This window comes from Kitasatospora sp. NPDC094015 (assembly GCF_040304075.1).
GTDB lineage: Bacteria > Actinomycetota > Actinomycetes > Streptomycetales > Streptomycetaceae > Kitasatospora.
Genome location: NZ_JBEOUL010000029.1, coordinates 1 through 56,940, shown reverse-complemented (window position 1 = coordinate 56,940; position 56,940 = coordinate 1). Strand labels below are relative to the sequence as shown.

The window sequence follows — 56,940 nt, the reverse complement described above, 5'->3', positions numbered from 1 at the left end:
CGCCGAAGGCATGACGGGGGAGCGCTACCAGGAGCTGATCGACGATCTCCTGCTGATCGTCTCGGAGCTGGTCGGCAACGCGGTCACCCACGCCGCCGCGCTCTCCCCGCAGGTCACCACCGAGCTGCGGATCGACGAGGCCCGGGTGCGGATCGCGGTCGAGGACGGCCATCCCTACCGGCCGAAGGCGCAGCAGAGCGATCTCGGCCGGCTCGGCGGCCGCGGCCTGCTGCTGGTGAAGAGCGTCACCCTGCAGGCCGGCGGGGTGTGCGACGTGGAGCGGACCGCCGAGGGCGGCAAGGTGATCTGGGCGGCCCTGCCGCTGCCCGCCCCCGGTGGTCCGGGGGAGCGCCCCGGGTCGCGGGGCGCGGACGCGGCCGCGCCCCCGCTGGTCCTCGACCTGATCGAGCCGGACGGCGGTGGCTGGCCGGCCTGAGCCGGCGAGAGCCGGCGAGCTCGAAGCCGTCCCCGCAGCCGGTGCGCCCGGGCCCGCGGTGCGGGCCCGGGCCGGGGCGGCCGGCTACCAGTCGCGGCCGGCGATCTCCTGGATCCCGGGCAGGGCGGCCTCGAACACGGTCTGGAACCAGACCGAGAACGGCCGCTCGGCCTGCAGGTCCTTCAGCTCCTGGGCGGTGACGAAGCGGGTCGAGTCGACCTCGTCCGGGTCCGGCGCCAGGTCGGCGGTGACCAGCCCGACGAACAGGTGGTTCCACTCCCGCTCGATCAGGCCGGAGGCCTCGTCGGGGAGGTCGTAACGGACCGTGCCCGCCTCGCAGAGCAGCGCGGGGGCCGCGCCGAGCTCCTCCGCGGTCCGCCGGGCGGCGGCCACGAACGGCGGCTCGCCGGGGTACGGGTGACCGCAGCAGGTGTTCGACCAGACCCCGGGGGAGTGGTACTTGCCGAGCGCCCGGCGCTGCAGCAGCAGCCGGCCCTGCTGGTCGAAGAGAAAGACGGAGAAGGCCCGGTGCAGCCGGCCCGGCTGCTGGTGCGCCCAGAGCTTCTCGGCGGTGCCGATGGTGACGCCTTCGTCGTCCACGAGTTCCAGCAGGATCTCCGCCGCGGGGTCGGCGGCCGGGCCCGGGGCGGTGAGCCCCGTCGAGAGGTCCGGCCGGCTGGTCGATGAGCTCGTGGGCATGAGGCCCCTTTCACACGGGGACCGGCGCCGCCACCCGGGCGTGCGGGCCCGGGTCCGTCCACCCGGTCCGGTGGTCGGCTGCGCCGCGCCGGTGCCCCGGGAACGCCGGGGTGCACCAGGTGGCGTCGGGGCCCCAGTCTGCCGTATGGCTCAGTGCCCGTGCTGGTCCGACGCACATGTGGACCCTTACCGGGCCGTACCGATATGGATGAATGGTGAAACTGTTCGAGTACTGGTCGAATGTGTCGACCATTCGTTCACCCGTTGGCAAACCAGGTCGATTCGCGGGGGCGGAAACTGCGCCGTAACGGCACCGCCGGGCGCTTGTGGTGGGGTCACCGGTCCGGAATGATGATCACTCCCGGCGGACGCCCGCGTTCCGCTTGCCGGCGGGTCGACCACCACCGACCGCCGTCCGGACCGGCGTCCCGGCCGCGTTCGGGCTGGTCCCCGTGGTCGCCTACCATCACTACGACACGGTGCACCGCCTTCCGGGCGGCACCGGGGCATCGTCCGGGGGCTTCCGGGGCCGGTGCGGGGTGCCGGCGGTCAGGGGGGCCGGGTCGGCCGCCCCGCGGCACGGGCGGCACCCGCAGCGCCCCGCAGCACACGACGACACAGGGAGACACCGCATGATCGGCCTCGTCCTGGCAGCCGGCGCGGGCCGCCGGCTCCGCCCGTACACCGACACCCTGCCCAAGGCGCTGGTGCCGGTCGACGGCGAGCGGACCGTGCTGGACCTCACGCTCGGCAACTTCGCCGAGGTCGGGCTGCGCGAGGCCGCGATCGTGGTCGGCTACCGCAAGGAGGCGGTGTACGACCGCAAGGACGCCCTGGAGCAGAAGTACGGCGTCAAGCTCACCCTGGTCGAGAACGACAAGGCCGAGGAGTGGAACAACGCCTACTCGCTCTGGTGCGCCCGCGACCTCTTCGCCGAGGGCCTGCTGCTGGCCAACGGCGACACCGTGCACCCCGCGTCGGTACAGCGCACCATGCTCGACGGCAACGACCGCCGGATCAAGGAGGGCACGGCGCCGGGCATCCTGCTCGCCCTGGACACCGTGAAGAAGCTCGCCGACGAGGAGATGAAGGTCGTCGTCGACCCGGCCGCGGGCATGCGCCGGATCACCAAGCTGATGGACCCGGCCGAGGCCACCGGCGAGTACATCGGCGTCACCGTGATCAACCCGTCCGCCGCGGCGGACCTGGCGAGCGCCCTGCAGGCCACCTTCGAGCGCGACCCGCAGCTGTACTACGAGGACGGCTACCAGGAGATGGTCGACCGCGGCCTGCGGATCGACGTCCAGCCGATCGGCGAGGTCTCCTGGGTCGAGGTCGACAACCACGAGGACCTCTCCAAGGCGCGGGAGATCGCGTGCCGGTACTGACCCGCCTGGTCCCGTCGCCGGTCTTCGTCGAGATCCGCCCGGCGGCCCTGGACGCGCTCGGCGGGATCCTCGCCGACCAGCGGCTGTCCGCCTCCGGCCGGATAGCGGTGGCGATCAGCAACGGCTCCGGCGCGGTGCTCCGGGAGCGGCTCGAACCGCTGCTGCCCGGCGCGGACTGGTTCCACGTGCCGGACGGCACCCTGGACAGCGCGGTGCGGCTGGCGGACGAGATGCGGGCCGGGCACTACGACGCCGTCGTCGGCCTCGGCGGCGGCAAGATCATCGACGTGGCCAAGTACGCCGCCGCGCGGGTCGGCCTGCCGCTGGTCGCGGTGGCCACCAACCTCGCGCACGACGGCATCTGCTCGCCGGTCTCCACCCTCGACAACGACGCCGGCCGCGGCTCCTACGGGGTGCCCGGCCCGATCGGCATCGTGGTCGACCTGGACGTGATCCAGCAGGCCCCGGCCCGCTTCGTGGCGGCCGGGATCGGCGACGTCATCTCCAACATCTCCGCCTGCGCGGACTGGGAGCTGTCCCACGCCGTCACCGGCGAACCGCTGGACGGGCTGGCGGTCGCGATGGCCCGCGCGGCCGGCGAGAACCTGCTCCGCCACCCGGGCGCCCTCAAGGACCAGGACCTCCTGACGGCGCTCGCCGAAGCCCTGGTACTGTCCGGCATCGCGATGAACATCGCTGGCAGCACCAGGCCGTCCTCGGGTGCCTGCCACGAGATCTCGCACGCCCTGGACGTGCTGTATCCCAAGCGGTCCGCCCAGCACGGCGAGCAGGTGGGCCTCGGTGCGGCCTTCGCCTGCCACCTGCGGGGCGAGCGCGAGCTGACCGGCCTGGTCGTGGACCGCCTGCGGAGCCACGGACTGCCGGTGACCGCGGACGAGATCGGCTTCTCCGGAGCTGAGTTCACCGAGGCGGTGCACTACGCTCCGAACACCCGTCCGGGCCGCTTCACCATCCTCGAGCACCTCGACCTCTCCCCATCAGACATCAGGGACGCGTACGCCGACTATGTCCAAGCCGTCAACAGCTGACCGCACCGCCGACACCTCCGGCGAGCGCCCCGCGGTCGACCTCACGGTCCGCCCCTCGATCGAGGAGCTGCGCGCCGTCATCCACCCCGAGGGCATGCTCCAGCGCCGCAGCGCGGAGCACTGGGCGGGCCGCCTCTACATGCGGAAGATCTCGCTGCGGATCACCCGGGTGCTCTCCACCATGACGGTGATCACGCCCAACGGGCTGACCTACCTGATGATGCTCACCGGCATCCTGGCCGGCGCCGCGCTGCTGGTGCCCGGCCTCGCCGGCGCGGTCCTCGGCGCCCTGCTCATCCAGGTCTACCTGCTGCTCGACTGCGTCGACGGCGAGGTGGCCCGCTGGCGCCGGCAGACCTCGCTGACCGGCGTCTACCTGGACCGGGTCGGCCACTACATGTCCGAGGCCGCGCTGCTCACCGGCCTCGGCCTGCGCGCCGCCGACCTCTTCCACCAGGAGGGCGCGGCCGCCAGCTGGGAGTGGGCCTTCCTGGGCACCCTCGCCGCCCTCGGCGCGATCCTGATCAAGTCGGAGACCGACCTGGTCGACGTGGCCCGGGCCCGCAGCGGGCTGACCGCGGTCGAGGACAGCGCCGCGGTGCCGCGCTCCACCACGGTGGCCAAGGCCCGCCGGGCCGCCTCGCTGCTGAAGTTCCACCGCCTGGTCGGCGCGGTCGAGGCCTCGCTGTTCATCCTGGCGGCCGGGATCGCGGACGCCGTGCACAGCGACCTGTTCTTCACCCGGCTCGCGGTCGTGGTACTGGCCGCCATCGCCATGCTGCAGACCGTCCTGCACCTGCTCAGCATCGTCCTGTCCAGCAGGCTGCGATGAGTGCCGAGGACTTCCGCCTCGGCGCGGTGATCATCACCATGGGCAACCGGCCGGCCGAGCTGACCGCGCTGATCGACTCGGTCCGGGCCCAGCAGGGCGCGCCGGTCGAGCTGGCGGTGGTCGGCAACGGCGCCCCGCTGCCGCCGCTGCCCGAGGGCGTGCGCAGCGTCGAGCTGCCCGAGAACCTGGGCATCCCCGGCGGCCGCAACGTCGGCATCGAACTGTTCGGCCGGGACGGCAAGGACGTCGACGCCGTGCTGTTCCTGGACGACGACGGCTCGCTGCCCAACGAGGACTCGGCCCACCTGCTGCGCGAGGCGTTCGCCGCCGACCCGCGCCTGGGCATCGTCTCGTTCCGGATCGCCGACCCGGACACCGGCGTCACCCAGCGCCGGCACGTCCCCCGGCTGCGCGCCAGCGACCCGCTGCACTCCTCCCCGGTGACCACCTTCCTGGGCGGTGCCAGCGCGGTGCGCAGCGAGGTGTTCAGCTCGGCCGGCCAGCTGCCCGCGGAGTTCTTCTACGCGCACGAGGAGACCGACCTGGCCTGGCGCGCGCTGGACGCCGGCTGGTCGATCGACTACCGCGCCGACGTGGTGCTGCACCACCCGACCACCTCGCCCGGCCGGCACGCCACCTACCTGCACAACGTGGCCCGCAACCGGGTCTGGCTGGCCCGGCGGAACCTTCCGGCCCTGCTGGTGCCTCTCTACCTGGGAACCTGGTTCCTGCTCACGCTGGCCCGCCGTCCGTCCGGTGACGCGATCAAGGCCTGGGTGGGCGGGTTCCGGGCCGGATGGCGCGAACCCTGCGGCCCGCGCCGTCCGATGCGATGGCGTACTGTATGGCGACTGACCAGGTTGGGCAGACCGCCAATCATCTGATCGCAGTGGGCGGCAGCCCCTCTGCCGTCCGGCTTGTCCCCCCGTGATCCCCCCGGATCCGGCCCCGGCCCACCTCTCAGCCAACCCAGGCGTGGGCCGGACCATCGATCCCGCTAAAGGACGAATGTGTCGACAGTGAGTGATTCCGTCAGCCTCTCAGCCCCGAGGGGGGCGGACGCGGGCCTGACCCCCAAGCAGCTGGCGGACAAGTACGGCTTGACGGTCAGCGGTCGCCGCCCCGGCCTCTTCGCCTACTCCAGGCAGCTGTGGAACCGGCGCCACTTCATCATGGCCTTCGCCACGGCCCGGCTGGTCGCGCAGTACACGACCGCCAAGCTGGGGCAGGTCTGGCAGGTGGCCACGCCCCTGCTGAACTGCCTGGTGTTCTACATCGTCTTCGGCGTCATCCTCGAGAACCGGGGCATCCCGCACTACATCGCCTGGCTCTGCATCGGCGTGTTCGTGTTCCAGTTCACCCAGAGCGCCGTGCAGGCGGGCACCCGGGCGATCTCGGACAACCTCGGGCTGATCCGCGCGCTGCACTTCCCCCGGGCCTCGATGCCGATCGCCTTCACCGTGATCCAGCTCCAGCAGCTGCTGATCTCGATGGTGGTCCTGGTCGGCATCGTGCTGGCCAGCGGCATCCCGCCGACCGGCACCTGGCTGCTGGTGATCCCGGCGCTGATCCTGCAGAGCCTGTTCAACACCGGCCTGGCGCTGATGATGGCCCGGATCGGCGCCAAGACCAGCGACATCTCGCAGCTGATCCCGTTCGTGATGCGCGCCTGGCTGTACATGTCCGGCGTGATGTACAGCATCCAGGACCGGATCAACAACTGGCCGCACTACATCCAGGTGATCATGACGGTCAACCCGGCCTCGGTCTACATGGACCTCGTCCGGTTCGCCATGGTCCCGGAGATCTACGCCAAGTCGACCCCGAACCACCAGAACCTGCCGCACCACCAGTGGGAGCTGGGCATCGCCTGGGCCGTGGTGGCCTTCGTCGTGGGCTACGTCTTCTTCTGGAAGGCCGAGGAGGAGTACGGCCGTGGCTGACACCGCAATCACCAAGAGCCTGGAGAAGAGCGCCGTGCGCGACGCCCAGAACGACGGCGCCCGGGTCCCGACCGTGGTCGTCGACGACGTGCACATCGTCTACCGGGTGCACGGCGCCGGCGCCGGCAAGGGCAGTGCCACCTCGGCGCTGAGCCGGATCATCAGCAAGAAGCGCTCGCCCTCGATCCGCGAGGTGCACGCGGTGCGCGGGATCAGCTTCACCGCGTACAAGGGCGAGGCGGTCGGCCTGATCGGCTCGAACGGCTCCGGCAAGTCGACCATGCTGGCGGCCATCGCCGGCCTGCTGCCGACCGAGCGCGGCGGCATCTACACCAACGGCCAGCCCTCGCTGCTGGGCGTCAACGCCGCCCTGATGAACGACCTCACCGGCGAGCGCAACGTGGTGCTGGGCTGCCTGGCGATGGGCATGACCAAGGAGGAGGTGCGCAGCCGGTACCAGGACATCGTCGACTTCTCGGGGATCAACGAGAAGGGCGACTTCATCTCGCTGCCGATGCGCACGTACTCCTCCGGCATGGGCGCCCGGCTGCGGTTCTCCATCGCCGCGGCCAAGACCCATGACGTGCTGCTGATCGACGAGGCGCTGGCCACCGGCGACCAGGCCTTCCAGCAGCGCAGCAAGGAGCGGATCAACGAGCTGCGCAAGGCGGCCGGTACGGTCTTCCTGGTCAGCCACGACAACAACTCGATCCGCGAGGTCTGCGAGCGGACCATCTGGATCGAGCACGGCGAGCTGGTCATGGACGGTCTCACCGAGGACGTGGTCTCCGCCTACGAGCGGGGCGAGCGTCCCTGACCGTCCGCAGGTGACGCGGCGGGGGCCGGTACCGGGAGCAAGCCCGGCACCGGCCCCTCCGTCGTGTACGGGCGGTCTTCCCCGCGGGGTCGGGGGCTGCGAGGCTGGGGCCGAACCGGGGACCTCCCCCGACTCGGCCCCGTGAGGCGTGTCCGAGGCGGGCCGAAGGGGCCCGCCGGTGTAGAACGGGGGAGTGACGGCAGTGGCGGCTTCAGCTAAATCAGATAACCCGACTGATGGCGGGGCGGAGGACGGCACCCTCGGCAAGGCCGACCTGGAGAACTTCCCGGTCGCCCCGGGCTTCCTCCCGGCCGCCTGGCGCACCGACCTGATGGCGGTCTACGGCTTCGCCCGGCTGGTCGACGACGCCGGCGACGGCGACCTCGCCGATCCGGCCGCGGCGGCCCGCCTGCTGGGCGTGGAGAGCGCTCCCTCGGACCCGGGCTTCCGGCCGGCCCTGCTGGACGGCCTGGAGCGCGACCTCGACCGGGTCTTCGAGAGTGCCCTGCGCCCGGCCGGCGCCGACCGCCCGCACCACCCCCTGCTGCGCGCCCTGGTGCCGGTGGTCGACCGGCACGGGCTGACCCCCGAGCCGTTCCGCCGGCTGATCGAGGCCAACCGGGTCGACCAGGAGACCACCCGCTACCCGACCTACCGGGCCCTGCTCGACTACTGCACGCTCTCCGCCGACCCGGTCGGCCGCCTGGTGCTGGCCATCGCCGGCCGCTCCACCCCCGACCGGATCACCCGTTCGGACCAGATCTGCACCGCGCTCCAGATCATCGAGCACCTGCAGGACGTGGCGGAGGACCTCGGCCGCGGCCGGATCTACCTTCCGGCCGAGGACCTGGCGCGGTTCGAGGTCACCGAGGCCGACCTCGCGGCCCCCAGCGCCGGGCCCCGGGTCCGCGAGCTGATCGCCTTCGAGGCGGCCCGGGCACGGACCCTGCTCGACCACGGCGCGCCGCTGGTGGGTACGGTTCGAGGAAGGCTCCGACTGTTGCTGGCGGGATTCACCGCCGGCGGGTACGCGGCCCTGGCGGCCATCGAGTCCGCCGGGTACGACGTACTGGCCCATCAGGCCAAGCCGGACAAGCGCCGCCTCGCAGTGAAGGCGGCGGCACTCTTCGCGAAGGGAAGGTGAGTGCCCGAGTGGGGGCATCACCACTGGCGTCGGCGCCGGTCATGGCCGCATACCGGTACTGCGAGGCGGTCACCGCCCTGCAGGCCCGCAACTTCAGCTACGGCATCCGGCTGCTGCCCGAGTCCAAGCGGCTCGCCATGTCGGCGCTCTACGCGCTGGCCCGCCGGGTCGACGACATCGGGGACGGCGAGCTGCCGCCCGAGCGCAAGACCGAGCAGCTCCGGCAGACCCGGGACCTGCTGGACCAGATCCGGGCCGGGGCGGTCTCCGAGGAGGACACCGACCCGATCAAGGTCGCCCTGGCGGACGCCGCCCGGCGCTTCCCGATCCCGCTCGGCGGTTTCGACGAGCTGATCGACGGCGTCGAGATGGACCTCAAGGGCGTCGAGTACCAGACCTTCGAGGACCTCAAGGTCTACTGCCGCTGCGTGGCCGGCTCGATCGGCCGGCTCTCGCTCGGCGTCTACGGCTGCGAGGACCCGGAGCTCGGCGAGCGGTACGCCGACACGCTGGGCCTGGCCCTGCAGCTCACCAACATCCTGCGCGACCTGCGCGAGGACGCCGCCAACGGCCGCACCTACCTGCCCACCGAGGACCTGGTCCGGTTCGGCTGCGGGGACGGCTTCGACAGCGCCCGGATGCCCGCCGGGGCCGACTTCACCGGCCTGGTGGCGTTCGAGGCCGACCGTGCCCAGCGGGCGTTCGAGGAGGGCCTGCGGCTGCTGCCGATGCTCGACCGCCGCAGCCGTGCCTGCACCGCCGCGATGGCCGGGATCTACCACCGGCTGCTCGCCCGGATCGCCGCCGAACCGGAGTCGGTGCTGCGCGGCCGGGTCTCGCTCCCCGGCTGGCAGAAGGCATACGTGGCACTGTCCGGGCTCGCCGGAGGGCGTTCTTGATTCTCTCGCCAGGTATGTCACGCTGTGTCAGCTGGGAATCACGCGTGTCTCGGAGAGCGTTGTCCACCGCCGGGCGACGGAAGGACCACTACCACGGGGGGAGAGGCTGATGTCGGCACGAGTAGCTGCTCGGCGGCCCTCCGCCGTCGTGGTCGGCGGCGGCCTGGCCGGGATCACCGCGGCGCTGCGGCTGGCCGAGGCCGGCCGGCAGGTCACGCTGCTGGAGACCCGGCCCCGGCTCGGCGGCCTCGCCTTCTCCTTCCGCCGCGGCGAGCTGACCGTCGACAACGGCCAGCACGTCTTCCTGCGCTGCTGCACCGCCTACCGCGGCCTGATCGACCGGCTGGGCGCGGGCCGTCTGGTGGATCTCCAGCCCCGGCTGGACATCCCGGTGCTCGGCCTCGGCGCGGACGGCACCCGCACCCTCGGCCGGCTGCGGCGAGCCGGCCTGCCCGTCCCGCTGCACCTGGCCGGCAGCCTCGCCCGCTACCCGCACCTCGGCCCGGTGGACCGCGCCCGGGTGGTGCGGGCCGCGCTCGCCCTGAAGGCGCTCGACCTCGCCGACCCGGCGCTGGACCGGATCTCCTTCGGCGACTGGCTGCGCCGCCAGGGCCAGACCCCGGCCACCCTGGCCGCCCTGTGGGACCTGGTCGGCGTGGCCACCCTGAACGCCACCGCCGACCGGACCTCGCTGGCGCTGGCCGCGATGGTGTTCAAGACCGGGCTGCTCTCCGACCCGGGCGCCTCCGACATCGGGATGGCGAGCGTCCCGCTCGGCGCGATCCACCACGACGCCGCGCTCGCCGAGCTCGAGCGCGCCGGCGTGCGGGTGCTGCTGCGCTCGCGCGCGGTCGAGCTCAAGCCCGCCGAGCAGCACGCCGTACGCCTGGAGAGCGGCGAGCTGCTCACGGCCGACACCGTGGTGCTGGCCGGCGCCCAGGACGCGGCCGCCGCGCTGCTGCCGCCGGGCGCGATCGAGGGGCAGCACCGGCTGACCGAGCTCGGCACGGCGCCGATCCTCAACGTGCACGCGATCTACGACCGCGAGCTGCTGCGCAAGCCGTTCTTCGCGGCGCTCGGCTCCCCGGTGCAGTGGGTCTTCGACCGGACGGCCCACTCCGGCCTCGCCGTCCCCGGCGCCCAGTACCTGGCGCTCTCCCAGTCGGCCGTGCAGGACGAGATCGACCTGCCGGTCGCCGAGCTGCGCGAGCGCTACCTGCCCGAGCTGGAGCGGCTGCTGCCGGCCGCGCGCGGTGCCGAGGTGCTGGACTTCTTCGTCACCCGCGAGCGCACCGCCACCTTCGACCCGGCCCCCGGCACCGCGGCACTGCGGCCCGCGGCCCGGACGGCCCTGGCCGGCGTGCTGCTGGCCGGCTCGTGGACGGCCACCGGCTGGCCCGCCACGATGGAGAGCGCGGTCCGCAGCGGCCACGCGGCGGCCGACGCCGCCCTGGCCGACGGCCCCGGCACCGGTCACCGGCCGGTCGACCGCGGCGACGGGCGGTGGCCCCGATGACGGCCCGCCCCACCACCACCACCGACATCGCAGCAGACCGGCCGTCCGAGGCGGCCGGGTTCACGACCCAGGAAGAGAGAACGCACGTGGAGGCACGCACCGGCTCGATCGCCCGGCCCGCTGGGTCCGGACCGGTCCGGGACACCCCGTCGGTCGCCGAGCTGCTCGCCCGCGGCCGGAGCCTGTGCACGCCGCCGATGCGCGCCGCCGTCGCCCGTTTGGCCGCACCGATGGACACCGTCGCCGCGTACCACTTCGGCTGGATCGACCGGGACGGCACCCCCGCCTCGGGGGACGGCGGCAAGGCCGTACGGCCCGCGCTGGCCCTGCTCTCGGCCGAGGCGGCCGGGGCCCCGGCCGAGCACGGGGTGCCCGGCGGGGTCTCCGTCGAGCTGGTGCACAACTTTTCGCTGCTCCATGATGATCTGATGGACGGTGACGAGTTCCGACGGCACCGGGCGACGGCGTGGACGGTCTTCGGCCCGGCCCAGGCGATCCTGGTCGGCGACGCGCTGGCCACGCTCGGCACCGAGGTGCTGCTGGACGCGGCCGTCAGCGGCAAGGCCACCCCGGCCGACGCCGCCCGGGCCGTCCGCCTGATCACCACCGCCACCCGCAAGCTGATCGACGGCCAGGCCCAGGACCTCTCGTTCGAGCACCGCGACGTGGTGACGGTCGAGGAGTGCCTGGAGATGGAGGGCAACAAGACCGGCGCCCTGCTGGCCGCCTCCGCCGCCGTCGGCGCGGTGCTGGCCGGCGCGGACGACAAGGTCTCCGACGCGCTCCAGCGCTACGGCCACCACCTCGGCCTCGCCTTCCAGGCCGTCGACGACCTGCTCGGCATCTGGGGCGCCACCGAGGTCACCGGCAAGCCGCACTGGGGCGACCTGCGCCAGCGCAAGAAGTCCCTGCCGGTCGCCGCCGCGCTAGCCGAGGGCGGCGAGGCCTCCCGGCAGCTGGCCGAGCAGCTGGCCGACCCCAAGGGCCGGGGTGAGGAGAGCGAACCCGCGCTCGCCGCCCGCGCCGCCCTGATCGAGCGGGCCGGCGGCCGCGCCTGGACCCAGGACGAGGCCCGCCGCCAGTACGAGACTGCCCTCGCCGCACTGGACGAGGTGCCGATGGCCCACGAGGTGCGCGAGCACTTCGTGGCACTCGCCGAATTCGTGGTGGTACGAGAGAGGTGACGTCAAGGTGACAGCAACCGCGGGCGGCCGGCTCGACCCCGAGTACGATCCCGAGCCGGCCGCGGTGGGTGCCCGCCCGCCGGTCCCCGACGGAGCGGGCCCGCGCCGGGCCCCGGCCCCGGCAGGGGCAAACGATTCTTCACCGGCCGCAGTGGCCCTGGCCAGGGCCACCACGCACCTGCTATCGCTGCAGAGCACCGAGGGCTGGTGGAAGGGCGACCTGGAGACCAACGTCACCATGGACGCCGAGGACCTGTTACTGCGGCAGTTCCTGGGCATCCGCACCGAGGAGCAGACCAGGGCGAGCGCCGCCTGGATCCGCTCGCAGCAGCGCCCGGACGGCACCTGGGCCACCTTCCACGGCGGCCCGCCCGAGCTGTCCGCCACGGTCGAGGCGTACCTCGCGCTCCGGCTGGCCGGCGACGATCCCGAGGCCGCGCACATGCGGCCCGCCGCCGAATTCGTCCGCGCCCGCGGCGGCATCGCCGCCACCCGGGTCTTCACCAGGATCTGGCTCGCCCTGTTCGGCTGGTGGCCGTGGGAGGAACTCCCCGAGCTGCCCCCCGAGCTGATCTTCCTGCCCAGTTGGGCACCGCTGAACATCTACGACTTCGGCTGCTGGGCCCGGCAGACCATCGTGCCGCTGACGGTGGTCTCCGCCAGCCGCCCCGTCCGGCCCGCCCCGTTCGCGCTCACCGAGCTGCACACCGACCCGGCCGACCCGTACCCCGCCCGGCCGCTCGCCCCCGCCCGCACCTGGGACGGCCTCTTCCAACGGCTCGACCGGCTGATGCACGTCTACCACCGGTACGCGCTGCGCCCGCTGCGCCGGCTGGCGCTCTCCCGGGCCGGCCGGTGGATCGTCGAACGGCAGGAGGCGGACGGCTGCTGGGGCGGCATCCAGCCGCCCGCCGTCTACTCGCTGATCGCCCTGCACCTGCTCGGCTACCCGCTCGACCACCCGGTGCTGAAGGCCGGGCTGGCCTCCTTCGACAGCTTCACCGTGCACACCGAGGACGGCCGGCGCTGGCTGGAGGCCTGCCAGTCCCCGGTCTGGGACACCTGCCTGGCCGCGATCGCCCTGCGCGACGCCGGCCTGCCCGCCGACCACAGCGCGCTGGTGGCGGCCGCCGACTGGATGCTCGGCGAGGAGATCACCGTCAAGGGCGACTGGTCCGTCAAGCGCCCGGAACTCGCGCCCGGCGGGTGGGCCTTCGAGTTCCACAACGACACCTACCCGGACATCGACGACACCGCCGAGGTGGTGCTGGCGCTGCGCCGGATCGCCCACCCGGACGTCGAGCGGCTGGCCGGCGCGGTGCACCGGGGCGTCGAGTGGAACCTCGGCATGCAGTCCAGGAACGGCGCCTGGGGCGCCTTCGACGTGGACAACACCAGCCGGCTCCCCAACAAGCTGCCGTTCTGCGACTTCGGCGAGGTGATCGACCCGCCGTCCGCCGACGTCACCGCGCACGTGGTCGAGATGCTCGCCGAGGTCGGCCTGGCCGGCGACCGGCGCACCCGCAGGGGCGTCGGCTGGCTGCTCGCCAACCAGGAGGAGGACGGCTCCTGGTTCGGCCGCTGGGGCACCAACTACGTCTACGGCACCGGCTCGGTGGTGCCCGCCCTGGTCGCGGCCGGCCTCGGCCCCGCCCACCCGGCGATCCGCCGGGCGGTGCGCTGGCTGGAGGACCGGCAGAACCCGGACGGCGGCTGGGGCGAGGACATGCGCTCCTACGAGGACCCGGCGCGGTGGGCCGGGCGCGGGGAGTCCACCGCCTCGCAGACCGCCTGGGCGCTGATGGCGCTGATGGCGGCCGGCGAGGGCCCGGACGGGCCGCTCGGCCGGGCCGGCGAGGCCGTCGAGCGCGGCGTGCGCTGGCTGGTGGACACCCAGCTGCCGGAGGGCACCTGGGACGAGCCGCAGTTCACCGGCACCGGGTTCCCGTGGGACTTCTCGATCAACTACCACCTGTACCGGCTGGTCTTCCCGGTGACCGCGCTCGGCCGGTACGTCAACGGCACCCCTCTGGGCGGAGGCAGACGATGACCGAAGGCCCGCTGCTGGTGCTGTGCGCGCTCGGCCCCGAACAGTGGGCCCTGCGCGGCGGCGACTGGGCGGGCGCCGAGCGCCCGCCGGTGCTGGCCAGGACCGGCATGGGCCGCAGCCGGGCGAGCCGCAGCGTCGGCCGCCTGCTCGCCGGGGAGGGCTACGGGGCGCTGGTGGTGGCCGGTTTCGGCGCCTCGGTCGCCCCCGGCGTCAACCCCGGCGAGGTGATCGTGGCGGACGCCGTCCGGGACGGCGACGGCAGGCGGTTCGACCTGGCCTCCGCCGGCCCGCTCGCCGAGGCGCTGCGGGCGCGCGGACTCACCGTGCACACCGGCCTGCACCACACCGCCGACCACGTGGTCCGCGGCCACGAGCGGGCCGAGCTGCACGCCTCCGGCGCGATGGCCGTCGACATGGAGGCGGCCGCCGTCCTGGCCGCCCGGGCCGAGCTGCGGCCCGAGCTGCCCGCCGCGGTGCTGCGGATCGTGGTCGACACCCCCGAGCGGGAGCTGATCCGGCCCGGCACGCTGCCCGCCGGGCTGCGCGCCTGGCGCTCGCTGCGCGCCGCCGTACCCGCCCTCACCGCCTGGCACCGGCAGGCGACCGCGACCGCCGGGAATCCCGACCCCGCACCTCTCCAGGCTCACCCACAGCCCTCGACGCTCCCTCAGGAGGCGAGCTAGTCATGGCCATGCCGCTGCGTCAGACCATCCGGGTCGGCACCTACCTCATGCAGCAGAAGATCAAGCGGCGGGACAAGTTCCCGCTGATCGTGGAGCTGGAACCGCTCTACGCCTGCAACCTGGCCTGCGAGGGCTGCGGCAAGATCCAGCACCCGGCCGGGGTGCTCAAGCAGCGCATGCCGGTCGCCCAGGCGGTCGGCGCCGTGCTGGAGTCGGGCGCCCCGATGGTCTCCATCGCCGGCGGCGAGCCGCTGATGCACCCCCAGATCGACGAGATCGTCCGCCAGCTGGTGGCCCGCCGCAAGTACGTGTTCCTGTGCACCAACGCGCTGCTGATGCGCAAGAAGCTCGACCGGTTCACCCCCTCGCCGTACTTCACCTTCACCGTCCACATCGACGGGCTGCGCGAGCGGCACGACGCCTCGGTGGCCAAGGAGGGCACCTTCGACGAGGCGGTGGAGGCGATCAAGGAGGCCAAGCGGCGCGGCTTCCGGGTCACCACCAACTCGACCTTCTTCAACACCGACACCCCGCAGACCATCATCGAGGTGCTCGACTACCTCAACGACGAACTGCACGTCGACGAGATGATGATCTCCCCGGCCTACGCCTACGAGAAGGCGCCCGACCAGGAGCACTTCCTCGGCGTCGAGCAGACCAGGGAGCTCTTCCGCAAGGCCTTCTCCGGCGGCAACCGGCTGCGCTGGCGGCTCAACCACAGCCCGCTCTTCCTGGACTTCCTGGAGGGCAAGGTCGACTTCGAGTGCACCGCCTGGGGCATCCCGAACTACTCGCTGTTCGGCTGGCAGCGGCCCTGCTACCTGATGGCCGACGGCTACGTCCCGACCTACCGCGAGCTGATCGAGAAGACCGACTGGGCCAAGTACGGCCGCGGCAAGGACCCGCGCTGCGACAACTGCATGGCGCACTGCGGCTACGAGCCCACCGCCGTCCTGGCCACCATGGGCTCGCTCAAGGAGTCCCTGCGCGCCGCCCGCGAGACCCTCTCGGCCAACCGCGGCGGCTGACGGCATCCGGCCCGGACCGCCCGCCGACCCGCGGACGGTCCGGGCACAACAGGCGAGCGGCCCGCCGCGGCCGCAGGCTGGACCCCGACAGTCATCGCTTTGAACGAGCCGCGAGGTGAAGCCATGTCACTTCTGCCCACCATCAAGGGGCCCGCCGACCTCCGACGGCTGCCGGCCGAGGACCTCCCGCTGCTGGCCGACGAGATCCGCGACTTCCTGATCGAGTCCGTGACCCGCACCGGCGGCCACCTCGGCCCCAACCTCGGCGTGGTCGAGCTGACCATCGCGCTGCACCGGGTCTTCGACTCCCCGCACGACCGCGTCCTGTTCGACACCGGCCACCAGGCCTACGTGCACAAGCTGCTCACCGGCCGGCAGGACTTCTCCCGGCTGCGCGCCAAGGACGGGCTCTCCGGGTACCCCTCGCGCACCGAGTCCGAGCACGACCTGATCGAGAACTCGCACGCCTCCACCGCCCTCGGCTACGCCGACGGCATCGCCAAGGCCAACCAGCTGCTCGGCCGCGACGACCGCCGCACCGTCGCGGTGATCGGCGACGGCGCGCTGACCGGCGGCATGGCCTGGGAGGCGCTCAACAACATCGCCGACGCCAAGGACCGTCCGCTGGTCATCGTCGTCAACGACAACGAGCGCTCCTACGCCCGCACCGTCGGCGGCCTCGCCCACCACCTCGCCACCCTGCGCACCACCCAGGGCTACGAACGCTTCCTGGCCCGCGGCAAGGAGGCCCTGCAGCGCACCCCGCTGGTCGGCCAGCCGATCTTCGACGCCCTGCACGGCGCCAAGAAGGGCTTCAAGGACGCCTTCGCCCCGCAGGGCCTGTTCGAGGACCTCGGGCTGAAGTACCTCGGTCCGATCGACGGCCACGACATCGGCGCCGTCGAGCAGGCCCTGCGCCAGGCCCGGCACTACGGCGGCCCGGTGATCGTCCACTGCCTCACCGTCAAGGGCCGCGGCTACCGCCCCGCCGAGCAGGACGAGGCCGACCGCTTCCACGCGGTCAACCCGATCGACCCGTACACCTGCCTGCCCATCTCGCCCTCCGCCGGCACCTCCTGGACCTCGGTGTTCGGCACCGAGCTGCTGGCCCTCGGCGCCGAGTACCCCGACGTGGTCGCGATCACCGCGGCCATGCTCCAGCCGGTCGGCCTGGCCAAGTTCGCCGCCGCCTACCCGGAGCGCACCTTCGACGTGGGCATCGCCGAGCAGCACGCCGTGGCCAGCGCCGCCGGCCTGGCCACCGGCGGCCTGCACCCGGTGGTCGCGGTCTACGCGACCTTCCTCAACCGGGCCTTCGACCAGGTGCTGATGGACGTCGCCCTGCACCGCCTGGGCGTCACCTTCGTGCTCGACCGGGCCGGGGTCACCGGCAACGACGGGGCCTCCCACAACGGCATGTGGGACATGTCGATCCTCCAGGTCGTGCCGGGCCTGCGGCTGGCCGCCCCGCGCGACGCCGAGCAGCTGCGCGCCCAGCTGCGCGAGGCCGTCGCGGTGTCGGACGCGCCCACCGTGCTGCGCTTCCCCAAGGGCGACCTCGGCCCGGCGGTGCCCGCCGTCGAACGGATCGGCGGCGTCGACGTCCTGGCCCGCACCGGCCCCAACCCCGACGTCCTGCTGGTCGCCGTCGGCGCGATGGCCCCGGCCTGCGTGGACGCCGCCGCCCTGCTCGCCGCCGAGGGCTTCACCGCCACCGTGGTCGACCCCCGCTGGGTCAAGCCGGTCGACCCGGCGCTGGTCTCGCTCGCGGCGGCCCACCGGCTGGTGGTCACCGTCGAGGACAACGGCCGCGCCGGCGGCGTCGGTTCGGCCGTCGCCCAGGCCATGCGGGACGGCGGCGTGGACACGCCGCTGCGCGACCTCGGCATCCCGCAGGAGTTCCTGAACCACGCCGGCCGCGGCGAGATCCTCGAGGAGATCGGGCTCACCGGCACCGGCGTCGCCGCCCAGACCGCCGCCTTCGCCAAGCACCTGCTGCCGATCAGAGGAGCGAACCCGCACCATGCCGGCTGACCGCCCCGCCCGCCCGCTCGACCTGTCCGCCCTGCTCGCCGCCCGCGGCGCCGAGCGGTACGAGCTCCAGGCCAAGTACCTCAACCCGCAGCTGCCCCGGATGCTGCACACCATCGGCTTCGACAAGTACTACGAGCGGGCGGAGGGGCCGTACTTCTACGACGCCGACGGCAACTCCTACCTCGACATGCTGGCCGGCTTCGGCATCTTCGCGCTCGGTCGGCACCACCCCGTGGTCCGCGACGCGCTGCACCAGGTCATCGACCTCGACCTGCCGGACCTGACCCGCTTCGACTGCTCCCCGCTGCCCGGCCTGCTGGCCGAGCAACTGCTCTCCCACACCCCCGGACTGGACCGGGTGTTCTTCGGCAACAGCGGCACCGAGGCGGTCGAGACCGCGCTGAAGTTCGCCCGCTGCGCCACCGGGAAGAGCCGGGTGCTGTACTGCGACCACGCCTTCCACGGGCTGACCGCCGGCTCGCTCTCGGTCAACGGCGAGGCCGGCTTCCGCAAGGGCTTCGGGCCGCTGCTGCCGGACAGCTCGATCCCGCTCGGCGACCTCGGCGCGCTCGCCAAGGAGCTGCGCCGGGGCGACGTCGCCGCGCTGATCGTGGAGCCGATCCAGGGCAAGGGCGTGAACGCCGTTCCGACCGGCTGGCTGCGGGCCGCGCAGGAACTCCTGCACGAGCACAAGGCCCTGCTGATCTGCGACGAGGTGCAGACCGGCATCGGGCGGACCGGGGACTTCTTCGCCTACCAGCACGAGGAAGGGGTGCTGCCCGACCTGGTCTGCGCGGCCAAGGCGCTCTCCGGCGGCTACGTGCCGATCGGCGCCACCCTGGGCAAGGGCTGGATCTTCGACAAGGTGTACTCCTCGATGGACCGGGTGCTGGTGCACTCCGCCTCCTTCGGCTCCAACGCCCAGGCGATGGCGGCCGGTCTGGCCACCCTCCAGGTGATGCGGGACGAGCAGGTGGTGGAGAACGCCCGCCGGGTCGGCGACCTGTTCCGCGAGCGGCTGGCGGCGCTTGTGGAGAAGTACGAGCTGCTCGCCGACGTGCGCGGGCGCGGCCTGATGATCGGCATCGAGTTCGGGCGGCCCAGGTCGCTGAAGCTGCGGACCGGGTGGACGGCGCTCCAGGCGGCGCGCAAGGGCCTGTTCGCGCAGATGGTGGTGGTGCCGCTGCTCCAGCGGCACCGGATCCTCACCCAGGTGTCCGGCGACCACCTGGAGGTCATCAAGCTGATCCCGCCGCTGATCATCACCGAGCGGGAGGTGGACCGCTTCGTCGGCGCGTTCACCGAGGTGATGGACGACGCCCACCGGGGCAGCGGGCTGATGTGGGACTTCGGCCGCACCCTGGTCAAGCAGGCCGTCGGGAGCAAGTAGGGGTGGCCGACCGGGTCGAGCGGCGGATCACCGGGGTGCTCGGGGCGCTGACCGTGACCAGCGGGGTGGTGGACGCGGTCAGCTTCCTGGCGCTCGGCCACGCCTTCGCGGCGCTGGCCACCGGCAACCTGCTGCTGCTGGCGTTCGGGATCGCCGGCACGCAGGGGCTGCCGGTCGGCCGTCCGGCGCTGGCCCTGGCCGGCTTCCTGCTCGGCGCGACCGCCGCGCACGCCGTGATCGCGCGCCGGCTGGCGGTGGGGCGGCGCTGGTTCACCACCGGCCTGCTGCTGGAGGCCGCCATGGTCGGCGCGGGCGGCGGCTACGCGCTCGCCACCGGCGGCACCGCCGTCCCGACCGGTGGCCACGCCACGGTGGTGTCCCTGCTGCTCACCTTCGCGATGGGCTGGCGCAGCCGGGTGGTCTTCCAGACCCGGATCCCGGAGATGCCGACCACGCTGGCGCAGCAGACCCTGATCAAGCTGATCGCGACCCTCGCGCCACCGCACGCGGCGCCGGGCGGCGGCGGTCTGACCAGGGTGCAGCGGCTGACGACGGTGCTCGGGATGTTCGTCGGCGGCCTGGTGGGGGCGGCGGCGCTGCCGGCCGGGCCGGGCGTGGTGCTGCTGGCGGAGGCGGCCTGCGTGGCCGCGGTGGCGGTGGTCTACGCCCGCGAACCGCAGCTGCGCCCGCCCGCGCCCGCGGTGTGAGCGACGGGTGGGGGCCGGTGTGCTGGCCCGGCCCCACCCGCAGGCTCAGCGCGGCGGGGCGCAGAGGGTCGACTGGAGGGCGGTGAGGATCTTGTCGGCCTTCTCCGGGCCGAAGCCGCCCGGGTGCGCGGGGGAGGTGAAGCGCTGGTTGGTCAGCTCGACCAGCTTCGGCCGGTCCTTGGGGAAGTTGAAGATCGCCTGGCACTGGTTGCGGGCGGCGTCCACCGCCTTGTCCGGCTTGCCCGCGACGATCTCCGGGTCGATCGCGTCCAGCGCGGCGATCAACTTGGCGGTGGCGGCGGAGTCCGGCGCGGGCGGCAGCCCCGCGTCGCTCGGCGGCGCCGGCTTCGAGGCCTCGGGGGCCGTGCTCGGGGCCGTGCTCGCGGCGGTGCCCTGCGGCGCCGGCTCCGAGGGCGCGATCGGGGCGGTCGGGCTGCCCGCGGCGGCGGAGGCGGAGGACGCCGCGGCACCGCCGGCGGTGCTCGTCGTACCGCCTCCGGAACAGGCGCACAGGGTCAGGGCGGCGGTGGCCGTGGCGGCCAGCAGGGTGGCTCGAAGACGCATGCCCGTACGGTGTCATGCCCGCGTCCGGTACGGAAGACCACGGAGGAGGTCGGTGGGGCGGCGGCCTCACAGCTCGGTGCGCCGGCGGCGGATCACCACCATCAGGTCGACGGCGGCGAACAGTGTCAGCAGTCCGCAGACGACGGCGAACACCGTCAGCATCGCCTGGCTGGGGTTGTCGGCCGAGGTCGAGCGCGCCGCCCAGACCGCGAAGCCCGCGGTCACCAGGGCGAACAGCGGGGTGAACAGGACCGACAGCAGGAAGCGCAGCTTGAGGTCGGTCCGGGCGGTCGCGGGCTCGGTCCCGCTCCGCCAGGTCCTGGGGGTCTTCGCCGTACGCATCCGGACACCGCCTCCCCGGCTCGCCTGCGTGACCTACCCCTCCAGCGTAGGTCGGCCGCGCCGCGAGGGGTACGGCTGCGCGGGCCGGGCCCGGCGCCGGCCCCGGGCGGTCACTCGCCGCGGCGCCAGCGGGCGATCCGGGTGTCCACCGCGGTGACCAGCGGTTCGGCCGGCGGCAGCACCAGCAGCACCAGCAGCCCGGCCGCCCAGCCCGCCAGCACGTCGGAGACCCAGTGGGTGCCGAGGTAGACGGTGGTGAGGCCGACCGACAGGGCGGTGGCGGCCGCCAGCACGGCGCCGACCCGGCGACCCCGGACCGCCAGGTAGGCCAGCACGCCCCAGGTGACCACCGCGTTGGCGGTGTGCCCGGACGGGAAGATGTTGCCGCCGGAGAACAGCTCGGGGGAGCCGACGTAGTGGGCGTAGTGCGGCCCCAGCCGGCCGGTGACGATCTTGACGCTGCCGACCGTGAGGTTGAGCAGCAGCAGTGCCAGGCCCATCACCAGCAGCGGCCGCAGGGTCCTGGTCCGGTGCGAGCGCCAGGCCAGCCACAGCAGGGCGGCGATGGCGGTGGGGCCGCGCTGGCCCGCCACCACCCAGACGTCCAGGAACGGCTCCAGGTCGGGCCAGTGGTGATAGGGCCGGAACTGCTGGATCGCCCAGTCGAGGTCGACCAGCGGGGTGTCGCACAGGATCCCGACCACGACCAGCAGGTAGGCGATGCCGGTGAGCCCGAACACCATGGCGTGCCGTCTGCTGATCGGCGGCCAACCCGACTCGATGAGGGTTCCGTCCTGGGCGGAGGCATTAAGGGAGTCGGCGGATTCGATTCTGGCTGGCACGCCCCAGAGATTACCCCGGGCTCGCGGTGGCGCTCCCGGGGTTGCCGGAAATCGGCTGGTCACCGCGGTCCGACGACGCTGCGCTCGGTGCTATTACCGCTGGTGGAGGTGGTCTGTCCGTCGATTCACGGAGGTTTCTCCAATTGATTGCGGGATCCGTCGCGAAAATGTGACGTTGGTCATTTCCGTGACCGGAAATGACCAACGCCGCTCGTTTCAGGAGCAGTGGAACCGGGGCGCGCCCCAGTCGCCGTGGTCACCTGTGGCGGTGCCCACACTGCTCACCACCAGGTCCACCCGCTGCGCCGCGCCCAGCGGCACGTCGACCGCCAGCGGCGCCGACTGCGAGGTCAGGGTGGGTGAGGTCCACAGCGTCGCGCCGTCGGCCCGGACCGAGAAGGTCACGTCGCCGTACCCGTTGATCTCGTCGTCGATGCCGACCGAGGCGGTGAACGAGGAGCAGTGCCCGCCGGTCACGATCCCGATGTCGGAGGCCGCGTGCGCGCCGATCCCCTTCGGGTAGGTGGTGCCGTTGAGGGTGAGCGGGTGGCCGTCGGCGGCGCCCTGCTCCCCGTTGCTGCGGTCCCGCTCCGCCGGGCCCCAGCCGTTGACGGAGTCCGCCCAGGGCAGGTCGCTCGCCCAGCTGTCGGCCCGCGGCCCGCCCGGATCGGTCGGGCCCGAGCCGCCCTCCACCGCGCTCGCCCCGTCCAGCACCAGCTGCACGGCGCCGGCGGTGGACAGCGCGGCGGTCTTCACGTCGACCACGCCGCCGCGGTCGGCCGGGTCGTACCACCAGCCCTCGGCGGCGGCGTCGAGCGCGGCCTTGCTGGTGAACCTCGGCAGCGCCCGCCCGCCCAGCGCGACCTGGGTGGGCGCGGTGGTGCTGTGCACCGCGAACCGGTACGGCCGGGCGATCTGCTTGCCGGTGAAGTCACCGGTGCTGGGACTCAGGCCGATCCGGACCTGCCCGGTACCGGTGGTGGGCGCGTCCACCGTGGCGGTCTGGGTGGCGTACCGGCCGCTGCGGTGCTCCCGGGTGACGCCGTCGTCCTCGTACAGGCTGAACGAGCTGTGGCCCTGCGGGTAGACGTCCCAGGCGAGCGGGGAGCCGGCGGTGCGGTCCCGGTAGGAGTTGACGCCGGGCCACATCGGCACCGCCGCGCCGGCCTTGACGAACAGCGGCAGGGTGTCCAGCGGCGCCTGGTAGCCGTTGACGGTGGTCGGCCCCTGGTAGGTGCGGCCGGTCCAGTAGTCCACCCAGGTGCCCTTGGGCAGGTAGATGCCGTCGCGCAGGGAGGTGTCCGCGTACACCGGGGCGACCAGGAAGTCCTCACCGCTGAGGAACTCGTACTTCACCGCGTCGGTGGCCGTCACCGGGTCGTCCGGGTACTCCAGCGCCAGCGGACGGACCGGGCCGACACCGGTGCGGGCGGCCTCCGCCGCGTAGCTGTACATGTAGGGGAGCAGCGACTCCTTGAGCTTGAGGTACTTGCGGTTGATCGCGGTGTACGGATCCCCGTACCGGTAGGGCTGCTTGTCGCTGGGGGCCCAGCCGTCCATCGACATGACGGCCGGCAGGAAGGACTTCCACTCCAGGTCGCGGGTGTAGGTCTTGGCGCTGCCGCCGAAGATGCCGTCCACGTCGCCGGTGTCGTACGCCATCCCGGACATGGTCGCGCCGGCGTAGGTGGGGATCTGCCAGCGGATGTAGTCCCAGCTGCCGGACTGGTCGCCGCTCCACTGCACCCCGCAGCGCTGCGCGCCGGACCAGCTCTCCGGGGCCCAGGTGAAGCCGCGGGCGTCGCTGTTGGCCTCGATGCCCTGGTAGGCGGCCTTGCACCCGTCCAGGGCGAACTTGTAGCCGGAGCCGACCCAGGCCACGTCGAGCTTGGCGATCCGCTGGCCGGCCCTGACCTGGTCGGCGAGCCGGTCGAGGCCGTTCTCGGTCCACAGGCCGAGCTGCATCGAGCGCTGCTGGAGGCCCTGGGCGGTCTGCGCCAGGTTCTCGTAACCGCAGCCGTAGCCGTCGTTGACGAGCATCCAGCCGTTCGGCATGTCGTTCTGCACGTACCCGTCGGCGACCTTCAGCGCGTCCAGGGTGTGCCGCTCGCCGCGGTTGGCGTTGTGCAGGTAGCAGTCGGAGTCGCCCATCTCCAGTCCGTAGATCGGCGGCAGGAAGGGCTTGCCGGTGAGCGAGGTGTACTGGCCGATCACGTCCTTGGTGCTCGGGCCCGCGAAGTAGTAGGCGTCGAAGCGCAGTTCCTGCTCGGTGGTGGCGACCGGGTCGGTGAAGGCGTAGCTGCCGGGGGCGTAGGTGTTGCGGAAGACGCCGTAGCCGGCCGAGGAGAGGTAGAACGGCACCGAGTTGGGGTGGCCGCCCTCGTTCCAGTTGGTGTCCTGGCCGACCTGGACCGTCCGGCCGCGGTGGGTGAACGAGCCGTTCTGCTCGCCGGCGCCGAAGAACTGCTCGGTGGCGCCCCGGGTCAGGGTCTGGGTGGTGGACCTGCCGTCCCAGCTGAGCGGCTTGGCCTCGGACCACACCTGGCTGCCGTCGGCCCGGTACAGCGCGAACCGCAGGGCCGCCTTGTAGACCCGCAGGGTGAGCTGGGCGGTGGAGATCTCGTAGTGGTCCCCGGCGTCGCGCCAGCTGGTGGCCGGCGGTGCGTCTTGCGGCAGCACGATGTCGCTGCCGGTGGGATCGGTGAAGGTGCCGGTGGGGGCGAGCTCGATCCGGAACACGCGGTCGGTGGTGAAGCTGACCCGGGCCCGGGCGGTGCCGGCCGCGATCGAGTAGACGGACCCGGCGGCGCTGAAGGCGGTGACCGCGCCCGCGCTGGTGGTGGCGGCGACCGCGGCGGGGGCGAGGGCGGCGCTGAGGCCGGCCGAGCCCAGGGTCAGTGCGGCGGCGAGGGCCAGGGCGGCCGGTCGTATGAGCGGATGGTGCACAGTTCTGCGCATAAGCACCTCTCACAGTGCAGTATTGAGCAACTGCGAGCAGGTATAGCGCAGTTGCCCGCGCTTGACCATGGCCCTGACAGGACCTGATCGGAACTGTCCGGATGTGAGGTGCCCATGCCTGGAAATGCCGAAGGCCCCGCATCGCTGCGGGGCCTTCGTACGCCGGACGGGTGCTGATCAGGGCAGCAGGCGCTCCACGGCCGCGGCGCCGTACTTGGCCAGATCCTGCCGGGCCTTCTCGATCAGCTCGGGGGTGGGCTCGCGGCCCGAGGCACGCACCAGGTCCTCGGGATCCACGGGGTGCTCGGATCCGGTGTGCAGCAGGTGGTCCGGGGTCGGCATGGAGTCGACGTCGGTGGGCTCGCTCATGTAGGGCCTCCGGGGGGGAAGGTGCCGGCCGGTCGCCGGGCGGGCGACCGGCTTCCCCTCGAGTGTGGACCTCACCGGCGCCGGCCCGCACGGTGAGACCCCTCCGGCGTGTCGCGATCGCGCACCGGTCGAGCGGGCCGCCTGGTCGAGCGGACCGCTTAGTCGAGCGGGCCGCCGGCGACGTAGATCACCTGGCCGGAGACGAAACCGGAGCCCTCGCCGGCCAGGAAGGAGATGGTGTGGGCGATGTCCTCCGGGACGCCGACCCGGCCGACCGGGATCTGGGTGGCCGCGGCGGCCTTGAAGGCCTCGAACTCCATGCCGACCCGGGCCGCGGTGGCGGCGGTCATGTCGGTGGCGATGAAGCCGGGGGCGACCGCGTTGGCGGTGATGCCGAACTTGCCGAGCTCGATCGCCAGGGTCTTGGTGAAGCCCTGCAGGCCGGCCTTGGCGGTGGAGTAGTTGGCCTGGCCGCGGTTGCCCTGGGCGGAGGAGGAGGACAGGTTGACGATCCGGCCGAAGCCCGCGTCCACCATGTGCTTCTGCACCGCGCGGGTCATCAGGAAGGCGCCCTTCAGGTGCACGCCCATCACGGTGTCCCAGTCGGATTCGGACATCTTGAACAGCAGGTTGTCGCGCAGCACGCCGGCGTTGTTCACCAGCACCACCGGCGCGCCCAGCTCCTCGGCGATCCGGTCGACCGCGGCCTGCACCTGCTCGGCGTCCGAGACGTCCGCGCCGACGGCCAGCGCCCGCCCGCCCGCCGCCGTGATCCGCTCGACCGTCTCCCGGGCGGCCTCCTCGGCGAGGTCGATCACCGCGACCGCGTACCCGTCCGCCGCCAGGCGCAGGGCGGTGGCGGCACCGATGCCGCGGGCCGCGCCGGTCACGATCGCGACCCGCGGGGTGGTGGTCTGCTCGGTCATGCTCGTACTCGTCTCTCTCGGTGGGGTGACGGGCGAGGCCGGAGAGTTGACGGCGGCCTCCCCCGAGGTCCCGCGCTGGGCGGGGGATGGTTGCGCTGCGTGGTGCGCGGTCACCCTACCGGCGAGTAGGATTCCGGGCCAGAGGGCAGCGCCGCAGGTGACGGAGGGTGAGGGCGACTCGGGTCCGAGCGGGTGAAGCGCACTCTGACACGACCCCGACAGGCCGGGGAAATATGCCAACTTCGCCGAACATGCGTCTACTATTGGCCCCTGCCTGCCAGCACAGGCCGACCGTTTGTATAGTGTGCGCCAGCAGCCACCGGCTGCACGGCTGGCGTGCCTTCCATCACAGCGGGATGCTCACTCGCCGTTACTGCCCCGCTCGGGTGTCCCACACACACCGGGCGTGACACCGGGACGGATTTCATGGTGCTGGGGGAGATCCCGACAACCCGAGTGACCGGCCGACTGCAGCAGTCGCCCGGCCACCTCATCCGAGTGGCCCAGCAGGTACACACCCGCTTGTGGTCCGAATTCGTCGGTACCGAGCTGACGGCCCCGCAGTTCGCGGTGCTGCTCGTACTGGCCCTCGAACCGGGCGCCGACCAGCGCACGGTGGGCGAGCGGGCTTCGCTCGACAAGGCCACGATGGCCGAGATGGTCGCCCGCCTGGTGCGGCGCGGCCTGGTGCTGCGGCGCCGCGACCCGGCCGACGGCCGGCGCAAGCTGCTGGCGCTCTCGCAGAACGGCGCCCAGGCGGTGCGCGAGGCCACGGGCGGCGTGGTCCGGGTGCAGCGGACGCTGTTCGAACCGCTCAACCCCGAGGAGCAGGTCGAGATCGTCCGGGTGATGTCGAAGATAGCCAGGCTCGAGCCTGCCGCTGTCGCCGTCATGACCGACGCCCGGCCGATGCTGGACGCCCAGCGGGCGATCGGCTACCTCATCCGGGTGGCGCAGCAGGTGCACACCAAGCTCTGGTCCGAGAAGGTCGGCTCCGAGCTGACGGCCCCGCAGTACGCGGTGCTCGACGCGCTGGAGACCGAGCCGGGCGCGGACCAGCGCACCGTCGGCGAGCTCGCCTCGCTCGACAAGGCGACCATGGCGGAGATGGTCAGCCGCCTGGTGCGCCGGGGCCTGGTGCTCCGCCGTCGCGACCCCTCGGACGGCCGGCGCAACCTGCTCTCGCTCTCGCCCGACGGCCAGGACCTTCTGCACCGCTCGGCGGCGGGCGTGCGCGAGGTCCAGCAGCTCCTGCTCTCCCCTCTCGAGGAGCACGAGCACGAGCCGGCGATGGCCCTGCTGGCCAAGGCCGCGCGACTGTAGTGCGTTCCACCGGCGCGGATCGGCTGTAACGATTCGCCAGGGCGCTCGAAGGGCCGTCACCCGATCCGGGTGACGGCCCTTCAAGCATCCGCGGCCCGCCGTCGGCGGGCCCGACCGGTCAGTTCCAGTCGAAGGACTGCGGGTCCGGGCCGATCCGCACGCCGGTGCGCACGGCGGCGATCGCGGCCAGGTCCGCCGCGTCCAGCTCGAAGCCGGCCACGTCGAGGTTCTCCCGGATCCGCGCCGGGGTGACCGACTTCGGGATCGCGATCACGCCGCTCTGCAGGTGCCAGCGCAGCACCACCTGGGCCACCGTGCGGCCGTGCTTCGCGGCGATCTCCACCAGCGCCGGCTCCGCCAGCAGGGCGCCGCCCTGGCCGAGCGGGCTCCACGCCTCGGTGGCGATGCCGTGCTGCGCCTGGAACGCGCGCAGCTCCTCCTGCGGGAAGTACGGGTGCAGCTCGACCTGGTTGAGCACCGGCACCACGGAGCTCTCCTTGAGCAGGGTCTCCAGCTGCGGGATGCCGAAGTTGGAGACGCCGACCGACTTGACCCGGCCGTCCGCGAGCAGCTCCGTGACGCCCTCCCAGACGTTCAGGAAGCTGCCGTGCATCGGGCGCGGCCAGTGGATCAGGTACAGGTCGACGTAGTCCAGGCCGAGCTTGCCCAGCGACTCGTCGAAGGCCTTGCGGACCGCGTCCTTGCCCGCCTGCCCGGACCAGTCCTTGGTGCCGGAGTTCCACAGCTTGGTGGTGATGTACAGCTCCTCGCGGGGCACGCCGGCCTCCGCGACGGCCTGCCCGGTGCCGGTCTCGTTCTCGTAGATCGCGGCCGTGTCGATCGAGCGGTAGCCGGCCTCGATGGCGGCGCGCACGGCGGGGGTGGCCTCCGCGTCGGGGACCTGCCAGACGCCGAAGCCGAGCTGCGGGATCTCCGCGCCGTTGTTCAGGGTGACGCTGGGGATGGTGCTCACGAGAAGGGGTGCCCCTCTGATCGTCCGATGGTTCCGATCGGGGCGAACCCCGGGCGGCGCGGGATCATTCCCGGCCCCGGAACCTACCCGGAGCCGGCGCCGGCTCCCGCGCCCGGCATCGGCCCCGGCCGGGCGGTGCGGCCGGGCCAGGACCGAAAACCTGTTGCGTACGTCACACCGGGACCGGCAGGCTCGATGCCCATGACGTCCTGAACGGAACCTCCCCGCCCCCCGCTCCGCCCCCGCCGCGTCCGCGCCCCCGGGGCGGCACCGCCGCGCCCGGACACCGGCCGCGAGCCCCGGCACTCTGCCACAGCGACCCTGCCAGCACAGCGCAAACGGAGCGTCATGCCGCTCGAACCCCTGCCCATGGCCGATCCCGGCACTCCCGACCTCTCCTCGCCCACCGCGTTCCTGCGCTGGCTGCGCCGCAGCCAGCGGCGCGGCCAGCTGCTCGCCACCTGGTGGGGCGTGCTGGAGCTGGGCGGCATGGCGGCCCTGCCGGCCGCCCTCGGCCTCGGCATCGAGGCCGCCGTCCGGCACGACGGGGCCGGCCTGCTGCGGGCCGGCCTGCTCGCGGTCGCCCTGGCCGTCGTGCAGACCGCCGGCTTCGTGCTGCTGCACCGCCAGGCGGTGTGGAACTGGATCACCGCTGCCTCGCAGCTGCGCCAGCTGGTCGCCCGCCAGGCCTCGCACCTCGGCGCCGGCCTGTCCCGCTCGATCGCCACCGGCGAGATCGTCGCGGTCAGCAGCGGTGACGTGGAGAAGATCGGCTGGTACGTGGAGCTGGTCGCCCGGGTGCGCGCCGCCGTCCTGGTCTGGCTGGGCGTCAGCGTGGTCGTGCTGGTGCGCCAGCCGCTGCTGGGCACAGCCGTGCTGCTCGGCGTGCCGGTGCTCGCGGTCGCCGTCTGGCCGCTGCTCGGCCCGTTCGAGCGCCGCTACGACGAGCAGCGGCGGCTCGGCGGCAAGGCGACCGAGCTGGCCGCCGACACCGTGGCCGGCCTGCGGGTGCTGCGCGGCATCGGCGGCGAGGAGCTGTTCCTGCGGCGCTACCGGGCCGCCTCCCAGCTGGTGCGCGGCGCCGCCGTGCGGGCCAGCCGGATCTGGGCCCTGATGCAGGCCCAACAGGTGCTGCTGCCCGGCCTGTTCGTGGTCGGCGTGACCTGGTACGGCGCGCACCTGGCGGTCGCCGGGCGGATCGGGATCGGCGAGCTGGTCGCCGTGTACGGCGCCACCGCGTTCCTGGCCGCGCCGCTGCGCATCCTCGGCGAGGCCGCGCACGCCTACAGCGTGGCCCGGGTCTCGGCGGCCCGCGCCACCCGGGTGCTGAGCCTGTCCCGGGGCAGCGCCGAGCCGGTGCCCGGCCGCACGCTCACCCGGCCGGACCGCGCCGACCTGCACGACCCGGAGACCGGCCTGACCGCGGTGGCCGGCCGGCTGACCGCGGTGGTCTGCGGCGACCCGGACTTCGCCGGCGAGCTGGCCGCCCGGCTCGGCGGCCACCTCCCGCCCGTCGAGGGCGAGCCGGCCCGACCGGCCGTCCGGCTGGGCGGGACCTCGCTCGACGAGGTCCCGCAGGCCGAGGCCCGGGCCGCCGTCCTGGTCCACGACAAGGAGCCGGTGCTGCTCTCCGGCACCCTCGCCGACCTGCTGGACGTGCCCCGCTCCGGCCGGGTGACGGTGGCCGAGGCGCTCGCCGCGGCCCAGGCCGGCGACGTGCTGGACGCCCTGGTGGACGGCTCGCCCGAGTGCGCCGGCGACGCCATGGCGGCCCGGATCACCGAGCGCGGCCGCTCGCTCTCCGGCGGCCAGCGCCAACGGCTGGCGCTGGCCCGCTCGCTGGTCGCCGACCCGCCGGTGCTGGTGCTGGACGAGCCCACCAGCGCGGTCGACGCGCACACCGAGTCACGGATCGCCGCCGGGCTCGGCGAGGTCCGGGCCGGGCGCACCACCGTGGTGTTCGCGACCAGCCCGCTGCTGCTGGACCGCGCCGACGCCGTGGTGCTGGTGCACGCCGGCCGGGTCGCCGCCGTGGGCAGCCACCGCGAGCTGCTGGCCGGCGACGAGCACTACCGCGCGGTGGTCACCCGCGCCGACGAGAGCCCGGTCGACCGGGACCAGTCCGTGAAGGAGCCGGTATGAAGCCCCCCGTCGTCCAGGAGACCGGGCCCGCCACCATGCTGCCGGTGGGCTCACCGGCCGCCGTCCGCTCGTACGTGCGGCTGCTGGCCCGCCGGCACCGCCGGGGCTTCTCCGGCGTGGTGCTGCTGCACGCCGTGGCCACCCTGGCCGGTCTGGTCGGGCCGTGGGTGCTCGGCTCGCTGGTGGAGTCCCTGAGCACCGGCACCGCCGAGGGCCGGGTGCTCGGCGCGGTCGGCTGGTACCTGGCCGCGCTGCTGGTGCAGTCCGTCTTCACCGGACTGTCCCGGCTGCGCGGCGGGGTGCTCGGCGAGGAGGTGCTGGCCGACCTGCGGGAGGACTTCCTGGTCCGCTCGGTCGCGCTGCCGCCGGGCGTGCTGGAGCGGGCCGGCACCGGCGACCTGGTCTCCCGCGGCACCACCGACATCGACCGGCTCGCCAAGTCGGTCCGCGAGGCGGTGCCGGAGCTGGCGGTCGCCGTGGTCTCACTGGTCCTGGTGGCCGGCGCGCTGCTGCTCACCTCGCCGCTGCTGGCGGTCAGCGCGCTGATCGGGCTGCCGCTGCTGCTGGCCTCCTCGCGCTGGTACTTCCGGCGGGCCCCGGACTCCTACCGGGCCGAGTCGGCGGGCTACGCGGCCGTCAACACCGTGCTGGCCGAGACGGTGGACGCGGGCCGCACGGTGGAGGCGCTGCGGCTGGGCGAGGAGCGGGTCCGGCTGACCGACCGGAAGATCGCCGAGTGGCTGGCCTGGGAGCGGTACACGCTCTGGCTGCGGGTCAGCTGGTTCCCCACCATCGAGGCCGCCTACACGCTGGCGATCCTGGGCACCCTGCTGCTCGGCGGGGTGTACGCGCTGAACGGTTGGATCACCGTCGGCCAGCTGACCGCCGGCGTGCTGTACGCCCAGGCGCTCACCCACCCGGTGGACATGATCCTGCGCTGGTACGACGAGCTGCAGATCGGCCAGGCCTCGCTGGCCCGGCTGGTCGGCGTCCGGGAGGTGCCCGACCCGGAGACCGACGAGTCGGTGCGCCCGGACGGCCTGCGGGTGACGGCCGACCAGGTCCGGTTCGGCTACCGGGAGGGCTCGGACGTGCTGCACGGCATCAGCCTGGACGTGGCACCCGGCAGCCGGGTCGCCCTGGTCGGGCCGTCCGGTGCGGGCAAGTCCACCCTGGGCCGGCTGCTGGCCGGCGTGTACGCACCGGGCCGCGGCACCGTGACGCTGGGCGGGGCGCAGCTGTCCCGGATGCCGGCCGAGCGGGTGCGGACCGAGGTCGCGCTGGTCAACCAGGAGCACCACGTCTTCGTCGGCACCCTGCGCGACAACCTGCGGCTGGCCCGGCCGGAGGCGGACGACACCGAACTGCGGGCCGCGCTGGCCGCGGTGGACGCCGACGAGTGGGCCGGGGCGCTGCCCGCCGGGCTGGACACCGAGGTCGGCTCCGGCGGCACGGCACTGACCCCGGCGCAGGCGCAGCAACTGGCGCTGGCCAGGCTGGTGCTGGCGGACCCGCACACCCTGGTGCTCGACGAGGCCACCTCGCTGCTCGACCCGCGGGCGGCCCGGCACCTGGAGCGCTCGCTGGCCCGGGTGCTGGACGGCCGGACGGTGATCGCGATCGCGCACCGGCTGCACACCGCGCACGACGCCGACGTGATCGCGGTGGTCGAGCAGGGCCGGATCAGCGAGTACGGCAGTCACCCCGAGCTGGTGGCCGCCGACGGCCCGTACGCGGCGCTCTGGCGCTCCTGGCGGGACGAGCGCTGACCGGTGCGGGCTCGTGGGACGGGTGCGGGAGGGCCGCCGGACGGGTGCCGGACGGCGGTGGTGTCCCCCGGGCGGGTGTAGCGCGTTGCGCCGCCCGGGCCAACCCCGGGCGGCGCGGCGCCGCTCGGGGCCGCCGCGGCGCAGACTGCGCAGGTGACCAAGATTTCCGGCTCCCCGGGGCCCAACAAGCGCAATGAGATCGCGGGCATCCCGACCCGGGTGATCGCCATCGTGGTGATCGGCGCCCTGGCGATCTGGTTCCTGTTCGCCAACCTGGAGCGGGTGAAGATCCAGTTCTGGGTGTTCACCGTGACCTCCCCGCTGTGGATCGCGCTGCTGGCGACCCTGCTGGTCGGGGCGGCGCTGGGCTGGCTGGCGAAGGGGCGCCGCGAGGGGTGAACCCCGACGACGGTCTGGAGTGACGGGTGATACCCAAGTGACAGGCCGGAGGTCGATCGCGGACCCCAAAATATGCTTATGATTCACGGGTGTTCGACTCACGGCACATCAAGACCTTCCACCAGGTGGTCAGCAGCGGCTCCTACTCCGCCGCCGCCCGGGAGCTCGGCTACACCCAGCCCGCCGTCACCCAGCAGATGAAGGCGCTGGAACGCACCGCCGGTGTCCCGCTGTTCACCCGGGCCGGGCGCGGGCTGCGGCTCACCGAGGCGGGCGAGGCGCTCGCCCGGCACGCCGAGACCATCCTGGGCAGCCTGGCCGCCGCCCAGCAGCAGCTCGGCGCGCTCGCCCGGCTGCGCGCCGGCCGGGTGCGGGTCTGCGGATTCCCCAGCGCCAACGCCACCCTGGTCCCGGAGGCCATGGCCCGGCTGCTGGCCGACCACCCCGGGGTCCGGGTGGAGCTGACCGAGGCCGAGCCGCCCGAATCGGTGCAGCGGCTGCTGCGCGGCGAGTGCGACGTGGCGCTGTCGTTCAGCTACGTCGGCGCCGGCAACGCCCCGGTGCCCGAGGAACTGGCCGAGATCCCGCTGCTGGAGGACCGGCTCACCGTGCTGCTGCCGGTCGGGCACCCGCTCGCCCGCCGGCACGCCGTCCGGATGTCCGACCTGGCCGAGGAGCGCTGGATCGCAGGCTGTCCGCGCTGCCGCGCCAACCTGCTGCAGATCTGTGCGGACCAGGGCTACGCTCCCGACGTGGTGTTCAGCACCGACGACAACCTGGCGGTGCAGAGCCTGGTGGCGGCCGGGGTCGGGATCGCGCTGATGCCCTCGCTGGTGCTCGCCTTCATGTGCCACCAGAAGGTCACCGGGCGCCTGGCCGAACCCCACCAGTTCCGCCGGGTCTCGGCGTACGTGCTGCGCGAGCACCTGCGGGTGCCGGCCACCGCCGTGGTGGTGGAGGAGCTGCGGCTGGCCGCCGCGACGCGCGCCGGCTGCTGACCCATAAGCGTTGATGGGGAGCCGGTCAACAAACCCTCCTTGGACGTGATGGGACGCCCTCCCCGACCCTTCAGCCATGACCACCACCGCCCCGAGGGCAGTCACCGCCGCCTGCACCCGGCGCTTGCGCGGGCTGATCGAGGAGATCCGGGAGACCGTCGACCGCGGGCTGCCGCCGGACCTCACCGCGTACCTGGTCGGGGAACGGCTGGCGCCGCACCTCGGCGCGCCGGACCTGCTCACCGCCGAGCACTGCGAGGGCGATCCGGACCGCTACCGCCAGCACCTGCTGCACGCCGAGGCCGACGGCAGCTTCTCGCTGGTCGCCCTGGTCTGGCTGCCCGGCCAGCAGACCTCGGTGCACGACCACCTGTCGTGGTGCACCACCGGGGTGCACGCCGGTGAGGAGAGCGAGCGCCGTTACCGGCTGATCTCCGACGGCCGCACCGCCCGGCTGGTCGCCACCGAGGACGTGGTCAACCCGCAGGGCACGGTGTGCGGCTTCGCGCCGCCCGGCGACATCCACCGGGTGAGCAACTCCGGCACCGGCAAGGCGATTTCGCTGCACGTGTACGGGGCCGACCTGGCCCGGCTGGGCAGCAGCATCCGCCGGGTCTACCGGCTCCCCGAGGAGCGGTGACCGCGCCGTGGCACTGACCCTGCGGGCGACCGCCCGGCCGGTGACGGCCCCGCCCGCGTTCCGCCGCAACGGCCCCGGCCTGGCCCTGGCCGCCGCCGGCGTGGCCACCGCCTGGGGCGTGCACGCGGTGCTGCCCGCCGTCCCGCGGCTGACCGCCGCCGTGGCGCTCGGCATCGCCGCCGCCCACCTGCCGGGCCTGCGCACCGTGGTGCGCGGCCCCGCCCGGCCCGGGCTGTCGCTCGCCGGCCGGCGGCTGATGCGGATCGGCATCGTGCTGCTCGGCTGCAAGCTCAGCCTGCACGACGTGCTCGGGCTCGGCTGGGCCACGGTGGCGATGGTGCTCGCCGTGGTCGCCGCGACCTTCGCGGGCACGCTGTGGCTCGGCCGCCGGCTCGGGCTGCCCGGCGACCAGCCGCTGCTGATCGCCGCCGGCTACTCGATCTGCGGGGCCTCGGCGATCGGTGCGGTGAGCGAGGCCGCCGGCAGCGAGGAGGAGGACGCCGCCACCGCGGTGGCCCTGGTGACGCTGTGCGGCACCCTCGCGATCGCCGTGCTGCCGCTGCTGCACCAGCCGCTCGGCCTGGACCCGGCCGGCTTCGGCCGGTGGGTCGGCGCGGGCGTGCACGACGTCGGACAGGTGGTCGCCACTGCGCAGACCGGCGGCCCGGTGGCGCTGCGCGAGGCCGTGCTGGTCAAGCTCATGCGGGTGACGTTGCTGGCTCCGCTGGTGGCCGGGGTGGGGGTGGCGCTGCGCGAGCGGCGGCGGGCCACCGCCGCGGTGCGCAAGCCCCCGGTGGTGCCGCTGTTCGTCGCCGGGTTCCTGCTGGTGGTCGTGGTGCGCAGCGTGTTCGGCCTGCCCGACGGGGTGCTGGACGGTGCCCAGCAGGCCCAGGAACTGCTGCTGGCCGCCGCGCTGTTCGGCCTCGGCAGCGCCGTCCACCTGCCCACGCTGGCCCGGACCGGCGGCCGGGTCGCCGCGCTCGGACTGGCCTCCTGGGTGATGATCGCCGGGGTGTCGTACGCGGGGGTCCTGCTCACCGGGTGACCCGGAGCCGGGTGGCCGGGGCCGGGTGACCCGGCTCGGGTGGCGGGGCCAGCGGCGGGGCACCGGCGGGGCGCGGTAAATCGCCGCGGTCGCGCGGGTGCCGGGGCTAGAGTCGGGACGATCACGAAGCGCCACCCGGAGGACGTCCGATGCCCGGATCCCAGAGCCCCGTCACCCTCGACCGGCGGGACGGCCCGTACGGCGAGGTGGTGCTGCGGCAGCGCGGCGAGCACTACGAGATCATCGCCAACGGCTGCTTCCTGATGGACACCTCGGACGGCCGCTCGGAGCGGCTGCTGGTGGCGGCCGCGCTGGCGCAGCTCCCGGCCGGGGACCCGTCGGTGCTGATCGGCGGGCTCGGGGTGGGCTTCTCGCTGGCGCACGCGGCGGCCGAGCCGCGCTGGGGGCGGATCACGGTGGTGGAGCGCGAGCAGGCGGTGATCGACTGGCACCGCTGCGGGCCGCTGTCCGGGTACTCGGCGGGTGCGCTGGCGGACCCGCGGGTGACGGTGGCGCACACCGACCTGCTGGCCCACCTGGCGGAGCCGGGGGAGCCGTACGACGCGCTCTGCCTGGACATCGACAACGGCCCGGACTGGACCGTCACCGAGGCCAACGCCGGCCTGTACGGGCCGGCCGGGCTGGCCGCCGCGTACGGCAGGCTGGCGGCCGGCGGGGTGCTCGCGGTGTGGAGCGCGCAGCCGTCCGCGCCGTTCGAACGGGCGCTGCTGGCGGCCGGGTTCGTGGACGTGCGGACGCTGGAGGTCGAGGTGGAGCGCGGCGTGCCGGATGCGGTCCATCTGGCACGCCGCGCGGGAGAGGGCCGGCCCCGGGCTACTTCAGGCCGTTGCTGACGGCGGTCATCAGCTCGCCGTTGGCGGTGTCACCGTCGAACGACCAGACCATCGCGCCGCCGAGGCCCTGGGCCTTGATCCAGGCGGTCTTGCGGGCGATCTCGGTCGGGTCGTCGTAGGTGTAGAAGACGTTGCCGTTGTAGAGGTACGCGAAGCCGGCCACCGGGTCCCGGTAGACGGTGTAACCGCCGCTCGTCGCCATCTCCTTGAGCTTGTGGTAGTCCTCGTAGCCGGGCTCGTAGGTGCCGGGGCCGGGGCCCGTGCCGGTCTGGAACAGGCCGTTGGTGGTGCCGCGCGGGACGCCCGTCCAGCCGCGTCCGTAGAACGGGATGCCCAGGGTGAGCTTGCTCTTCGGGGCGCCGCCGGAGACGTAGGCGTTGATGGCGATCTCGGAGCTGAACTTCTGGTTCGCCGGGCTCGGGTCGCCGGCCGGCAGGGTGAGCGCCGACTGCTGGTTGGTCACGCTCTCCCAGCCGCCGTGGTAGTCGTAGCCCTGGACGGTGGCGAAGTCGAAGGCGCCGAACAGGCCGGGGATGTCGATGCCGGCGGAGATCTTCAGCGGGTCGGCCGGCAGGAAGGCGCTGAGCGTGTAGTGCTTGCCGGTGGTGGCGCCCAGCGCGTCCAGCTGGCGGCGGAACTCCTGGGCCAGCAGCGTGTAGTTGGCCTTGTCGGCGGGCTTGAAGACGTTGCCCAGGTGGCCGTCCGAGTTGGGCCACTCCCAGTCCAGGTCGATGCCGTCGAAGATGCCGGCCGCCGAGCCGGCGCCGCCGCGTCCGTCGATCACCGGCAGGTTGCCCTTGATGTACATGTCGATGCAGGAGCTGACCAGCGCCTTGCGGGAGGCGTCGGTGGCGGCGGCGTCGGAGAACCACTTGCTGTAGGACCAGCCGCCGAGCGAGATCTGCATCTTCAGGTTGGGGTACTTGGCCTTGAGCTGCTTCAGCTGGTTGAAGTTGCCCGCCAGCGGCTGGTCCCAGGTGTCGGTGGTGCCGGCCACCGAGGTGCCCGCGTCCCAGCCGCGGCCGAAGTCGGCCCAGGCGTCACCGGCACCGTCGCCGGCGTTCGGGTCGGAGTCGTTGCCCGCCGCCTTGTTGGTGATGAAGCACTGCTTGGTGGTCGGGTGGATGTTGGCGAAGGCGTAGTTGAGCGTGGTCAGCTTCGCCGCGGAGCCGGAGGTGTCGAGCTGCTTCACGCTGTAGCCGCGGGCGTAGACGCTCCACTGGGTGAAGTAGCCGATCTTCAGCCCGCCACCGCCGCCCCCGCCGGGCTGGGTCCTGGCGGTCACCGGGCCGGAGGCGGGGGAGGTGTTCCCCGCGGCGTCCCGGGCCTTGACGGTGAAGGTGTACGAGGTGTCCGGCGTCAGGCCGTCCACGGTGGCCGAGGTGGCGGCCACCGTCCTGGCGAGGGTGGCGCCGTTGTAGACGTCGTACGCCGTGACGCCGACGTTGTCGGTGGCGGCGGCCCAGCTCAGCGAGACCGAACCGGCGCTGGTGCCGGTCACCCCCGGGGTGCCGGGCGCGGTCGGCGGCTGGGTGTCCACCGGCGGGGTCGGCACGGTGACCCGGACCGGCCCCGCGGCGGCGGACCGGTTGCCGGCCGCGTCGAAGGCGACCACGGTGAAGCTGTGCGTGCCGGCGGACAGGCCGGCCAGGTTCGCCGAGGTGCCGGTGACGGTGGCGGCCTTGGTGGCGCCGTCCAGGACGTCGTAGCCGCTCACCCCGACGTTGTCGGTGCTGGCCGACCAGCTGAGCGCGGCGCCGTTGGCGCCGGACAGCGCGCCCTGCAGGTTGCCCGGAACGCTCGGGGCGGTGGTGTCGGAGGGGGCGCCGGCGCACGGCTGGCCGTTGAGCTTGCAGTTGAGCAGCGGCTTGTAGGCGCCCGAATAGGCGATGTTGAAGCCGAAGTTGTAGGAGGCACCCGGTGCGATGTCCGGCTGCCAGCTCGGGTTCTTCACCGTCACGTGGGAGCTCGCCACCGTGTAGGTGGCGTTCCACAGCGAGGCCACGCTGTTGCTCGCCGGGAGGTCGAACTCCAGGGTCCAGCCGGAGATGGTGGCGGCGGTGCCGTTGCTGATGGTGTAGCTGCCGCCGTAACCACTGCCCCAGTCCTGGTCCTTGGTGAAGGTGGCGGTGGCGGAGGCGGCCTGGGCGGAGGTGGCGGGGAGGGCGACCGCGATCAGCGGGGCGATCAGGCTGGCCGCGGCGAGCAGGGGCAGCCGGTACCGACGTCTGCGCATGGATGAGCTCCTGTCCGGGAGCGCGCCCGGCCCGTTGCCGGTGCGGGCGGGCCCCCCTACCTGTGGGGGGAGGTGCCAGGTGCGGTGGTGATGCGCGCTCGGGCCGTCGGGGACGGCCCGGAGCCCAGGTCCCGGGCCGTCGGGGTGCCGCGGAGGTCCTGTGTCATAGGAGGGTAAAGAGCCCCGGCGCGGCTGGCAATAGGTCTGGACCAGACCGGCGGGCGGGCCGCCGGGCCGGACCGGAGCCGGGAACGCCGAACGGCGGCCGGGCAGTTGACACTGCCGGCCGCCGTCGCGGAGGTGCGCGGTCGAACGGGCCCGGGCCCGCCGGGGCTCAGCCGAAGGGGCTGTACGCCGGCGGCTCGGGCGCCGGGGGCTCCGGTGCGGCGGCGGGCGCCGACGGGGCCTGCGGGGCGAACGGGTTGAAGTCGGCGGGCGGGATCCGGACCGGCGTGCCCTTGCCGGGCGCGGGCTGCTCGGCCGGCGCCGCGGCGGCGGGGGCGGCCGCCGGTGCGGGCGGGGCGAACGGGTTGAAGTCGGCGGGCGGGATCCGGACCGGCGTGCCCTTGCCGGGGCCGGGCGGGGCCGCGGCCGGCGGGGCCACCGGCGCGGCCGGCGCCGCGGCGGGCGCGGGGGCCGCGCCCGAGGTCACGGTGCCGAACGGATCGGCCGGCTGGCTGGGCAGCGTGGTGCCGAACGGGTCCGCGGCGGCCGGGGCGGCAGCGGGGGCCGCCGCCGGGGCGGGCGCGGCGGCGGGTGCCGACGGGGCCTGCGGGGCGAACGGGTTGAAGTCGGCGGGCGGCACCTTGACCGGCGTGCCCTTGAGTGCCGGCTGCTGCGCCTGGACGGGGGCGGCGGCCGGCGGCGCGGGCGGGGCGAACGGGTTGAAGTCGGCCGGCGGCACCAGCACGGGCGTGCCCTTCGGCGCCTCGGGCGCCACCGGGGCGGCGGGGGGCGCCGCGGGCGCGGCGACCGGCACCGGCGGGGCGACCGGCGGGGCCGGCGGGGTCACCGGAGGTGCGGGCGGGGCCGGCGGGGCGACCGGCGCCGGCTCGACCGGCTGCTGGGCCGGGGCCTGCGGCCAGGCCTGCTCCTGGACCGGTGCGGGCTGCTGGACCGGCGGCAGCGGGCTGCTGTCGACCATGCCGTCCCAGGCCAGCTGGATGCTCTCCAGTACCCGGGCGAACGCGCCCGCGTACAGCTCCCAGTCCTCCGTACGGGTGGTGCTGAGCTGCACGGTGAGCACCGAGCGGCCGTCCGGCAGCGGGACGAACGCCTGGGCGACCGCGCTGACCAGCTGCTGCGGGCGGCCGTCGGGCGCCAGCCCCGCGGGCAGCGCGGCGGTACGCGGCTCGACCAGCAGGACGGCGGGCCCGGCCGGCAGCAGCACCCGCCAGACCTCGGCGGCGGGCCGCTCGTCGGCCAGCGAGGTGGCCAGCGCGCCGACCTCCTGCGCGTGCGCGGTGACCGCGGCGACCAGCGAGGCGTGGGTGCGGCGCCCGGAGACGCTGACGGCGGCGAGGCCCGCGAAGACCACCCCGGCCGCGGCGGTCTCCTCGGCCAGCGCGGCCGACACCACCGCCCACTCCTTGCGCAGCTCGGCGCCGGCGCCGGCGAACAGCTCCTCGGTGACCTCGGTCAGGTGCGGGCCGAGCGCCGCGGCGCCGCCGCGGACCGTCAGCGGGTGGAACGCGGAGGGGACCAGGAGCCTGGCCTCCACCCCCGAGCCGGTGGCCAGCTCGTCCGGCTCCCGGACCTGGCGGTCGGCCGCCAGCGCCGCGAGGGCGGACGGGAAGGCCGGACGGAACTTCTCGTCCGCGCCCTGCGGGGTCACCGGCAGCTGGAACGCACCGGCCGAGGGGGCGGCCGTGCCGAGCACCGCGCCGCCGCCGAGCCGGGCCAGCAGGTCGGCCGCGGCGCCGGTGGCCGGCTCCGGGCGACGGGTGTGGGCGGCCTCGACCACCGTGCCCAGACCGTGCACACCGTGCAGGCCGGGGCCGTTCGGGCCGATCCGGACGCCGAACAGTGCGCCGGCCGACGGGTGCACCGTGCTCCCGAAGGCGGCCAGGGCGGTCGCCGGATAGTGCGTCGCCCGCTCGCCCAGCATCGCGTCGGCCAGTGTGTCCAGCGTGGCCGCGATCCGCTCCGCGGCGCTGAAGCCGTCCTGAGTCATGGCGCCGAGCCCCCCTCGCTCTCGGTGTGGCAGTACGCCACTTTCTATCAGAAACCGCTGACACCGCGGCATTCGGCGTCGAACCTCACCAACCGGTCGCCGCAGCTCCGGATGCCCGAGGCCGGACGCCGGGGGCCGGGGGCCGGGGGCCGAAGGGCGGGGTCAGTCCGCCGGCGGGGTGGCCAGCCGGCCCAGGTCCGCCGCCAGGCCGGGTACGGCCAGCAGTCCCGCCAGCTCCCGCACCAGCCGCCCGGTCGGCCCGTCCGGCCGCTCGGCGGCGAAGAACCCGGCCAGCTCGGTCGCCAGCGCCGGCTCCCGGGCCGCCGTGACGGCCAGCGCCGCCACGAACTCCTGCACCAGCTGCAACTGGAGCTCCTCCAGCGGGACGCTCCGCTCGGACAGCCAGTCCAGCGAGGTGATCTCGGCGTTGGCGATCCAGGCCCGGACGGTGCGGCGCAGCCCCGGGCTGGGCTTCGGGACCGCCAGGTGGAGCAGGATCTGCTCCTGGGCGGCCCGCCGCACCTCGTCGATCACCGCGGTGGTGCCGGGGCTGGCCGCCACCGACCCGCCGCGCAGCAGCGCCTCGAAGCCGGGCCCGTGGCTGCTCACGAAGTCCAGGTAGCGCCCCATCACCCGCAGCAGCCGCTCCGCGAGCGGGCCCTGCGCCTGCTCCTCGAACCGGCCCGCCAGCTCCTGCCCGGCCCGGCGCAGCGACTCCTCGTACAGCGCCTGCTTGCCGGGGAAGTAGTGGTAGACCAGCGGCCGGGAGGCGCCCGCGGCGGCCGCGATGTCGTCGATCGAGACGTCCTCGGGCGGGTGCTTGCTGAACAGGTCGAGCGCGACCGCGATCAGCTGCTCCCGCCGCTCGTCCACGCTGAGCCTGCGGCGCGGCGCGCGCTCGTCCTCGGACCGGGTCGCCGGCGTACGGGAAGCCATGCGGCTCAGCCTAGCCCGCCGGGACGGTTCGGCCGGGCGTTCGATCATGTTCCGGCCGGGCTGTCCTTGGAGGAGATGACGAAATTCTGACGGCTGCCCCGCAGGCCTGGCCCCGGCGCCGCTGACCTGGTCGAATCGGCGGTGTGAGTGAGAGATCCGGAACACCGGTCGGACGTCGGGTGGTCCTCGGCATGCTGGGCCTGGGGGCCGCCGGGGTGGCCGCCGGGCCGTTCCTGCAGCGCGCCGTCGAGGGCGTCACCAGCAAGGATCCGACCGGCCTGAGCGGGTTGCTGCCCGGTGGCGGCGGTTTCCGCTACTACTCGGTGGTCGCCTCGGTGCCGACCCTCACGGCGGCGGACTACACGCTGACCGTCGACGGGATGGTCGAGCGGCCGGCCACGCTGCGGCTGGCCGACCTGCAGGCGATGGAGCAGCACCGGATCGTCCACGACGTGCAGTGCGTGACCGGCTGGCGGGTGCCGGGCACCCCGTTCGAAGGGGTCCGGCTGTCCAGCCTGCTGGATGCGGCCGGGGTGCGGCCGGACGCGGGGGCGGTGCGGTTCAGCTGCTTCGACGGCAGCTACACCGAGAGCCTCACCCTGGAGCAGGCCCGCCGGGACGACGTGCTGGTCGCGCTGAGGATGCAGGACCAGCCGGTGAGCCACGCGCACGGCGGCCCGGTGCGGCTGTACGTCGCGCCGATGTACTTCTACAAGTCGGCCAAGTGGCTCTCCGGGATCACCGTGACGCCCTCGGTCGAGCCCGGCTACTGGGAGCGCTACGGATATGACGTCGACGCCTGGGTCGGCCGGTCGAACGGACGCGACGATGCGCCCACCGGGTGAGCCGGCGCCGGCCGGGCGGATCGCCCGGTTCAGCCGGGCCGAGCGCTGGGTGCACCGGGTGACGGCCGTCCTGATGACGGTCTGCCTGGTGACCGCAGCCTTCCTGTACTACCCGCCGCTGAGCGAGCTGGTGGGTCGGCGCCGGCTGGTCGTGGTGGTGCACGAGTGGTGCGGCCTGCTGCTCCCGGCACCGCTGCTGCTGGGGCTGGTGTCGGCGGCGCTGCGGGCGGACCTGGGCCGGCTGAACCGTTTCACCCCGGGGGACCGGGAGTGGCTGCGCGCGGTGCGCCGCCGCTCGTACCACCGGCCGGCCGGCAAGTTCAACGCCGGGCAGAAGCTGTACGCGGCCTGGATCGCCGGTGCGGTGCTGGTGATGCTCGGTACCGGGCTGCTGATGTGGTTCACCCACCTGGCGCCGCTGGTCTGGCGGACCGGGGCCACCTTCGTGCACGACTGGCTGGCGGTCGCGGTCGCCGTCGCGGTGGCCGGGCACGTGTGGATGGCGGTGCGCGACCCGGAGGCCCGGCGCGGGATGCGCACCGGCAGCGTCGATCCGCTCTGGGCGGTGCGCGAGCACCCGGACTGGGAGCCGGCCGCTCAGGCCGAGGCGGAGCGCCACTCCAGGTAGCGCCGCCAGGCCTCCCGGCCGTCCGGCACGAACTCCCACTCGGCCAGCCGGGCGGTCAGCTCGGCCTCGGTCAGCCAGTCGTGCCAGGCCACCTCCTCGACCTGAGGGGAGACCGGCCCGTCCCAGCGCGCCTGGTAGAGGTCGCACCACCAGGACAGCGCGCCGCCGTCCCGGAAGAGGAACTTGAACAGCGGCTCGGGGTGGATCCCGGTGACGCCGAGCTCCTCCTCGGCCTCCCGCACGGCCGCCTCGGCGTAGCCCTCGCCGCTGCCGACCACCCCGCCGACGAAGCAGTCGTACGCCCCGGGGGCGAACAGCTTGCGGTCGGTGCGCCGGTGGGTGAAGATCCGGCCCTGCGCGTCGCGGACCAGGATGAACACCGAGCGGTGGGTCAGACCGCGCCGGTACACCTCGCCGCGCGGCGCGGTGCCGACCACCCGGTCCTGCTCGTCCACCACGTCCAGCAGCTCATCGGCGGGGTTCGTCATGGCCCCACGGTACCGAGTCGGCGTCAGGTGGATCACCGGTCTAAGGTTCGAACGGGGGTACGGACGGACGCGACGAGGGCGGCGAGCGGTGACGACGGTGGAGATCTGGGGCGAGACGGCCGACGGCTTCGAGCCCGTACGGGAGGCGTTCGCCCGGAACTTCCGGGAGTACGGCGAGCTGGGCGCGGCCTTCGCGCTCTACGCCGACGGGCGCAAGGTGGTCGACCTGTGGGCCGGCGACGCCCGGCCCGAGGTCGGCGCCCGCCCCGCGCCCGCGATGCCCTGGACGGCCGACACCGCCCAGGTGCTGCGCTCGGTCACCAAGGGGCTGACGGCGGCCGCCGCGCTGCTGCTGGTCCAGCGCGGCCACCTGGACCTGGACGCGCCGGCCGCCTCGTACTGGCCGGAGTTCAAGGCGGCCGACAAGGAGCGGATCCCGGTCCGCTGGCTGCTCTCGCACCAGGCCGGGCTGCCGGTGCTGGACAACCCGCTGCGGGTCGAGGACCTGATCGCCTGGGAGCCCGCGGTGGCCGCCGTCGCCGCGCAGGCACCGGCCTGGGAGCCGGGCACCGCGCACGGCTACCACCCCTACACCTTCGGGTGGCTGGTCGGCGAGCTGGTCCGGCGGGCCGACGGGCGCAGCGTCGGCCGCTACTTCGCCGAGGAGATCGCCCGCCCGCTCGGCCTGGACCTGTGGATCGGCCTGCCGCCGGGCGCGGGGCCGCGGGTCGGCAAGCTGGTGGACCTGCCCGCGCCGGTCGCGGCCAGGACCGGCCCGGGCGGGCTGAAGGTGCGCCCCAAGCAGTCCGTCAAGGACGCCTACCGGGACCCGACCTCGCTGACCGCCCGCGCCTTCGCGGCGGTGCGCCCGACGGTGGACCTCAACGACCCGGCGGTGCAGGCCGCCGAGGTCCCCGGCGCGGGCGGCATCGGCACCGCCCGCTCACTGGCCCGGTTCTACGCCGCGCTGATCGGCGCCGCGGACCGGCACGGCGGGGCGCCCGGCCAGCGGCTGGCCCCGCTGTTCACCCCGCGGGTGCTGGCGGAGGCGGCCGGCCCCTCGGTGCACGGGCCGGACCGGGTGCTGATCGTCAACACCGCCTTCGGCCAGGGCTTCTTCCGGCACGGCGGGACCTCCCCGATGTCCTCCCCGGCCGCCTTCGGGCACCCGGGCCGGGGCGGCTCGCTGGGCTTCGCCGACCCGGAGCTGGGCATCGGCTTCGGCTACGTCACCAACGGCATGCAGCCGGGGGTGACCGGTGACATCCGCTCCCGCACGCTGATCACCGCCGTCCGCGCCTGCCTCGGCAGGTGACGAGGCGTCAGCCGGCCGGGTTCAGGCCTGGCCGGTGTCGAACCGGCTGACCTTGCCGCCCTCGACGGTGAACCGCCAGGCGGTGCGCATCTCGCCCCAGGTGTCGTTGCGGAAGGTGGCGACCAGCGCGAGGCCGCCGTCCTTCTCGGTCTGCACGTCCATGCGGCCGCGGGAGGAGAAGATCTCCCGGTCGACCCACTCGGCGAGGTTCCGGTCCGACCCGTCGTCGGACATGGTGGCGCCCGGGGTGAGCGCGGCGTCGAACGCCTCCCGGTCGCCGGCGTTGATCGCGGCCACCAGGGTGCGGACGGCGGGTTGGGACAGCTTGTCGACGGGGATGGTCATGGCTCTGCGGCTCCTGTTCCGCGGCCCGGACGGCCGCTGCCTCCCAGAGATCACGGCCGGGCCGCCGGCGCGCGCCGCTTGGGCCGTTCGCAGTCGCCCCGGTGCCTGCCTGACGGGGTGTCGGCCGGCGGGTTCGACCGGCCGGTGTGCTTGGATCCGGAGAGGCCCTCTCCTTCGGGTCTTGTCGGATCAGCGCGCGGCGGTGGGCGCCCGGCTGGGCGTGCCGGCGGAACGTCCTCGTGCTGGGTGCACTTGGGCGTTTCGCCGGTGCGTCCAGGCGGGATGCCCGGCGTCGCGCGCCCGGCAAGATCCGAAAGAGAGGGCCTGGGGGCCTGGGGGGACCAGTCGGAGGAAGGGAGACCGGGATGGGGCCGGCCGAACTGCTCGTCCTGACGTTCCCGCAGGCGACCATCACCCGGGAGACCGCGGTGGCGCTCAAGGCGCTGCGCACCGCCGGGGACATTCGGGTGATCGACTCGCTGGTGGTCACCCGGCACGCCGACGGCGCGGCCACCTACGGCGAGCTCGCCGACTTCGAGCACCTGCGCGGCGTGGTCGCGGACGGCGGCCAGGACCTGCCGCTGATCGGCCCGGAGGACGCCCAGGAGGCGGCCGAGCTGCTCGTGCCGGGGTCGGTGGCGCTGCTGGTGCTGATCGAGCACGTCTGGGCCGAGGCCGCCGCCGCGGCGCTGCGGGCGGTCGGCGGACGGATCGCCTCGGGGGTGCGGATCCCGCCGGAGACCATCGAGGAGGCCGTCCGGGCCGCCGAGGCGCGACTGTCGGCGGGGGGCTGAGCGCCGGCCGGCCGGTGCGGGCCCGGCTCGCGGCGGCGGCGGCGTGCCGGAGCGGGGCACCCCGGCGCGTGCGGGGTGCCCCGATCGGGTGGCGGGTGCGGTCAGCGGCCGAGTTCCGCCGCCTCCTCGTCGGTGAGCAGCCGGGAGCGGAGCAGGAACCGCCGGCCGGTGGGCGCCTCCAGCGAGAAGCCGCTGCCCCGGCCCGGTACCACGTCGATGGTCAGGTGGGTGTGCGACCAGTAGGCGTACTGGTCGCGGGCCATCCAGACCGGGACCGGTGCCAGGCCCTCGACCTCCAGCGAGCCCACCAGGTGGTCGGCCGCGGAGGTGAGGAACTCGCCGGCCGGGTAGCACATCGGCGCCGAGCCGTCGCAGCAGCCGCCGGACTGGTGGAACATCAACGGCCCGTGCTCGCTTGCCAGTTCGCGCAGCAGCTCGGCGGCGGCCGGGGTGACGGCCACCTGCGAGCGGGTGGTGGGCGGCATCCTAGAACAGGCCCAGTGCCTGCGGGGAGTAGCTGACCAGCAGGTTCTTGGTCTGCTGGTAGTGCTCCAGCATCATCTTGTGGGTCTCCCGGCCGATGCCGGAGTTCTTGTACCCGCCGAACGCGGCGTGCGCGGGGTAGAGGTGGTAGCTGTTGGTCCACACCCGGCCCGCCTGGATCGCCCGGCCGGCCCGGTAGGCGGTGGAGCCGTCCCGCGACCAGACGCCGGCGCCGAGCCCGTAGAGGGTGTCGTTGGCCATCTCGACGCCGTCCTCGAAGCCGTCGAAGCGGGCCACCGCGACCACCGGGCCGAAGATCTCCTCCTGGAAGATCCGCATCCGGTTGTGGCCCTCGAAGACGGTCGGCGCCATGTAGTAGCCGCCCGCCAACTCGCCCTCCAGCTCGACCCGTTCGCCGCCGATCAGGACCTTGGCGCCCTCCGCCTGGCCGATCTCGACGTACGAGAGGATCTTCTCCAGCTGGTCGTTGCTGGCCTGCGCGCCGACCATGGTGGCGAGGTCCAGCGGGTTGCCCTGGCGGATCGCCCGGACCCGCTCCAGGCCGTCGCCGAGGAAGGAGTCGTAGATCGAGCCGTCGATCAGCGCCCGGCTCGGACAGGTGCAGACCTCGCCCTGGTTGAGGGCGAACATCGCGAAGCCCTCCAGCGCCTTGTCGTAGAAGGCGTCCCGCTCGGCCGCCACGTCGGCGAAGAACAGGTTGGGGCTCTTGCCGCCCAGCTCCAGCGAGACCGGGATCAGGTTGGCGCTGGCGTACTGCATGATCAGGCGGCCGGTGGTGGTCTCGCCGGTGAAGGCGATCTTGCGGATCCGCGGGCTGGAGGCCAGCGGCTTGCCCGCCTCCACGCCGAAGCCGTTGACCACGTTGACCACGCCCGGCGGCAGCAGGTCGGCGACCAGCTCCATCAGCACCATGATCGAGGCCGGGGTCTGCTCCGCCGGCTTGAGCACCACCGCGTTGCCGGCGGCCAGCGCCGGGGCGAGCTTCCAGACCGCCATCAGGATCGGGAAGTTCCACGGGATGATCTGGCCGACCACGCCCAGCGGCTCGTGGAAGTGGTAGGCGACGGTGTCCTCGTCCAGCTGCGACAGCGAGCCCTCCTGGGCGCGCAGCGCGCCCGCGAAGTACCGCAGGTGGTCGACGGCCAGCGGGATGTCGGCGGCCAGCGCCTCGCGGACCGGCTTGCCGTTGTCCCAGCTCTCGGCGACCGCGAGGGCCTCCAGGTTCTGCTCCATCCGGTCGGCGATCCGCAGCAGCACCTGGGCCCGCTGGGCGGGCGAGGTGCGGCCCCAGCCGGGGGCGGCGGCGTGTGCCGCGTCCAGCGCCGCCTCGACGTCCTCGGCGGTGCCGCGGGCCACCTCGCAGAAGGTCTGCCCGGTGACGGGGGTGGGGTTCTCGAAGTACTGGCCGCGCACCGGGCGCCGCCACTCGCCGCCGATCCAGTGCTCGTACCGGGGGCGGAACTCGACCACGGAATCGGGCTGTCCGGGGGGCTGGTAGACCGTCAACGCTTTCTCCTCGCAACGACAGGCGCTGCCGGCCGGGCCCGCCCCGGGGCAGCGCGTCGGGCAGCCTAGGCGGCCCGGGCGGAAGGGTGCTGGAAGCTGACTGGAGGGGACGGCACGCGCTCGTCGACCCCTCAGCCCGGCACCCTAACTGCCCGGCCACGGCGCCGCCACGGTGCGTGCGGGAGCGGTTACGAGATCCGGTAGCGGCCGGTGCGGCCCTCCCAGCGCAGGTAGCCGGCGAGCCAGGCGGCCAGCCCGTCGGCGTACCGCTGGGCGGCGCCGCGCTGCTCGTGGTCCAGCTCCAACTGGTGGTAGGCAGTCGGTAGTTGCAGGCGCAGCATGGCGAACCGGTCGACCATCAGCTGGGCCTCGCCGAGCACCACCGCGCCGGCCTCCTCGGCCGAGCAGCTGCGCTCCTGCTGCACGATCATGACCAGGTTGTAGACGTCACCGCGGGGCGCCTCCAGCGGGTAGGACCGGACGTCGTTGCTGAACGACGGTATGTCGGCCGCCAGTTGGCGCAGCTGGCGCAGCACGGGGTGGTGGAACACGGACTGCGGCACCTCGAACCGGCCGAGCCGCTCGATCATGTCGAACAGGGTCTCCATCGCCGCGGTGCCGCGCCGCAGCACCATGTAGCCCTCCCGGTCCGGGAGTTCGGCGAAGCTGCGACCGGCCGCCTCGGCCGGGTGGCTGGCGAGATACCACTCCCAGTTGTACGCCGCGCGGGCCCGCCAGCGGGCCGGCATGCCCGCCGCGCTGCGCCGCCAGAGGTCGGAGAAGGCCTGCTCCACGGTGGAGCCGCCGGAGGCCGGAGCGCCGTGCACGATCGCGGTCAGCCGGTCGCAGATCCTGGCCACCTCGGCCGGATGTTGGCCGAGTTCGGTGTCGAACTGGTCGTCGAACAGGAAATAGAATCCCAACAGGTCCGTGGCGAGGCCGAGTTCGTCCGGTCCGGCCTCGGGGTAGCAGATCGCGGCGAGGTCGGCGACCTCCCAGTGCTCGTACGCCGACTCGGTGGTGCGGGCCGCGAGACGGCCGTACCGGTCGAGCCAGAGCCGGTGGTGGGCCGCGGCCCCGGCCTGGTGGGGGCTTCTTCTGTGGGGGAAGGGAAGCTCAAGCGAGGTGCAGTCGGACATCGTTCTCCCGGCGCTGCTGAGGGTCTGTGCTGTGCGTACTGCTCGGCCTCGGGGTGGCCCGCATCCGTAAGATCATCTCCAGCTGTGCGGGCCGAAGATTATCTGATCACATCATCAGACGTCAGAGGTACCAGGGCATTTGCCCTGGGCGGTCGCTCTCAACCCTGTCCGTGGCCTCCGGCCTGCGCGAATGCCGCCCATGGGGGCGCGCGCGGCGCTAATGTCGAGACGGAACCACGGATCTGTGAGGCGGAGGGCGTGCGGTGGCCGGAGATCAGCAAGGGGATCGGGAGCACGGTGCCGGGGCGGTCGACGAGCCACTCCACGAGCGCGAGTCGGAGCTGGAGACCGCCGAGCAGGCGGTGAAGCGGCTCTGCCGGGCCTTCGCCGCCGGCGGTACCGAGATCGGCGAGCTGCTGCTCTACTCCGGCCCGGCCGGCATGGGCAAGACCACCGTGCTGCACCAGGTCCGCCGACTGGCCGGGGTGGAGCGCGGCTGTACCGTGCTCTTCGCCCGGGGCGGCGAGCGCCAGCGCAACGAACCCTTCCGCGTGCTGCGTCAGTTGCTGCTCCCGGTGCTCGGTGCGCTGAACGAGGCCGAGAGCCGCGAGGTGTTCGGCAACTGGTACGGCATCGTCGGCCCCGCCATCGGCCTCTTCCCGCCCTCCGGCGAGCTGGAGCCGCTCGACCCGCAGGGCGTCCGGGACGGCCTGGACTTCGTGCTCACCCAGCTCGCCCCCCGCAAGGCGCCGCTGGTCATGGTCATCGACGACCTGCACTGGGCCGACCTCGAATCGCTCACCTGGCTCGCCTCGTTCGCCGTCCGCTCCCGCGAACTCCCCGTCCTGCTGGTGCTCGGCTACCGCGACGAGTTCGAGGAGGAGGCCCGGGGGCTGAGCCAGCAGATCGAGGGCATCGCGGCCCGCCGTCACCAGCTCAACCCGCTCAACCCCGGATCGGTCACGCACCTCGTGCGGGGAGTCTTCGGCGACCGCGCCGACGACGCCTTCTGCCGCCAGGTCTGGGCGATCACCGCCGGCACGCCGTACGACATCATGATCCTGCTCCGCGAGGTGCGCGAGCAGGGCCTCGACCCGATCGAGGAGAACGCGCCCAGGCTGCGCGACCTCGCCGCCGCGGCCCGCGGCCAGACCCTGCAGTACTGGCTGGAGAAGCTCGGCCCGGTCACCCTGCGGTTCGCCTGGGCCGCGGCCCTGCTCGGCACCGACATCAAGCAGCCGCTGGCCGCCACCATCTCCGCCCAGGGCCCGGACCAGTCCGACGAGTCGGTCCGCCGGCTGCGCAAGCACCGCGTGCTCACCAGCAGCCCCAACGGGCGGCTCGAGTTCGTCCACCCGCTGATCGGCACGGCGATCTACCTGACCATGCCGCCCGGCACCAAGACCGCCATGCACGGCATCGCCGCAGCCGCCATCGAGAACTCCGGCGGCTCGCTGATCGCCTCCTCCCGGCACCTGCTGGAGACCCACCCCGAGGGTGACTACACCATCGTCCGCAAGCTGCGGAAGGCCGCCGCCGAGCACCTGGCGATCGGCGCCCCCGAGGCCGCCCAGCGTTGCCTGGCGCGGGCCCTCAACGAGCCGCCGGACGAGGCCGACCGGGCCGAGGTGATCTACGAACTCGGCTGCTCCGCCCTGCTCACCGACCGGGTCTCCACCGTCAACCAGCTGGAGCTCGCGCTGGAGATGGAGGGCGGCCTGCGCGACGACCTGCGGGTGGACGCCACCTTCCGGCTCTCCGAGGTGCTGGCGCACGCCGGCGAGCTGGTCCGGGCCGCCGAGATCTGCCAGGAGGAGGCGCTGCGCACCCCGCCCGGGCCCGGACGGCTCCGGCTGGAGGCCTCGCACTTCATGTGGGCCGCCTTCCAGCGCGACGAGGCGGACGGCCCGGACCGCTCCCGCCGGCTCAAGGCCCTCTACTCCAGCCTCGGCGAGCGGGACACCGCCGCCGAGCGCGCGGTGCTCGCCATGCGCGCCTGGGACCTCACCCTGCGCGGCGCGCCCTCCGCCGAGGCGGTCAACCTCGCCGACGAGGCCCTGGTGGACGGCCGGCTGCCGGCCGAGTTCGGCTGGACCAACACCACCTGGGGCTTCGAACTCCCCGCCCTGATCGGCCTCACCCTCACCTACACCGACGAACTCGCCCGCGCCGAGCGGCTGTTCTCCGAAGCCATCCTGGAGTTCGAGGTGGCCGGCTGGAGCGGCGCGCACCGCGGCTTCGCGTACTTCCTGATGGGCCTGGTGCGGTTCCGCCGCGGCTTCCTCCCGGAGGCCGAGGACTTCCTGCGCCGGGGCCTGAAGATCTCCGAGCGGATCGCCCCCGGCATCCCGCTGCAGTGGGACATCGTCGGCGTGCTCGCCGACACCCTGCTCGCCCGCGGCCGCACCGAGGAGGCCTGGGAGCTCGCCGAGCGCTACGGCTTCGCCCCGCCCTACCACCCGACCGCCATGGTGCTGCCCGACGCCCCGACCCTGTACGGCAAGCTGCTGCTGGCCAAGGGCGACCGGGTCGGTGCGGTCGCCGCCTTCACCGAGGTCGGCGCCCAGCTCGACGCGCGCGGCTGGCACAACACGGTCTGGGCCCCGTGGGCCGGCCACCTCGCGGTGGCACTCGCCCCGGACGACCCGGACGCGGCCCGCAAGTACGCCGAATCGGCCGTCGCCCGCGCCCGGGACTTCGGCTCCCCGTCCGCGGTCGGCACCGCCCTGCGGCTGCAGGCCGCCATCACCGAGGGCCCGCGCGCCGTCGAACTGCTCCTGGAGGCCGTCGGCCACCTCGGCCTCTCCCCGGCCGGGTACGAGCACGCGCACGCCCTGGTCGACCTCGGCGCCGCGCTGCGCCGGGTCGGCCGCCTCACCGCCTCCGGCGAGTACCTCTACCAGGGCTTGGAGCTGGCCCAGCACTGCGGCGCCGACGGCCTGGTCGCCAAGGTCCGCCAGGAGCTGGCGGTCTCCGGGCTGCGCCCCAACCGGCTGCGCACCCTCAGCAAGGACGCGCTCAGCCAGCCCGAGTGGGACGTCGCCCAGCTCGCCGTCCAGGGCATCCCGCCGCAGCGGATCGCCGAGCAGCTGAACATCCAGCTCAGCCTGGTGCACCGCCGGCTGGCCGCCGTCCACCGCAAGGCCGGCGCCGGCCCCGAGGGCCTGGCCGCCGCCCTGGGCCTGCCCGAGCGCGCCCCGGACGAGGACGACTGAGCCGCCCCGCGCGCTGATCCGGCCGCCGGACCCGCCGAGGTCATAGGCTGCTGACCAGGGACCGGGCATGGCCGCCGTGGCTCAGCCAGACGGCCGGTGAGGAGCAGGTGATGACGTCGGCGCAGGCCACCGAGGTACGGCGGGAGCCCTTCGAACCCAGCGGGGCGGGCTCCGCCATCGAACGCTGGACGCTGCGCTGCGGGCCGCTGGAGGCGAGCGTGCTCAACCTCGGCGCGACCCTGCACACCCTCACCGCGCCGGACCGCGCCGGCACCCCGGCCCAACTCCTGCTCAGCACCGAGGAACTGGGCACCCTGCTCGGTCCGGCCCGGCACTTCGGCGCCACCGTGGGCCGGTACGCCAACCGGATCGCCGGCAGCCGGATCACCCTGGACGGCGTGGACCACCCGCTGCTGCCCACCGGCCACGGCGTCACCCTGCACGGCGGCCCGGACGGATTCGCCAACCGGATGTGGGAGTCCGAGCAGGTGCCCGGCGGCGTCCGGCTGCGGCTGCACAGCCCCGACGGCGACCAGGGCTTCCCCGGCGGCCTGGACGTCACGGTGACCTACACCCTCGACGCCGGGGCCCTGACCATCGCGTACCACGCGGTGACCAGCCACCCCACCGTCGTCAACCTCACCAACCACGCCTACTTCAACCTGGCCGGCGAGGGCAGCGGCGACGTCCTCGGCCACCTGCTCACCCTGGACGCCGACGCCTACACACCGGTCGACGACCGGCAGATCCCGTTCGGCCCGTTCGAGCCGGTGGCCGGCACACCGTTCGACTTCACCACCGCCCGGCCGGTCGGCAAGGGCATCCACGAGGACCACCCGCAGCTGCGCGGGCCGCGCGGCTACGACCACAACTGGGTGCTGCGCGAGCGCCCGGCCGACGGCACCCCCGGCCGGGCCGCGCTGCTGGAGGACCCGGTCAGCGGCCGCACCCTGGAGGTCCTCACCACCGAGCCCGGGGTCCAGGTCTACACCGCCAACCACCTGGCGGGCACCGTCACCGGCCTCGCCGGGGTGCCGTACGCCCAGTACGCCGGGATCGCCCTGGAGACCCAGCACCACCCGGACTCCCCGCACCAGCCGTCCTACCCGAGCACCGAGCTGCGCCCGGGGCAGGAGTTCCGCTCCACGACCGTGCTGCGCCTGGGCACCGTCTGACCGGGCGGTCGGGGGGCCGGGCCGCTCCGCCGTCCGCCGTATATTGGGCAGCGTGGAGAGATCGGACCCCGGCGTGCACCGCGCGCTCGCGGCTCCCGCGCGGCGGGCGCTGCTGGCGGCGCTGACCGAGGCGGCCGAGCCGCTGGACAGCCGGCGGCTCGCCGAGCTGACCGGCCAGCACGTCACCACCGTCCGCCACCACCTCACCGAGCTGGTCCGGGCCGGGCTGGTGGAGGCCCGCCGGGACGAGTCGGTGGCCGGCCGCGGCCGGCCCCGGCTGCTGTACGGCGCGGCGCCGGCCCGCGCGCAGCTCGCGGCCTACCAGGACCTGGTCGAGGTGCTGGCGCTCGGCTACGGCGCGGACCCGGCGGCGCGCTCGGCACGGGCCGAGCAGGCCGGCCGCAGCTGGGCCGGCGACCGCCCCCCGACCGGGACGGAGGCCGAGGCCCGGACGCCAGTACCGCTGGCGGAGCAGGTGGTGGCGGAGGCCGAGCGCTGGGGTTTCGAACCCGAGCTGCGCGCGGGCGGCACCGAAGTCGCGCTGCACGGCTGTCCGTTCCTGCGCAACGCCGAGCGCCACCCCGAGGTGGTGTGCGCCGTCCACCAGGGCCTGCTGGACGCGCTGGCGGAGCGGGCCGGGGCCCCCGGCACGGTCCGCCTGCGGCCGTTCGCCGAACCGGGGGTCTGCCTCGTCGCGCTGGCGCTGCCGAACGCCTGACGCTCCGTCATGCCACGTCAGGCGGAGGCGGAGGCCAGCCAGAGGTCCGGCCCGAACACCTCGTAGCGGATCGCGGCGGCCGGCACCCCGCGGCGCAGCAGCTCGGTGCGGGCGGCGCGCATGAACGGCAGCGGGCCGCACAGGTAGGCGGTGACGCCCGGCGGCAGCTCGACCAGGGCGAGGTCGGCCAGGCCGGGCCGGGCCCCGGTCCCCTCGCCGTCCTGCTCGTACCAGCGGTGCAGCTCGGCCCCGGGCAGCGCCGCGGCGAGCTCGGCGAGCTGCTCGGCGTGCGCGTGGTCGGCGGGGGAGCGGTCGGCGTGCACGGCGACCACCCGGCGGGTGGAGCCGGTGCGCACCAGGTGGTCCAGCATCCCGGTGATCGGCGTGCAGCCGATGCCTGCGGAGGCGAGCAGCACCGGGCCGGCGCCGTCCTCCAGGACGAGGTCGCCGAACGGGAGCGAGACGGTGAGCCGGTCGCCGGCCCGCAGCCGGGCGTGCAGGTGGCCGGAGACCTCACCGGCCGGTCCGTCCTGCCCGTGCACCCGCTTCACGGTGATCCGCCAGGTCTCGCCGGGGGCGGCGGACAGGCTGTACTGGCGCAGTTGCCGGGCGCCGTCCGGCAGTTCGACGGCGACGCTGACGTACTGGCCGGGCCGGAAGGCGGGGGCCGGGCCGCCGTCGGCGGGGCGCAGGGTGAAGGAGACCGCGTCCCGGGACTCCTGCTGCCGGGCGAGCACCGTCATCTGCTGCCAGACCTGCCCGGGCTCGACGCCGGCCGCCCGGTAGAGGCCGGCCTCCAGGGCGATCAGTTCGCCGGCCATCAGCCAGTAGACCTCGTCCCAGGCGGCGGCGACCTCGGGGGTGACCGCCGCGCCGAGCACCTCGGCGATGGCCGCGAACAGGTAGGTGTGGACCACCTGGTACTGCTCGCGGGTGATGCCCAGAGAGGCGTGCTTGTGGGCGATCCGGGCCAGCAGCGGGCCCGCGGCGGTGCGCTCGGACTGGTCGACCAGCAGGGTGGCGTACCCGGCGACGGCCCCGGCGAGCGCCTGCTGCTGGGCGCCGGCGGCCTGGTTGCCGCGGTTGAAGAGGTCGCGCTCCAGCTCGGGGTGGTCGGCGAACATCTTGGCGTAGAAGAGCGTGGTGATCTCCGAGATCGCGGCTCCGACGGCGGGCAGGGTGGCGCGGACGGTCGCGGTCGACTCGGGCGAGAGCACGGGTGCCTCCAGGGCGGGACGGGCGGTTCGGTGCTGCGGCGAGAGCCGCCCGCTCAATATAAATGATGCCCATCCTCTTAAATGCGGGAGGGCGTGCTTTCGGCGCCTTGCGGCAAGCCGTGCAAGGGGGTGGCGCAAACTGGATGAATCGGCCGGAAGACGGCTACCTTGCGGCAACGCCGAGGACACGCGGGCGTAACGATCGCCAGATCTTGCAGAAACTTGCTGCAAGGACTTTCCGATGCGATTGCATCGCTGTTACGTTCCTGCCCAAGCCCGACGGCCGCAACGGCGCAGTCGGCTGGGACAGCCATTATGCGCGGTCCTCCTCCCTCTCGGGCACCCCCACCTCCTTAGGAGTTCTCATGCGGCGTGGCATCGCGGCCTCCGCTCTCGTTGCGGCCCTTGCGGTAACGCTTGCAGCCTGTGGCAGCAGCGGCACCAGCGCGGACGGCAAGTCCTCCGGGCCGGTCACCATCACCTACTGGGACACCTCCAACGCCACCAACGAGGCTCCGAACTACCAGGAACTGGTCAAGAAGTTCGAGGCCGCCAACCCGAACATCAAGGTCAACTTCGAGAACGTCCCGTTCGACCAGGCGCAGAACAAGCTGCAGACCGCGATGGGCGCCAAGGGCGCGCCGGACGTCTTCCGCTCCGAGGTCGGCTGGACCTCCGCGTTCGCCAAGGCCGGCTTCCTGGAGCCGCTGGACGGCACCCCCGCGCTGGCCGACGCCGCCGCCTTCCAGCCCAGCCTGATCCAGCAGGCCAAGTTCGACGGCAAGACCTACGGCGCCCCGCTGGTCACCGACACCCTCGGCCTGCTCTACAACAAGGCGCTGTTCGAGAAGGCCGGCATCACCAAGGCCCCCGCCAGCTGGGACGAGCTGAAGGCCGACGCCGCCCAGCTCAAGGACAAGGCCGGCGTGGACGGCTTCTTCATGCGCGCCGGTGACGGCTACTACGCGATGCCGCTGCTGTTCGGCGAGGGCACCGACATGGTGGACGCCAAGAACAAGAAGATCACCATCTCCTCGCCGGAGGCCGCCAAGGCCGTCGAGACCTACAAGTCGCTGTTCACCGCGCCCGGCACCGTCAAGGCCGATGTGACCACCGACTCGTACGCGCACATGATGGACGCCTTCAACACCGGCAAGGTCGCGATGATCATCCAGGGTCCCTGGGAGGTCACCAACATCTTCAAGGGCTCCGCCTTCACCGACCAGAAGAACCTCGGCATCGCCCCCGTCCCGGCCGGCTCCACCGGCAAGTCGGGCGCCCCGACCGGCGGCCACAACGTCTCGGTCTACGCCGGCTCGGACGACGCCCACAAGGCCGCCGCCGAGAAGCTGGCCGGGTTCCTCACCTCCGCCGAGAGCCAGACCTTCCTCGCGCTGAAGAACTCCACCCTGCCGACCCGCGCCGACGCGTACACCGCCGAGGTCAAGGCCAACCCGGGCATCGCCGGCTTCCAGGCGGTCCTCCCCACCGCCCAGCCGCGCCCCGAACTGCCCGAGTACGCCTCGCTGTTCGCCTCCATCGGCACCAACCTCGGCAAGATCGTCCAGGACCAGTCGGCCACCCAGGCCGGCCTGGACGCCACCGCCGTCGACTACGCCAAGCTGCTCCCCGGCTTCAGCAAGTAATGCCACCGGCCGCCCGGCCCGCCTAGGGCTTGTCTGACAATTCCCGCCGGGCGCGCGACGCCGGGCATCCCGCCTGGACGCACCGGCGAAACGTCCAAGTACGTCCAGTACGAGGAC

Annotated in this window: 50 protein-coding genes and 1 pseudogene (1 of these 51 only partly in view); 34 read left to right on the top strand and 17 right to left on the bottom strand. The window is 73.7% G+C overall.

All coding sequences use genetic code 11. The features are described 5' to 3' along the window. On the top strand, positions 1–436 hold the 3' portion of the coding sequence (locus ABT014_RS27555) for an ATP-binding protein (protein WP_350641898.1). The gene continues 188 nt to the left of window position 1, outside the view; only the last 436 of its 624 coding nucleotides appear in the window; its start codon lies off the left edge, out of view; it ends in the stop codon at positions 434–436. 84 nt (positions 437–520) lie between these two features. Here the strand turns inward: ABT014_RS27555 and idi are convergent, their stop codons facing one another. Further along, positions 521–1,135 carry an isopentenyl-diphosphate Delta-isomerase gene (idi, locus tag ABT014_RS27550; RefSeq protein ID WP_350641897.1) on the bottom strand — a complete coding sequence of 205 codons (615 nt, stop codon included), beginning with the start codon at positions 1,133–1,135 and terminating at the stop codon, positions 521–523. Between the two features lie 326 nt (positions 1,136–1,461). On the opposite strand from idi, the pseudogene ABT014_RS34600 reads away from it, so the two are divergent. The 17 genes and pseudogenes from ABT014_RS34600 to ABT014_RS27465 all read left to right on the top strand — a co-directional run. Beyond that, positions 1,462–1,635, top strand: a pseudogene (locus tag ABT014_RS34600) (DUF5941 domain-containing protein); the annotation flags it as partial. Between the two features lie 132 nt (positions 1,636–1,767). Beyond that, the gene (locus tag ABT014_RS27540) at positions 1,768–2,523 is read left to right on the top strand and encodes a phosphocholine cytidylyltransferase family protein (RefSeq protein WP_350641941.1); all 756 of its coding nucleotides are present in this window, start codon (positions 1,768–1,770) and stop codon (positions 2,521–2,523) included. Then, positions 2,511–3,572 (top strand): iron-containing alcohol dehydrogenase family protein, encoded by a 1,062-nt coding sequence (locus ABT014_RS27535; protein ID WP_350641896.1) that lies wholly within the window; start codon positions 2,511–2,513, stop codon positions 3,570–3,572. The genes ABT014_RS27540 and ABT014_RS27535 overlap by 13 nt, the downstream gene beginning before the upstream one ends. Positions 3,573–3,666: 94 nt before the next feature. Further along, positions 3,667–4,404 carry a CDP-alcohol phosphatidyltransferase family protein gene (locus ABT014_RS27530; protein WP_350641940.1) on the top strand — a complete coding sequence of 246 codons (738 nt, stop codon included), beginning with the start codon at positions 3,667–3,669 and terminating at the stop codon, positions 4,402–4,404. Further along, positions 4,401–5,288: a glycosyltransferase family 2 protein gene (locus ABT014_RS27525; protein ID WP_350641895.1), complete on the top strand. Its 888-nt coding sequence runs from the start codon at positions 4,401–4,403 to the stop codon at positions 5,286–5,288. Before ABT014_RS27530 ends, ABT014_RS27525 begins: the two co-directional genes overlap by 4 nt. 126 nt (positions 5,289–5,414) lie before the next feature. Beyond that, a complete protein-coding gene (locus ABT014_RS27520; RefSeq protein ID WP_350641894.1) occupies positions 5,415–6,347 on the top strand; it encodes an ABC transporter permease in 933 nt (310 codons plus the stop codon). Positions 6,348–6,354: 7 nt separating this feature from the next. Then, positions 6,355–7,164, top strand: coding sequence for an ABC transporter ATP-binding protein (locus ABT014_RS27515; RefSeq protein WP_350641939.1), 810 nt, complete (start codon positions 6,355–6,357; stop codon positions 7,162–7,164). Between the two features lie 202 nt (positions 7,165–7,366). Next, positions 7,367–8,308 (top strand): squalene synthase HpnC, encoded by a 942-nt coding sequence (gene hpnC / locus ABT014_RS27510; RefSeq protein ID WP_350641938.1) that lies wholly within the window; start codon positions 7,367–7,369, stop codon positions 8,306–8,308. A 41-nt stretch (positions 8,309–8,349) separates the two neighbouring features. After that, on the top strand, positions 8,350–9,207 hold the full coding sequence (hpnD, locus tag ABT014_RS27505; RefSeq protein ID WP_350641893.1) for a presqualene diphosphate synthase HpnD: 858 nt from the start codon (positions 8,350–8,352) through the stop codon (positions 9,205–9,207). 109 nt (positions 9,208–9,316) lie between these two features. Then, the gene (gene hpnE, locus ABT014_RS27500; RefSeq protein WP_350641892.1) at positions 9,317–10,723 is read left to right on the top strand and encodes a hydroxysqualene dehydroxylase HpnE; all 1,407 of its coding nucleotides are present in this window, start codon (positions 9,317–9,319) and stop codon (positions 10,721–10,723) included. Further along, on the top strand, positions 10,720–11,907 hold the full coding sequence (locus tag ABT014_RS27495; protein ID WP_350641891.1) for a polyprenyl synthetase family protein: 1,188 nt from the start codon (positions 10,720–10,722) through the stop codon (positions 11,905–11,907). Before hpnE ends, ABT014_RS27495 begins: the two co-directional genes overlap by 4 nt. A gap of 151 nt (positions 11,908–12,058) precedes the next feature. Continuing rightward, entirely contained in the window at positions 12,059–13,957 is a 1,899-nt protein-coding gene (gene shc / locus ABT014_RS27490; RefSeq protein WP_502895111.1) for a squalene--hopene cyclase, read from the top strand. After that, a complete protein-coding gene (locus tag ABT014_RS27485; RefSeq protein WP_350641890.1) occupies positions 13,954–14,640 on the top strand; it encodes a phosphorylase family protein in 687 nt (228 codons plus the stop codon). Before shc ends, ABT014_RS27485 begins: the two co-directional genes overlap by 4 nt. Positions 14,641–14,642: 2 nt before the next feature. Further along, on the top strand, positions 14,643–15,668 hold the full coding sequence (gene hpnH / locus ABT014_RS27480; RefSeq protein ID WP_350641889.1) for an adenosyl-hopene transferase HpnH: 1,026 nt from the start codon (positions 14,643–14,645) through the stop codon (positions 15,666–15,668). Between the two features lie 123 nt (positions 15,669–15,791). Continuing rightward, entirely contained in the window at positions 15,792–17,702 is a 1,911-nt protein-coding gene (gene dxs / locus ABT014_RS27475) for a 1-deoxy-D-xylulose-5-phosphate synthase (protein WP_350641888.1), read from the top strand. Further along, positions 17,692–19,092, top strand: a complete 1,401-nt coding sequence (locus ABT014_RS27470) for an aspartate aminotransferase family protein (protein WP_350641887.1) — start codon at positions 17,692–17,694, stop codon at positions 19,090–19,092. The genes dxs and ABT014_RS27470 overlap by 11 nt, the downstream gene beginning before the upstream one ends. Positions 19,093–19,094: 2 nt before the next feature. Next, positions 19,095–19,799: a YoaK family protein gene (locus ABT014_RS27465; RefSeq protein ID WP_350641886.1), complete on the top strand. Its 705-nt coding sequence runs from the start codon at positions 19,095–19,097 to the stop codon at positions 19,797–19,799. A gap of 45 nt (positions 19,800–19,844) precedes the next feature. Here ABT014_RS27465 and ABT014_RS27460 read toward each other — a convergent pair whose 3' ends face one another. The 6 genes from ABT014_RS27460 to fabG all read right to left on the bottom strand — a co-directional run bounded on the left by ABT014_RS27460 (position 19,845) and on the right by fabG (position 25,800). Continuing rightward, entirely contained in the window at positions 19,845–20,363 is a 519-nt protein-coding gene (locus ABT014_RS27460) for a hypothetical protein (RefSeq protein ID WP_350641885.1), read from the bottom strand. A 66-nt stretch (positions 20,364–20,429) separates the two neighbouring features. Next, the gene (locus tag ABT014_RS27455; protein WP_350641884.1) at positions 20,430–20,705 is read right to left on the bottom strand and encodes a DUF6343 family protein; all 276 of its coding nucleotides are present in this window, start codon (positions 20,703–20,705) and stop codon (positions 20,430–20,432) included. A gap of 110 nt (positions 20,706–20,815) precedes the next feature. Beyond that, positions 20,816–21,547, bottom strand: a complete 732-nt coding sequence (locus ABT014_RS27450) for a phosphatase PAP2 family protein (RefSeq protein ID WP_350641883.1) — start codon at positions 21,545–21,547, stop codon at positions 20,816–20,818. Between the two features lie 216 nt (positions 21,548–21,763). Further along, positions 21,764–24,493 (bottom strand): NPCBM/NEW2 domain-containing protein, encoded by a 2,730-nt coding sequence (locus ABT014_RS27445; protein WP_502895110.1) that lies wholly within the window; start codon positions 24,491–24,493, stop codon positions 21,764–21,766. A 189-nt stretch (positions 24,494–24,682) separates the two neighbouring features. After that, positions 24,683–24,874: a hypothetical protein gene (locus ABT014_RS27440; protein ID WP_350641882.1), complete on the bottom strand. Its 192-nt coding sequence runs from the start codon at positions 24,872–24,874 to the stop codon at positions 24,683–24,685. Between the two features lie 158 nt (positions 24,875–25,032). Beyond that, positions 25,033–25,800: a 3-oxoacyl-ACP reductase FabG gene (fabG, locus tag ABT014_RS27435; RefSeq protein ID WP_350641881.1), complete on the bottom strand. Its 768-nt coding sequence runs from the start codon at positions 25,798–25,800 to the stop codon at positions 25,033–25,035. A gap of 522 nt (positions 25,801–26,322) precedes the next feature. Between fabG and ABT014_RS27430 the strand changes: the two genes are divergently transcribed. After that, on the top strand, positions 26,323–27,123 hold the full coding sequence (locus ABT014_RS27430; protein WP_350641880.1) for a MarR family winged helix-turn-helix transcriptional regulator: 801 nt from the start codon (positions 26,323–26,325) through the stop codon (positions 27,121–27,123). 118 nt (positions 27,124–27,241) lie between these two features. Here the strand turns inward: ABT014_RS27430 and ABT014_RS27425 are convergent, their stop codons facing one another. Further along, entirely contained in the window at positions 27,242–28,096 is an 855-nt protein-coding gene (locus tag ABT014_RS27425) for an aldo/keto reductase (protein ID WP_350641879.1), read from the bottom strand. 348 nt (positions 28,097–28,444) lie between these two features. On the opposite strand from ABT014_RS27425, the gene ABT014_RS27420 reads away from it, so the two are divergent. The 7 genes from ABT014_RS27420 (at position 28,445) to ABT014_RS27390 (ending at position 35,943) form a co-directional block, all read left to right on the top strand. Further along, positions 28,445–30,238 carry an ABC transporter transmembrane domain-containing protein gene (locus ABT014_RS27420; protein ID WP_350641878.1) on the top strand — a complete coding sequence of 598 codons (1,794 nt, stop codon included), beginning with the start codon at positions 28,445–28,447 and terminating at the stop codon, positions 30,236–30,238. Further along, on the top strand, positions 30,235–32,007 hold the full coding sequence (locus ABT014_RS27415) for an ABC transporter ATP-binding protein (protein WP_350641877.1): 1,773 nt from the start codon (positions 30,235–30,237) through the stop codon (positions 32,005–32,007). Before ABT014_RS27420 ends, ABT014_RS27415 begins: the two co-directional genes overlap by 4 nt. A gap of 153 nt (positions 32,008–32,160) precedes the next feature. After that, complete coding sequence (locus tag ABT014_RS27410; RefSeq protein WP_350641876.1) at positions 32,161–32,406, top strand: LapA family protein; 246 nt, start codon at positions 32,161–32,163, stop codon at positions 32,404–32,406. 89 nt (positions 32,407–32,495) lie between these two features. Continuing rightward, the gene (locus tag ABT014_RS27405) at positions 32,496–33,404 is read left to right on the top strand and encodes a LysR family transcriptional regulator (RefSeq protein ID WP_350641875.1); all 909 of its coding nucleotides are present in this window, start codon (positions 32,496–32,498) and stop codon (positions 33,402–33,404) included. 76 nt (positions 33,405–33,480) lie between these two features. Further along, entirely contained in the window at positions 33,481–34,044 is a 564-nt protein-coding gene (locus ABT014_RS27400) for a cysteine dioxygenase family protein (RefSeq protein WP_350641874.1), read from the top strand. A 13-nt stretch (positions 34,045–34,057) separates the two neighbouring features. Beyond that, complete coding sequence (locus ABT014_RS27395) at positions 34,058–35,089, top strand: YeiH family protein (RefSeq protein ID WP_350641935.1); 1,032 nt, start codon at positions 34,058–34,060, stop codon at positions 35,087–35,089. A gap of 149 nt (positions 35,090–35,238) precedes the next feature. Then, positions 35,239–35,943 carry a spermidine synthase family protein gene (locus ABT014_RS27390; RefSeq protein WP_350641873.1) on the top strand — a complete coding sequence of 235 codons (705 nt, stop codon included), beginning with the start codon at positions 35,239–35,241 and terminating at the stop codon, positions 35,941–35,943. Here ABT014_RS27390 and ABT014_RS27385 read toward each other — a convergent pair. The 3 genes from ABT014_RS27385 to ABT014_RS27375 form a co-directional block, all read right to left on the bottom strand. Then, the gene (locus ABT014_RS27385) at positions 35,924–38,179 is read right to left on the bottom strand and encodes a glycosyl hydrolase family 18 protein (protein WP_350641872.1); all 2,256 of its coding nucleotides are present in this window, start codon (positions 38,177–38,179) and stop codon (positions 35,924–35,926) included. The genes ABT014_RS27390 and ABT014_RS27385 overlap by 20 nt on opposite strands. Before the next feature lie 334 nt (positions 38,180–38,513). Then, entirely contained in the window at positions 38,514–40,352 is a 1,839-nt protein-coding gene (locus tag ABT014_RS27380; RefSeq protein WP_350641871.1) for a serine/threonine-protein kinase, read from the bottom strand. Positions 40,353–40,514: 162 nt separating this feature from the next. After that, positions 40,515–41,288: a TetR/AcrR family transcriptional regulator gene (locus tag ABT014_RS27375; RefSeq protein ID WP_350641870.1), complete on the bottom strand. Its 774-nt coding sequence runs from the start codon at positions 41,286–41,288 to the stop codon at positions 40,515–40,517. A 191-nt stretch (positions 41,289–41,479) separates the two neighbouring features. On the opposite strand from ABT014_RS27375, the gene ABT014_RS27370 reads away from it, so the two are divergent. Both ABT014_RS27370 and ABT014_RS27365 read left to right on the top strand, forming a co-directional pair. Next, on the top strand, positions 41,480–42,133 hold the full coding sequence (locus tag ABT014_RS27370; protein WP_350641934.1) for a molybdopterin-dependent oxidoreductase: 654 nt from the start codon (positions 41,480–41,482) through the stop codon (positions 42,131–42,133). After that, on the top strand, positions 42,117–42,761 hold the full coding sequence (locus tag ABT014_RS27365; RefSeq protein ID WP_350641869.1) for a cytochrome b/b6 domain-containing protein: 645 nt from the start codon (positions 42,117–42,119) through the stop codon (positions 42,759–42,761). The genes ABT014_RS27370 and ABT014_RS27365 overlap by 17 nt, the downstream gene beginning before the upstream one ends. Here the strand turns inward: ABT014_RS27365 and ABT014_RS27360 are convergent. Continuing rightward, positions 42,731–43,249 carry an NUDIX domain-containing protein gene (locus ABT014_RS27360; RefSeq protein WP_350641868.1) on the bottom strand — a complete coding sequence of 173 codons (519 nt, stop codon included), beginning with the start codon at positions 43,247–43,249 and terminating at the stop codon, positions 42,731–42,733. The two genes, ABT014_RS27365 and ABT014_RS27360, sit on opposite strands and share 31 nt — an antisense overlap. Before the next feature lie 97 nt (positions 43,250–43,346). On the opposite strand from ABT014_RS27360, the gene ABT014_RS27355 reads away from it, so the two are divergent. Further along, a complete protein-coding gene (locus ABT014_RS27355; RefSeq protein ID WP_502895112.1) occupies positions 43,347–44,564 on the top strand; it encodes a serine hydrolase domain-containing protein in 1,218 nt (405 codons plus the stop codon). A gap of 21 nt (positions 44,565–44,585) precedes the next feature. On the opposite strand, the gene ABT014_RS27350 is transcribed toward ABT014_RS27355, so the two are convergent. Beyond that, positions 44,586–44,909: a nuclear transport factor 2 family protein gene (locus tag ABT014_RS27350; RefSeq protein ID WP_350641866.1), complete on the bottom strand. Its 324-nt coding sequence runs from the start codon at positions 44,907–44,909 to the stop codon at positions 44,586–44,588. Between the two features lie 365 nt (positions 44,910–45,274). Between ABT014_RS27350 and ABT014_RS27345 the strand changes: the two genes are divergently transcribed. Then, positions 45,275–45,703 (top strand): DUF6325 family protein, encoded by a 429-nt coding sequence (locus ABT014_RS27345; RefSeq protein ID WP_350641865.1) that lies wholly within the window; start codon positions 45,275–45,277, stop codon positions 45,701–45,703. Positions 45,704–45,804: 101 nt separating this feature from the next. On the opposite strand, the gene ABT014_RS27340 is transcribed toward ABT014_RS27345, so the two are convergent. The 3 genes from ABT014_RS27340 to ABT014_RS27330 form a co-directional block, all read right to left on the bottom strand. Next, positions 45,805–46,188, bottom strand: a complete 384-nt coding sequence (locus ABT014_RS27340; RefSeq protein ID WP_350641864.1) for a DUF779 domain-containing protein — start codon at positions 46,186–46,188, stop codon at positions 45,805–45,807. 1 nt (position 46,189) lies between these two features. After that, positions 46,190–47,713: an acetaldehyde dehydrogenase ExaC gene (gene exaC, locus ABT014_RS27335; RefSeq protein ID WP_350641863.1), complete on the bottom strand. Its 1,524-nt coding sequence runs from the start codon at positions 47,711–47,713 to the stop codon at positions 46,190–46,192. Between the two features lie 188 nt (positions 47,714–47,901). Beyond that, positions 47,902–48,852, bottom strand: coding sequence for a terpene synthase family protein (locus tag ABT014_RS27330; protein ID WP_350641862.1), 951 nt, complete (start codon positions 48,850–48,852; stop codon positions 47,902–47,904). Between the two features lie 263 nt (positions 48,853–49,115). Between ABT014_RS27330 and ABT014_RS27325 the strand changes: the two genes are divergently transcribed. The 3 genes from ABT014_RS27325 (at position 49,116) to ABT014_RS27315 (ending at position 53,960) form a co-directional block, all read left to right on the top strand. Then, the gene (locus ABT014_RS27325) at positions 49,116–52,067 is read left to right on the top strand and encodes an ATP-binding protein (protein ID WP_350641861.1); all 2,952 of its coding nucleotides are present in this window, start codon (positions 49,116–49,118) and stop codon (positions 52,065–52,067) included. Positions 52,068–52,177: 110 nt separating this feature from the next. Then, positions 52,178–53,242 carry an aldose epimerase family protein gene (locus ABT014_RS27320; protein ID WP_350641860.1) on the top strand — a complete coding sequence of 355 codons (1,065 nt, stop codon included), beginning with the start codon at positions 52,178–52,180 and terminating at the stop codon, positions 53,240–53,242. 52 nt (positions 53,243–53,294) lie between these two features. Next, the gene (locus ABT014_RS27315) at positions 53,295–53,960 is read left to right on the top strand and encodes a helix-turn-helix domain-containing protein (RefSeq protein WP_350641859.1); all 666 of its coding nucleotides are present in this window, start codon (positions 53,295–53,297) and stop codon (positions 53,958–53,960) included. A gap of 17 nt (positions 53,961–53,977) precedes the next feature. Here the strand turns inward: ABT014_RS27315 and ABT014_RS27310 are convergent, their stop codons facing one another. Then, positions 53,978–55,177: a globin domain-containing protein gene (locus ABT014_RS27310; protein ID WP_350641858.1), complete on the bottom strand. Its 1,200-nt coding sequence runs from the start codon at positions 55,175–55,177 to the stop codon at positions 53,978–53,980. A 365-nt stretch (positions 55,178–55,542) separates the two neighbouring features. On the opposite strand from ABT014_RS27310, the gene ABT014_RS27305 reads away from it, so the two are divergent. After that, positions 55,543–56,823: an extracellular solute-binding protein gene (locus tag ABT014_RS27305; RefSeq protein ID WP_350641857.1), complete on the top strand. Its 1,281-nt coding sequence runs from the start codon at positions 55,543–55,545 to the stop codon at positions 56,821–56,823. Positions 56,824–56,940: the final 117 nt, after the last annotated feature.

Bases quoted from the DNA above. Each gene is read 5' to 3' on its own strand.
- idi (WP_350641897.1), bottom strand. From the start codon at position 1,135: ATGCCCACGAGCTCATCGACCAGCCGGCCGGACCTCTCGACGGGGCTC.
- ABT014_RS27540 (WP_350641941.1), top strand. From the start codon at position 1,768: ATGATCGGCCTCGTCCTGGCAGCCGGCGCGGGCCGCCGGCTCCGCCCG.
- ABT014_RS27530 (WP_350641940.1), top strand. From the start codon at position 3,667: ATGCTCCAGCGCCGCAGCGCGGAGCACTGGGCGGGCCGCCTCTACATG.
- ABT014_RS27525 (WP_350641895.1), top strand. From the start codon at position 4,401: ATGAGTGCCGAGGACTTCCGCCTCGGCGCGGTGATCATCACCATGGGC.
- hpnD (WP_350641893.1), top strand. From the start codon at position 8,350: ATGGCCGCATACCGGTACTGCGAGGCGGTCACCGCCCTGCAGGCCCGC.
- hpnE (WP_350641892.1), top strand. From the start codon at position 9,317: ATGTCGGCACGAGTAGCTGCTCGGCGGCCCTCCGCCGTCGTGGTCGGC.
- ABT014_RS27495 (WP_350641891.1), top strand. From the start codon at position 10,720: ATGACGGCCCGCCCCACCACCACCACCGACATCGCAGCAGACCGGCCG.
- ABT014_RS27485 (WP_350641890.1), top strand. From the start codon at position 13,954: ATGACCGAAGGCCCGCTGCTGGTGCTGTGCGCGCTCGGCCCCGAACAG.
- hpnH (WP_350641889.1), top strand. From the start codon at position 14,643: ATGGCCATGCCGCTGCGTCAGACCATCCGGGTCGGCACCTACCTCATG.
- dxs (WP_350641888.1), top strand. From the start codon at position 15,792: ATGTCACTTCTGCCCACCATCAAGGGGCCCGCCGACCTCCGACGGCTG.
- ABT014_RS27470 (WP_350641887.1), top strand. From the start codon at position 17,692: ATGCCGGCTGACCGCCCCGCCCGCCCGCTCGACCTGTCCGCCCTGCTC.
- ABT014_RS27460 (WP_350641885.1), bottom strand. From the start codon at position 20,363: ATGCGTCTTCGAGCCACCCTGCTGGCCGCCACGGCCACCGCCGCCCTG.
- ABT014_RS27455 (WP_350641884.1), bottom strand. From the start codon at position 20,705: ATGCGTACGGCGAAGACCCCCAGGACCTGGCGGAGCGGGACCGAGCCC.
- ABT014_RS27440 (WP_350641882.1), bottom strand. From the start codon at position 24,874: ATGAGCGAGCCCACCGACGTCGACTCCATGCCGACCCCGGACCACCTG.
- fabG (WP_350641881.1), bottom strand. From the start codon at position 25,800: ATGACCGAGCAGACCACCACCCCGCGGGTCGCGATCGTGACCGGCGCG.
- ABT014_RS27420 (WP_350641878.1), top strand. From the start codon at position 28,445: ATGCCGCTCGAACCCCTGCCCATGGCCGATCCCGGCACTCCCGACCTC.
- ABT014_RS27415 (WP_350641877.1), top strand. From the start codon at position 30,235: ATGAAGCCCCCCGTCGTCCAGGAGACCGGGCCCGCCACCATGCTGCCG.
- ABT014_RS27400 (WP_350641874.1), top strand. From the start codon at position 33,481: ATGACCACCACCGCCCCGAGGGCAGTCACCGCCGCCTGCACCCGGCGC.
- ABT014_RS27390 (WP_350641873.1), top strand. From the start codon at position 35,239: ATGCCCGGATCCCAGAGCCCCGTCACCCTCGACCGGCGGGACGGCCCG.
- ABT014_RS27385 (WP_350641872.1), bottom strand. From the start codon at position 38,179: ATGCGCAGACGTCGGTACCGGCTGCCCCTGCTCGCCGCGGCCAGCCTG.
- ABT014_RS27380 (WP_350641871.1), bottom strand. From the start codon at position 40,352: ATGACTCAGGACGGCTTCAGCGCCGCGGAGCGGATCGCGGCCACGCTG.
- ABT014_RS27375 (WP_350641870.1), bottom strand. From the start codon at position 41,288: ATGGCTTCCCGTACGCCGGCGACCCGGTCCGAGGACGAGCGCGCGCCG.
- ABT014_RS27370 (WP_350641934.1), top strand. From the start codon at position 41,480: ATGCTGGGCCTGGGGGCCGCCGGGGTGGCCGCCGGGCCGTTCCTGCAG.
- ABT014_RS27365 (WP_350641869.1), top strand. From the start codon at position 42,117: ATGCGCCCACCGGGTGAGCCGGCGCCGGCCGGGCGGATCGCCCGGTTC.
- ABT014_RS27360 (WP_350641868.1), bottom strand. From the start codon at position 43,249: ATGACGAACCCCGCCGATGAGCTGCTGGACGTGGTGGACGAGCAGGAC.
- ABT014_RS27350 (WP_350641866.1), bottom strand. From the start codon at position 44,909: ATGACCATCCCCGTCGACAAGCTGTCCCAACCCGCCGTCCGCACCCTG.
- ABT014_RS27345 (WP_350641865.1), top strand. From the start codon at position 45,275: ATGGGGCCGGCCGAACTGCTCGTCCTGACGTTCCCGCAGGCGACCATC.
- ABT014_RS27340 (WP_350641864.1), bottom strand. From the start codon at position 46,188: ATGCCGCCCACCACCCGCTCGCAGGTGGCCGTCACCCCGGCCGCCGCC.
- ABT014_RS27330 (WP_350641862.1), bottom strand. From the start codon at position 48,852: ATGTCCGACTGCACCTCGCTTGAGCTTCCCTTCCCCCACAGAAGAAGC.
- ABT014_RS27320 (WP_350641860.1), top strand. From the start codon at position 52,178: ATGACGTCGGCGCAGGCCACCGAGGTACGGCGGGAGCCCTTCGAACCC.
- ABT014_RS27305 (WP_350641857.1), top strand. From the start codon at position 55,543: ATGCGGCGTGGCATCGCGGCCTCCGCTCTCGTTGCGGCCCTTGCGGTA.